The organism is Trueperella pyogenes (assembly GCF_001070855.1).
GTDB classification, from domain to species: domain Bacteria; phylum Actinomycetota; class Actinomycetes; order Actinomycetales; family Actinomycetaceae; genus Pauljensenia; species Pauljensenia pyogenes_A.
In genome coordinates this window covers 230,687-288,357 of the sequence record NZ_JVLH01000014.1, presented here as the reverse complement: position 1 = coordinate 288,357, position 57,671 = coordinate 230,687, and the positions used below count along the sequence as shown (strand labels likewise).

Below are 57,671 nucleotides of genomic sequence, written 5' to 3'. Positions count from 1 at the left end.
TTCTTCGCGCAGGAAGCCTTCTCGAGCAATTTCCTTTGTGGGATGAACCTGAAGAGAGAGCGTCTCATCGGGTGCGATGACCTTCATGAGGAAGGGAAGATTGCTTCCAAAGGCGTAGAGGATTCCCGATCCCAGGGCCTTCTTCGGATCCTGTGCGATGAGGTCGCCCAGAGTGGAACCGTCTTGGAGGAGGGTTGGACCATCTGGGTGATTACCGAACCAGAGTTCAGAAACAGGCCGAGGCCCTGGAGTTTCGCCCAAGAATTCGGCGATTGCGCTCTGCGAACCCCAATCGTCAAACTTGCGCCAGCCCTGAAGCTGCTGCATCCCGGTCTCCTCAACTTCTCTGTAACAGCGGTGTATCCGCGCGTTGTCACAGATGAACTATGGCGTTATTTCTTCACAAAACGCGTGGTATCTGTGAAAAGTTTAGCGTGCACCTTCTTCTCGGTCCGCCAAAGCGCGCAGGGCACCTCCGGATTCATAAAGTTGATCCCAAGTTCCAACTTCAACAATGCGCCCCGAATCCATAACGATGATTTGATCAGCATCGTGAATGGTATCCAAGCGGTGCGCAACAACAATCAAGGTCTTATCGCTGGTGCGACGGCGAATCCCCGCCAGAACGCGAGCTTCGGTTTCGCGGTCAACTTGGGAGGTGGCCTCGTCAAGGATCATGATGGGGGTTTCACGCAGGAGTGCGCGGGCAAGAGCGAGGCGCTGGCGTTGTCCGCCGGAGATGCGCTCGCCCATTTCGCCGACCTTGGTGTCGATTCCTTCGCTTTCGGCCGCGATCCACTGGCTGAGGTCAACTGCCTCCAATGCGTCTTTAAGTTCTGCATCGCTTGCATCGGGGCGTGCAAGCAGAAGGTTTGCGCGAATCGAATCGTTGAAGACGTGAGCACGCTGCGGGGCCAGGGTGACAACAGAACGAATGTGATCTTGAGAGTCTTGACGTAGGTCCACTCCCCCGATGCTGATCGATCCGGAGTCCGGATCCCACACGCGAGCAAGCAGAGCAGCGAGCGTCGACTTACCCGAGCCCGATGCGCCGACGATTGCGGTTGTTGAGCCGGCAGGAATAGTGACGGTCACGTCGTGGAGCACCTGGGGGCGATGGTTCTCGTATCCTTCTGAGTCATCTTGAAGGCCTGAAGCTATAGCAACCTGCGGGTAGGTAAAGTCCACGCCCGTAATCTGAATATCGCCGCTGCCGGCGATGGGGCGAGGGGCCTGCGGATCGGGAACCAGTGGTTCGCGATCGGTCACCGCGAAGATTCGCGCCGCCGAGGCGTAGGCCTGATCCAGATCCGCAGTCAGATCCTCAACTGCCAAAACCGGTGCAAAAGAGGCCAGCGCAACGCCCAAGGACATGGTGACTTGCGCGATGGTCAGTGTGCCCGAGGGGTAAGCCGAGCAGGCGACAAGGATCTGAGCGACAACAGCCAGGGGAAGCAGTGCTTGGTTAAAGCCTCGTCGAACGGCAATCCAGAAAGAGGTCTTGTACTGAGCTTGGAAAATGTATTCTTCCAGCTCGTCAGCCATTTCGTTCATGCGATGTTCCTGCGCGCCGAAAGCAATGACTTCGCGCACGCCTTGAACCGAGTCGGTGACGTGGTGCGAAAGCCTACCGCGAGTCGCGCGAAGTACTTGCGCAGCTTCGTCGGTAGCCTTGCCACCGAAGGTCGGAACACAAATCCCTGCCAGGACAAGGAAAGGCGCAAGGACAAGCGCATTGAGCGGCGAAATTGCAAATGCCATCCACACGACAGTCCCGATAGGAACGATCACCGCCGTTGCCAGGGGCACCAGGGTGTGAGCGAAGAAGACCTCGACACGATCGACGTCTTTCGTAACTCGCGAGAGGAGGTCACCGGTATCTGCCCCCTCGGTCATCGCCGGGGCTTGAGGCTCAAGCGAGTCGAAGAAGTAGTTACGCAGCAGCGCAAGAGACCGGAAAGCAACGTAGTGTCCCGCGTATTGCTCAAGGTAGCGGAACAGAGCCTTGAGCAAGGACATGATCACCAGCGCCCACACGACCCATGACAGGGTGACCGAAGCCGGATCCGAGGCATAGGAGCCCAATGCCCATGTTCCCACCGCAAAAAGCGCGATCCCCAAAACCAGCGCAACAATACGCGCAAGTAGAGAGAAAACAAGCGGGAAAAGGACGGGACGAGCGACGCGAATGAGGCGGCGCGAGAGGTCCATGCGCGTGAAGTTCTGGGGGTTCATCGAAGTTCCCCTTCCTTCAGTTCAACTTGGCGGTCTGCGTGAGCGATCGTTGCTCCTCGGTGAGAAATCGTGATGGTCGTACGCCCACGTGCAACGGTATCGATGGCGTTAAGAATCTGTCTTTCACTTTCCAAATCGACGTGTGCAGTGGGCTCATCGAGCAGAAGGATTGGGGCGTCTTTGATGAATGCCCTGGCAAGTGCAACGCGCTGTGCTTCACCGCCTGAGAGAGCCAGTCCTTTGTCGCCGACACGGGTATCCAAGCCCTCGGGAAGGCGGGCCAGAAGATCCTCGAGGCCGACGGTACGCAATGCAGTGAGGATCTCCTCATCGCTCGCTGCGGGGTTGGCGATCAGGATGTTCGCGCGCAAAGTATCAGAGAAAAGGTAGGTGGTTTGTTCGACGACGGCAATTTGCGAACGAACCCATTGCAGAGGCACCTGGGAGATATCAACGCCATTGATGAAGATGGATCCCTCGCTGGGACGGTGGTGCGCCTGGATCAAGCTTGAGAGCGTTGACTTTCCAGCGCCCGAGGTACCCGTGATCGCAATGTGCTCACCGGGGGCGACACGAAGGGAAGCTCCGCGCAGGATCGGGGTATCGGCCTCGTAAGCGAAGGAGACGCTGTCGATGCGTACTTCCCCGGGTGTGGGAAGGACTGTGGGAGCAACAGCACCGTGTTCTGCGGGGTCGACAACCTCTGGGGTTTCGCTGGTGAAGCGCTTGATTTCGCGGGTTGCAGCGATTCCACCCATGCCGATGTAGAAGAATTGGCCGATTCGATCCAGAGGGTCGAGCATGATCGAGGAGAGCAGAACAAGGGTGATGGCCTGACCGATTGTGAACCAACCGTCACTCAGACGCCAGTAAGCAAGAGCGGTCGCACCGGTAATCATTCCCAGCGAAAAGACACCGTCAACGACCAGCAGGACCATCTGGTTTCCGGCAAGGTAGCGCATGACTTTGCGGCGAACGTTTTCTGCGGCCTGTGCGAGGGTACGGCCCACGCGCTTTCCAGCGCCGATGTAGGACAGCGTTGAAAGCCCCTGGATCGCGTCTAGTTCTTGAGCAGCAAGCGCGCGAGAGGAAGCACGATAGCGGGTGGAAACCGGGCGAAATGCTCTTTGGAAAGCACCGACAGTGAGGGGAACAACGGGAATGGAGATTGCCAGGACCGCTGCCGATACCCAGTCGAAAGTAAATACGACTGCAACGACCATGATCGGCGTGATCAGCGAGGCCAGCATGGGAGCAATGAAGGTGCCTCGATAATTCGAGCTGCGCTCAACACCATCGGTTGCAGTATTGACGATGCGACCTGAGCGTTCCTTCGTGCGCTCGCTGACTCCCAAGCGGAATACCTGGGCGACCATGGCGTGACGTAGACGCGGTTCTTCTGTGCGCAGGCGTGTACCGCCCGAGAATGAGGCACTAAACGCCATCATTCCTGCTGCTAAGGCAAAGAGTAAAAGGCACCCCAGTGACAGGAGGCTGACCTTGCCGCTGATGAGAGCGTCAATGACCGAACCGAGCTCGATATAGAGGATGATCAGGAACATCGCGGGCAGCAGATTCTTGACGATCTCGATCACAGTCGCGAGCCGCTGTTTCGGGTATGGCTGCGGTAGTGCGCTAGGCGAGGCGTTGGACGCGGGTCCCATCGATTCGCTCTCCTCATTGGGCTTTATGACGTCATTTCATTATGACGCTACTTAGGACTACCTTAGCTTCTTAATGACAGAAAGTCATATAGAAGGGAAAGCTTCGTACCGAAGACGTTTGAGGGGCGTTCGGATCACTCCGAACGCCCCCACAAACTGAAGTTTTACGACGCAAAACTGCGGACACACCCACGCTTAAGCGCGCGGGAAGGCGGCCACGGCCTCGTCAATCGGGTCAGGCCAGACGGTACATCCAGCCGAAGGGATCTTCCGCGCGGCCCATCTGGATGTCCGTGATGTCCTTCCAGATCTGATGGGTGACGGGACCCGCAGGAAGCTCGACGTCGAAATCATCCGAGGCGAGGCGTGCAATCGGGGTCACGACAGCGGCGGTACCACAGGCGAAGATCTCAGCGACCGAGCCATTCTTAATGCCCTCAACCAGGTCAGCAAGGGCGATCGATTCCTCGGTTACCGGCACACCACGCGAACGCAGCAGTCGGCAGATCGCGCTGCGGGTGCCGCCCTCGAGGATCACGCCGGTGAGCTTGGGGGTACGCACGCTTCCATCGGCCATGACGACGAACATGTTCATGCCGCCGAGCTCTTCGAGGTACTTGTGCTCGTAGGTATCCAGGTAACAGACCTGCTTGAAACCGCGCTCTGCGGCCAGGTTCTGCGGGAGCAGCGAGGCCGCGTAGTTACCGCCAGCCTTTGCCGAACCGGTTCCACCGGGGCCAGCGCGGTGGTAGTGCTTCTCAACCCAGATGGACACGCCGGTCTGAGTGCCCGACTTGAAGTAGGGGCCAACCGGGGAGCCGATGACGTAGAAGTCAACCTGGTGAGCGGAGCGCACGCCAAGGAAAGGCTCGGACGCGAAAGTGAAGGGACGCAGGTAGAGAGAAGAACCTTCAGCACCCGGAACCCACTTTTCATCTGCACGCACGTAGTTCACCAGCGCGGCAACAAAGTCCTCGCGGTCCATCTGCGGCATGGCCAGACGCCAATTCGAGTGGTTCATACGCGCGGCATTGAAGCCGGGACGGAATGTCCAAATACTGCCGTCGGAGTGACGGTAGGCCTTGATACCTTCGAAGGCCGACTGGCCGTAGTGAAGGACAGCTGCTGCCGGGGAGAGGTCAAGAGGACCGAAGGGAATGACCTCACGCTGGCCCCATCCAGTTTCGGGCGTCCAGCGCATGTGTGCCATGTGATCGGTGAAAACTGTTCCGAAGTTCAGTTCCTCCATGGCCTTTTCGTAATCCGCCTGCGGGGTCGGATTCGGGTTCTGGGTCAGCGGGAAACGACCAGCCAGTTCATCTGCCGAAGGCAGAGGTTCCTCCCCCAATCGCTCCAATTCGGTGGGAGTGTGCTGCGTTTCTGTCATCGTGTCCTCCTCAAAAGCTGAAGTACGTTCAGAATATTCCCCTTGCGAGGGTCAAGCATTAGGTGGTCCGCCATCTGACCCGCGGCCTCGTCAGCGGCGAATCAGCGCGACCAGGTCGTTGCCGATCTGCTCGGTCGTGCGGACCAAGGGATCACCGGCCGCATTCGCGGCCGCACGATTGCGCATGTCTTCTTCAATCGCGTCCATGATCGCGCGCGACTGATCGGCATAGCCGAGGTGATTGAGCATGAGCGCAACAGAGGCGATAGTTGCGGTCGGATCTGCCTTGCCCTGGCCTGCGATGTCAGGAGCGGAGCCGTGGACAGGCTCGAACATTGAGGGGTGTGCACCTTCGGGGTTGATATTTCCCGAGGCCGAGAGGCCAACACCGCCGGTGACGGCTCCCGCCTCATCGGTCAGGATGTCGCCAAAGAGGTTATCGGTGACGATGACATCGAAGCGGCCCGGATCGGTCACCATGTAGATCGTTGCGGCATCAATGTGGCAGTAGTCAACGCGGACCTGCGGGTATTCGCGGCCCACTTCCTCGACGATGCGGCTCCACAGGCCACCGGCGAAGACCAAAACATTGTGCTTGTGAACCAGGGTGAGGTGGTGAGCCGGACGGGCTGCTGCCTGTTCAAATGCGTAGCGCACCAGGCGCTCAACGCCAAAGGCCGTGTTAACGGAGATCTCCTGTGCGACCTCGTGAATAGTGCCCTTGCGCAGGGTTCCACCGTTTCCGGCATAAAGGCTTTCAGTGCCCTCGCGCACGACGATGAAATCAATGTCTCCGGGGTTCGCCAGCGGGGTCGGGACACCCGGGTAGTAGTGCGAGGGACGCAGATTGACATAGTGGTCCAGTGAGAAGCGGAGCTTGAGGAGCAGGCCGCGCTCAAGAACACCTGAGGGGACCGACGGATCGCCAATCGCACCCAAGAGGATGGCATCGTGCTGGTCGATGACCTCGAGGTCCGTGTCGGTCAGGATCTCGCCGGTGCGGTGATAGCGGCGAGCACCCAAGTCGAATTCTGTGTACTGCAGCGTGACATCAGAGGGAATGACAGCTTCCAGAGCCTTGATGCCTTCGGGGACGATTTCCTGCCCGATGCCGTCACCGGGGATTACTGCGAGTTTCAGATTTGTCATGTTGCCATTGTTGCGCGGGGGCGGCGGGTCGGCAGAAGGTGTCCACATTTCGGGGTGCGCAGGGCGGGGCCTCGTTCCTGAAGTCAGCTCCCCACGCTTCCCCTATCGACACCACTCGGCGACATTGGCAGCACTTGGCGGCATCGCGTAGCCCAAAAACCGCAATGCCCGTCCTCCAAGCGGTGTCAATCGCGCCAAACAGTGTCAATCCGCCTCGAAGTCACCGAATCGCGCCTTAGACGCCACACACGAACCGCGAAACAGCGCTAAACCGCCCAAACACCACCCAAAAGATCCGCTTCGCACACAACAAACTTTTCCACAACGCTGGATTGCAACGATTCATCCACATGTTTTCGGCAGGAAAACACACATCCGCCTCCCTCGCCCCACACTGTCCACTATGAGCACGCAACTGCCGCATGTAACCCTGAGCCATCGCGGGAGCTCCTCCAAAAGTTCCCATCTCAAAGGGCAATTGCGCTTACACCGCGGCGCATACGTGCAGTTACCCTTTGACGCCACCCGCGCAAAACCGTGGGAAATCTGGGAATCAATTGCGCTGGCACGCATCATTGCGTCAGTACAGCAAGGGCAATCAAGACCGCTTATCGTTGGCACCTCAGCGCTTCTACTCCACGGGGTACAAGGCTGGATCTCAAACCCAAACGTTGAGTTGTATCAGCCGCAGCGCCGGACAAGCCAGCTCATTCCTCCGTGCAGATGCGGAACAATCTCCGTGCCCGCGGCCCTGCGAGTCTATCGGCGCACTCCCCCGATTACCTCGGAACGCACGCAGGTTTCAGGACTGCTTACCGAGCACCCCTACGATGCGCTGATCCGCTGCGCGATGCACGATGATGCGCTTCAAGCCTTCACCCTGGGATGCAGCGCCCTCCACAAGTGGTCTGGGTTTAGTAATTTTTCGCAAGATGCGTGCCGAGGCCGTGCCGAAGTCATTCGAGAGAAGCTCCTCTCGCGTTTGGAACGTGCAAAGGGACTCCGCGGCTTTGCCCGCGCGCGACGGATCCTGAGGTCGATCGATCCGGGTTGCGACAACCCTGCCGAGGCCGCACTGACTTGGGTGGTTCGCGCGCTATGCCCCTACGAAGTTTCGATGCAATATGAACTCTCAGCAGGTGGACGACGTTTCTTTGCCGACATCGCAATTCCGCATTGCAAACTCATCATCGAGTTCGATGGGATCGAGAAACTGGGTTCAACACAGGGAGAATTCGACCGCGCAAAACGCTCGTGGCTTCAACGCGAGCAAGCTCTGCAAGACCAAGGCTGGCGTTTCCTTCGAGTCAATTGGATAGATTTCAATGATTGGAATGCGCTGCGAGGTCGGATTAGCTCTACGATCGGGGTAGCCTCGCAGCCTATTCCCGCTCGTTTCGCGCTATTGTGGGAGCCTCCAAGCGAGCGTTGCGATGGTGAAGGACGGCGCTTTCGTGCCCACGAGTGGAATGGGTCAGATGTGGGCTGGACTTAAAATCTGTTTTCCGTTTGTGAGTCAAACCGGCGCGAACTGAAGGTGGGAGTCAGTAGCATAATCACATGTCGACAACCATTGATGTTTATCCGACAATAAATGCCCTTCCTCTTGTCGAGGAGATTCGTGGGCGCACACAAGAGTTATTTCAAACATTGTTGAACCGTCACGGTATCGGTTCAACAATCGAGGTTAAAGCTCGCTATCCCTCTCCAGCGGATAGGCCAATTGAGTACGTTGAAAAAGACACGGTGTGGACACCGGATTTGTATCTCACTTTCGATTACTTGATTGACGGGATCTGGGATTCGGCTTCTTGGCCTAGTTGTTCTTTCGTCGAAGATGACGATCGAATTAGCGAAGAAGACTTGGTCTACCCATTCAACTCGAAACCAGAGCACCTTGGCTTGTGGTACATCGTTGAAGAATTCGAAGATATTGTTCCTCCGACTCGACTGGCAAAAATTCTGGCACAAGACCACTACTGGTCCGACGAACGTAACTTTGCTGGCCCTCCCGTTGCTTCAACCGGTTACGGATTGGTTTGCGCAGCCCTGGCTGAAGCAACCGATGGAATCATCGCTTCATTTGACAGTGCATTCGACGGAAAGCACAACGGCGAAACTGCTGAGGAGTTCCTTTCCTGGTGGGGCGACAGACAAATCAATTTCTATGGCGAGGACGCGTTCAGAAATCCGCGAGGGAAGAGATACCAACTAGTCATTGGCTTGAAAGCTGGTGCATCTGCCACCAGATACGAGTGCTTCACAGTAAAGTGAAAGCATGCTTGACGATGCGGTTGCACAGAAATTACGCGCGTTCTGCGAGGAACGCGATTGGGACCAGTTCCACACACCCGAAAACTTGGCAAAATCAATTTCAATCGAGGCCGCTGAACTCTTGGAGTGTTTCCAGTGGACGTCTAATGGGGATCCCCAGGCAGTCAAGGAAGAGCTCGCCGACGTCCTCACCTACTGTTACTTCCTCGCGATGAAGGTCGGACTTGAACCCGATCAGATCGTGCTGGAGAAGCTCGCCGTCACCGCCCAGAAGTATCCGGTTGAAAAGTCTCGTGGGAGCAGCGTGAAGTATGACCAGCTGGATTGATCCGGCTGACAACGGCGATTGACACCTGCACAAATCCGCGCAACACCAATACAAAAACAGCGAAAAGCAACACGCAAAAATTACATCTACGTCATTCGGATGCATTAATCTGGGAATACGCAGCACGCCTTCGGGAAAATCCCCAAGAACGCAGCCAGTGATCAGCGATGTTCACTCGGCACCTATCCGCCACAGAGAAGGGTATCTCCATGCACAGTGATCCCAATGCAGACCAGCTTGCATTTGACGTTGATGGCGTTCCAACGCCCAACGAGAGCTCTATTCCTTCTGCATCTACGGTCACTGCCCCTTCCGCTCCCTCATCTTCTTCAGCCAGCGCACTGGACACGCTGCTGAACGAGTACCGTGCGCGCGCAACAAGCGAACGCGAGAAGGGCACGCTTTTCGAAGAACTCACCCGTCAGTTCCTGCTACATGACGCGCGTTTCGCTCACCAATTCAAAGAGGTCTACCTGTGGGGAGAGTGGCCGGAGCGCCGCACGGGTGACACTGGCATCGACTGGGGCAAGAACGCCCAAGACGCGATCGAAGGCCAGCCAATCCCCGTCTCGCGTATCACCTTGGCGGATCTGCACGATTCAGACATCGACTGGCGCACGTATTCACTGGGCTCGATGCAGGCACCCAAGACCCGCGAGCGCAAAGTTCCTCGAGATCACCAGGTACGCGCACGTTCCGCAGTCATGGAGGGGTTCACCAAACACAACCGTGGAACCATGGTCATGGCTTGTGGCACCGGCAAGACCTTCACGGCGCTTCCTCAACACCATGAGGCAGCCATGGTGATAATTTGAGGAGCAGTCTTTACGCACAATCGTGCGCAAAGAAGCCAGCAACACCCACTCTGTTAGCCACCCCAAGGCCTGCGGCGTGCCCAACCAGGAGCAGCACGAATGAGCGAAGACGACAACCTCGTGAAATCCAAACAACGAGTTGCCGACCACGGCGAAGTCTTCACACCCTCCTGGATGGTCAACGACATGCTTGACCTCATCAAAGACGAGTCAGAGCGCATCGACGCCAGAGTGCTCGAGCCAGCCTGCGGTGAAGGCGCATTCCTGCAAGAGGTACTGCGCCGCAAACTCACAACCTGCCAGGCACGCTACGGCAAGAACGAGTTTGAACGCCGCCACTACGGACTGCTCGGCCTGATGTGCACCTACGGTATTGAACTGCTCGAGGACAACGCCCAGATCTGCCGAGACAACCTGCACGCGATCTTCGTCGACTTCCTCGGCCCAAACGCAGAACCCGAGTGGGCACAGGCAGCCCGCGTGGTCCTCAAGACCAACATCGTCCAAGCGGACGCACTGACCATGAAACTTCCGAACGGTGAGGCAATCACCTTCGCCGAGTGGGGGTATCTCGGCAAGGGACGTTTCCAACGCCGCGACTTCCTCTACGGCGACCTAGCCAAGCGATCCGCCTTCGGTGAGGACACTCTGTTCGGGAACATGGAGATCGCCGACATCTTCACCCCCACCACGTCGTTTCCCGTGATGAGCGTGTCTGACATCGCCGCACTGGAGGCGTGAACATGGAGGGACTGCTCGGACGCGCACACAACCCTGATGTGCTCACCTGTATCGCGAACCTGTCCAACGACGAGGTCTTCACCCCGCCAGAGATGGCCAGCGCAATGCTCGACATGGTTGCCGAGGCATGGGCCGCCGACCATGGCGGTGAGAACCTGTGGGCGAACCCAGACGTGACGTTCCTGGATCCGTTTACGAAGACGGGCGTGTTCCTCCGGGAGATCACCCGCCGACTCGTCGAAGGCCTCGAGGCACAGATTCCGGACCTGCAAGAGCGGGTCAACCACGTTCTCACCAAGCAGGTGTACGGGATTGCCATCACTGAGCTCACTGCGTTGATGGCTCGGAGAAGCCTCTACTGCTCCAAACGCGCGAACAGCGAGCACTCGATCTGCACTGCCTTTGACACCCCGGACGGGAACATCTGGTTCGAACGAACCGAACACACCTGGACGGGCGGCACCCGCGAGAGCCGCATTGATCCAATCACTGGAGACAAGATCTTCGTTTACACCAACCGCAAGTGCCCCTACTGCGGGGCAGGCGAAAAAGAATATGGGCGTGGCGAGGGTCTTGAGACACACGCGTACGCGTTCATCCATACCGATGACATCAAACAACGTATCAACGAAATATTTGGAGCCGCCATGCACTTCGACATCGTGATTGGAAACCCTCCCTACCAGTTGGGATCTGACGGCGGTACGCGAGACATTCCTATCTATCAACACTTCGTCCGTCAGGCTAAAGAACTTGACCCAAGCCTTTTGATGATGATCATCCCATCTCGTTGGATGGCAACGGGTCTTGGTCTAAACGATTTCCGTCGTGAGATGCTGACAGATCGCCGCATCCGAGCTCTCGTTGACTATCAAAATGCGGCAGGCATCTTTCCCGGAGTCGGGATTAACGGTGGTGCATGCTACTTTCTATGGTCCAATCAATACAAGGGTGACTGTGAAGTCACCACAGTTCGTGCTGACAAATCGACAAGTAGCTCAACGCGCCGGTTGGACGAATTTGACATCCTCATCCGTGATGCCCACGCACTCCCCATCCTCAGAAAAGTGCAAGCTGATGACCCACCATCAATTAATACAATCCTTGCCCGCGACAAAGAGTTCGGATGGACCTCAAACTTCCGAGACTTCGGATCGCGCCCAGGTGAAGATTCGGTTCCGATCTACTACATCGAGTCCATGCAGCGAAAGATGGGTTATATCTCGAGGAATAGAGTAACCAAGAGTGCCGAGCTGATCGACACCTGGAAGCTCCTGGTGCCAGAAGTCGGCTCCGGACGGGAGCGGGAACGTACTGGCGTCGATCTAGTTCTCGGCCCGTCGCAAATCGCACCGTCACCATCGGTATGTACGCAGTCGTTCCTATTTTTCTATGCCGACACGGAAGAAGAAATCCGATCTATCCGGTCCTACTACTCCACAAAATTCTTTAGATTTCTGGTGTCACTGCGAAAGATCACCCAGCATGCGACACACGCTACCTACCGCTGGGTTCCTATCCAATCCTGGGATCGGACGTGGACAGACGAGGAACTCTACAAAAAGTATTCGCTGACCGAGACTGAGATCGCCTACATCGAATCGCTCATTCGTCCGATGGATCTGGACTGACAACCATGCGCTCTGTCGAGGATCTCCTACCTGTCCGTTCGTCTGTGCGGCTGCGGATCTACGCGTGGTCACCAAAGAACCCCGCGCCTGAGTATCAGGGACTCATCAAGGTCGGTCAGACTACGCGTGAGGACGTGCGTGAGCGAATCCGCGAGTCCCAGGGCCAGGTGCAACAAGAGTTCACGCTGTATGCCGATGAGATCGCCCAACGTGACGATGGGTCACTCTTCCGCGACAAGGACGTCATCGAGCGCCTCAAGGCCAAGGGATTCGAGAACCCTCACTTCGGGTCCGCAACTGAGTGGGTGCGATGCAAGCCGCGCGACGTCCTGTCGGCGATTGCAGAACTACGTAAGGGTGTGGTCTTCACCGGCCACCACTACCAGACTTTCGGGATGCGACCTGAGCAGGCGCGTGCGGTGGACCAGACCATCGGCTATTTCGAGTCGATCTGGGCAGAAGACCCCGACGCTGTGCCGCGCTTCTTGTGGAACGCGAAGATGCGTTTTGGCAAGACCTTCACCTCCTACCAGCTCGCCAAGCGCATGGGAGCTCAGCGCGTCCTCGTGGTGACGTTCAAGCCGGCCGTGCAGGACGCATGGCATGAGGATCTAGCCAGCCATGTTGACTTTGATGGCTGGCAGTATCGCAACACCGATCTCATGGCTGAGCAGGGCCCCGGCGACCCGGACAAGCCGCTGGTGTACTTCGGCTCCTTCCAAGACCTGCTGGGACGGGATAAGAAGACCGGGCTGATCAAGTCAAAGAACGAGTGGGTTCACACCATTAACTGGGACCTGGTGATCTTCGATGAGTACCACTTCGGTGCCTGGCGCGAATCGGCCAAGGCTCTGTTCGAGGGCGAGGATCAGAAGGTAGCCGACAAGGAGTTGGCTGCCGAGTTCGCCGATGGCGCGCTGGACACCTTCGATACCGAGCTCGATGAGTTGGGCAGTGAGGAGGCAGAGTTCTTGCCCATCACCACTCGCGCCTACCTCTACCTTTCCGGCACTCCGTTCAAGGCTCTGTCAACGGGTGAGTTCATTGAGGAGCAGATCTTCAACTGGACCTACACCGACGAGCAGGAAGCCAAGGCTCGGTGGGAGCTCGAGCGCCCTGGTGAACGAAACCCTTACGGGTCGTTGCCGGAGATGCGGCTGCTGACCTATCAGATGCCCGATGACATCCTCTCGGTGGCCGCACAGGGCGAGTTCGATGAGTTCGACCTCAACACCTTCTTTGAAGCCACTGGAGAGGGGGACGCTGCCCGTTTCGTTCACGAGTCGGATGTGCAGAAGTGGCTTGACCTGATCCGTGGTGAACACGCACCGACGCAGCTTGACTCCCTCAAAGCCGGCAGCAAGCCACCCTTCCCCTATGCGGATGCTCGCTTGCTGCCCTACATGCAGCACTCGTTCTGGTTCCTTCCCTCGGTCGCCTCGTGCTTCGCGATGGCAAACCTGCTGCGCGCCCGCCACAACACCTACTGGCACTCCTACGACGTCATCGTTGCCGCAGGAGCAAAGGCCGGCATTGGTGTGGCAGCCCTGCCACCCGTGCGCGAAGCAATCGATGACGGCTACGACACGAAGACGATCACGCTCTCGTGCGGCAAACTCACCACGGGAGTGACGGTGAAGCAGTGGTCAGCGATCCTCATGCTGCGTAACCTCACCAGCCCCGAAACCTACTTCCAAGCTGCGTTCCGGGTGCAGTCGCCATGGGCGATCACCAACCCCAACGGTGACAACCCGCACGAGGAGGAGGTCCTCAAGCCGGTCGCCTTCGTTTTCGACTTCGCCCCCACCCGGGCACTACGGCAGATGGCCGACTATGCCAGTGGCCTGAACCCCACCGCTGAGAGCCCCGAGCGAGCGGTTGCTGATCTGGTGAAGTTCCTCCCGGTGCTCGCCTACGACGGGGCGAACATGAAGGAGATCAACGCCGGAGAGATCCTCGACATTGCCATCTCCGGCACCTCAGCCACCTTGCTGGCCAAGAAGTGGGAGTCCGCGATCCTGGTGAACGTGGACAACATGACTCTGCGCAAGATCATGGACAACCCCGATGCCATGAACGCCATCATGAACATCGAGGGCTTCCGTGCGTTGGGCACGGACATCTTCGAAACGGTTGTCAACAAGAGCGAAAAGGTCTCGGCCACCAAGAAGGAAAAGGGCGGCGACCTGACCAAGAAGGAGAAGAAGGAACTCACCGAGGAAGAGAAGGAGTACAAGTCCAAGCGCAAGCAGATCCAGGAAAAGCTCATCAAGTTTGCTACCCGGATCCCCGCGTTCATGTACCTCACCGACTTCCGTGAGAACACGCTGCATGACGTGATCACCAAGATCGAGCCGGACTTGTTCAAGAAGGTCACCGGCCTATCGGTGGCTGACTTCAACCTGCTCGTGAACCTCGGAGTCTTCAACTCGATCCATATGAACCAGGCGGTCTTCGCGTTCCGCCGCTATGAGGACGCCTCGCTGCACTACACCGGCATCCGCTCCCACCCGGAGCAAAAGCGCCTGCTTGGCCTCTATGACACCGTCATCACCTTGGAGGAGCAGCGCTGAGCGACCGATAGGCGCTAACACACCGCTAACGGGCGCATCGCTGATAGCCGACTTGGGGACATTCCTGTTCCGGAGTCGGCTATCAGCGCATCTGCCCCCCTTGGTCGCGGGCTCAATTCAGCTCTGTAATTTGCCGGTTTTCCCTTGAGTTTCATCGGTTTCAACACCTGCCCAGCGCTTACCCCTTTGTATCAAAACCGAGGTGGTCACAGAGCCCTTCGCGGGGACGGGCACGTTCGTGGCGCGCCTGCTGCAGCTGGGGGTCATCCCGCCCGAGGCCCTGGAACACAAGTACAAGAACGACATCTTTGCCAACGAGTTCGTGCTGCTCTCCTACTACATCGCATCGATCAACATCGAGCAGGTGTACCACCAGGTGCGCGCCTAGCAGGGCGTGAACGAGGGCTACGTCGAATTCCCGGGCATGACCCTGACGGACACCGTCCAGCTCCACGAGGCCGACGGCACGATCACCGAGGACTTCGAGGGCCTGGCCGCCAACAACGAGCGCGCAAAGGCAGAGAAGGACTCGGCGATCACGGTCATCGTCATGAATCCACCGTACTCGTCGGGTCAGAACAGCGCGAACGACAACAACCAGAACCTGGCATATCCGCGCCTGGACGAGCACATCGCGGACAGCTACGCAGCTAAGTCAACCGGAGCAAACAAGAACAGCCTCTACAACTCCTACTTCCGCGCACTTCGCTGGGCGTCGGACCGCATCGGGCAGCGCGGCGTGGCCGGCGGCTTCGTGGGCGAGCTGGACGTCATGGACACGTGGGCAACCTCCTCGCTGTCCCCACAGCTGGCGTGCGGCTGGCTGGATGACTAGGATCTGTTCGCTCGCACGTACCCGATGGATCTGCGCCCGCAAGGCCAGGACATCATCCGTACGTGGCTGTTCTCCACCGTCGTGGGCGCGGACCTGGAGTTCGGCGCGCTGCCGTGGAAGCACGCGGGCCTGTCGGGCTGGATCCTGGATTCGGACCACAAGAAGATGTCGAAGTCCAAGGGCAACGTCATGACTCCCATGGGCATCCTGGAGAAGTACGGTTCGGATGCCGTGCGCTACTGGGCGGCGTCGGCTCGACTAGGCCTGGATGCGGCGTTCGACGAGCAGCAGATGAAGATTGGTCGCCGCCTGGCGATCAAGGTGCTGAACGCGTCGAAGTTCGCCCTCACGATGGGCAGCGAGGGCGCGGCGATCGATCTGGATCCGGCGCTGGTGACGGTGCCGCTGGATCATTCGGTGTTGGCGGCGCTCGCCTCCGTCATCGACGAGGCCTCAGCTGCCCTCGCGTCCTACGAGCACTCTCGCGCGCTTGAGGTCACGGAGTCGTTCTTCTGGACGTTCTGCGACGACTACCTGGAGCTGGTCAAGGAGCGCGCCTACAACCGTGACGGCGCATGGGACGAGGCCTCGGCCGCGTCTGCCCGTGCGGCTCTGGCGATCGTCATCGACAACGTTGTGCGCCTGCTAGCCCCCTACCTGTCGTACGTGACGGAAGAGGGGTGGAACTGGTACCGCGAGGGCAGGGTGCACACCGCCCCGTGGCCGGTCGTGGCGGACCTGGCTGGTGTCGAGGGCGATCCCTCGGTGCTCGAGGTCGCGTCCTCTGCGCTGATCGCGCTGCGTCGCGTGAAGTCCGAGGCGAAGGTATCGCCGCGTACACCGTTCCTGGCGTGACGGTGCGCGCCCCGCAGGCTCAGGTCGAGGCCCTGGAGTCCGTGAAGGGCGACCTGGAGGCCGCCTCGAAAGCTGTGGGTGCCCTGACCGTGGCTACCTCCGCCGACACTGAGACCACCGAGGCCACTATCGAGTCCTTCGAGCTGGGCGAGGCTCCTGCTAAGCGCAAGGGCTGAGCGTTAGGCTGCTGGGGGCCGCCCGTGGGAAACCACGGGCGGCCCCTTTTTCATACCTGTTTCTCAAACGGGCTTCGCAGTAAAGATGTTGAGACCCACCACACTTCTTCTTGTACTTGTCAGACAAGTGCATAACACACACCGACCGCATTGCAGGACATTAGACTACAACTGTCAAGACATAACCCAAAGGAGGGCACATGATCACCGAAGTAGACCTCAGCGGAACCCCATGCTTCGCGCCGGGCACAAAACTGACTGAACTCCGAACATTCAATTTCATATTCGGACCAAACGGATCAGGTAAAACAACGATTTCAAATCACATAGGCGCGATGAATTTTGAATCGAGCGACAGCGAAATAGAAGAGGTAGCAGTATTCAACAGAGACTACATCAGAGGAGCTTTTCGAACACGCCAGGCGCCAGGTCACATCACGCTAGGAAAAGAGAGTTCTGAAGCAGCGGACGAAATAGATAGACTAACCACCACGCTCAAAGAATTAAGAGAGAAACATGCAGTAATGCAAACACAAATTGAAACTGCAAACAAAAGCGAAGAAACCCTTAGAAACCATACCCAAAAAGGGCTAACAACGCGCAGAAAAGCGCTGGCAGAAATGCTATCAGAGTACGACGGACTACTACCTAGCAGAAGAAGCTTTATACCGGGAACAAATGCCACACTGCTCAACAAGATGCTTTCACACGAATCACAGACGATTCAAGATAGAACCACGACTCAAAACAACATTGACAGCATCATTGAAAAAATAAAACTGATTCCCAAAGCTGGCGCTTCAGAAGTTCCGGAGCCTCAGATTCCACAATCAGAATATTCACTTGAGACAATCGAGGAACTCTTGAGTAAAGTACCTCCATTAAACAACGATTCAGAAATGGCAGCGTTCGCAAGCGCACACGATCTTTCCGACTGGATCAGTAAAGGACTCGACCTACTAGCCGAAGAAGAAATATCGGCATGCCCATTCTGCCAACGCGAGCTTACACAATCGATCATTACAGGACTGAACAACTTATTCAACACAGAACGTGAAACACAACTACAAAGCATCAAACAAGCAAAGCAATCAATAGGACAATACATTGAACAAGTCTCAAGTCTTATCGAATTACTCAGGAGCGATCCGACATACAAATCCATTGAGTTCAATGGCGAAATTCAAGCAATGTCTGATGCACTCACAAATATAAAGCTAATCAAAGACCACATTCAACTGAAGGAGCTCAAACCCAGCACCCCACTATCAACAGGGCTCACCAAAGATCCTATGCGAGAAACAGATAGATACCTAAATCAAGTTTCAAACATAGTTAAAAGTTACAATCAGACAATTCAAGCTGGCCGCCACACAAGAAGCCAGATGCTCACCGAAGTTGAGAACAGTCTTTATGACTATCTAACTTTTGTAGAGTTTAAGACAAACCTAACACAGTACAAAGAACAGCTTGACGAAATTATCAAAACCAAACCCTCTAACACCGACATGTATAACATAGAGAGAGAAATCGCAGGAACACAAAATAGGATTAAAACAGAGGAAACAAAGCTAACTAGCGTTGGCATAAAAATGGAGTTCATCAACGACTTACTTAAATATATCGGATTTACTTCATTCAGCCTAATTATTCCACCAACAACACACACGGACAACAATACCGCAACAGTTGGCCAATATGTCTTAATCAGACACACTGCAGATGGCACGAACGTCCCCATTGACACATCAACCTTATCAGAAGGCGAGCGAACGTTACTTACATTTCTCTACTTCATTACAAAGTACTATGACGATAGCGGAAGTCCACAAAACAACACTCATCTACCGCACACTCTGCTCGTAATCGATGACCCTATCGCCTCCACAGATGCTGAGACATTCTTTCTCATTACCAACATTATTCGCCAACTGTTGAAACAGATTTCCGACTTCCGCAAGACACATCCAGTTAAACAGGTTGTCATAACCTCACACAATACCCGCTTTCTTAAGGAAGTTGCCTACAGCTATCTCAGTGACAACAATAATGACGATAACGTTGCCGGCTTCTATCTAATTTCCAAAGATGAGGGAGGATCGGTTATTTCCGGCCCAGAAGCCACATCACGTATCACTAACGAATACAACGACCTTTGGGCAGAAATTAGACGTTGTCGCAATCTCATCAAGAGCACAAAAGGCCGGCCTATTCCGTCGCCAAAGTTTCCTCTGCTTGGCAACGTGATGCGTCGCATTATCGAGTCATATTTCCTCGACATTGGCGAAAAGGGGTCAATCACATCGCTGGGCCTATCAACCAATAAAAAGGTGGCAATTTTGCTCGCATTCTGTAATTCAACTTCTCACTCCGCGATCGGTTCAGAGATTTACGAAATTTCTTCTTGGAAACCAATGCAGCTGCTTAACGCTTTTGAAGAGGTATTTTCAACTATTGACGATGGAGCACATAGAGGGCATTACGAAATGATGATGCGAGCACGACCAGGCGATCCAACATTCAACTAGCGACAGGCACTAGTCAATGTTGTACATCCCCCGCAATGCCAGAAGGACATTACTTGCGTTTCCTCTATTGAACGCAAGGGCTGAGCGTTAGGCTGCTGGGGGCCGCCCGCGGAACACCACGGACGGCCCCTTTCGCACATCAGTGACGCAGGCCCCAATGCAAGGCTTCCATCACCACGCGTGCCGCAGATGTACATGGGCCTTGTTAGGGTGACGGTATGGCGGCTCTTCGCATTTGAGGGTGTAGGTGTTGTGGGCGGGGTTGGGGGTGTCGCGGCCGGGCAGGGGGCGAGGTCTTCCGATGACGGAGATTCCTACACCGTCCATCCGAAAGACCTCGACATGCCCAATACTATCTTTGATCGCCCTGATCTGAGCGCGTTCACGCGCCTGGATGACCTGGGGTTGGAGGTGACGGGTCAGCGCATTGAGGCAGACCATGCAGTGTTGGCGTGCCGTATTACTGGTGAGGACCGGTGGTGTCGACGCTGCGGGTGCCAGGGAATTTCTCGTGGCACGGTGGTCAGGCGCTTAGCGTACGAGCCCTGCGGGTGGCGCCCCACGATTTTGCATGTGAGCGTGCGCCGCTACCGGCGCCCAGAGTGTGCCCACGTGTGGCGCCAAGACGTGAGTCAAGCGGCCGACCCGCGTGCCAAGGTCTCGCGCGCAGCGGTGCGCTGGGCGCTGACGGCGTGTGTGTCATGGGGTTACTTCCGGTGGAATGCGGGGCTGGTACCCAGATGCGGTGTCTGGGGCAGGAATTACGCGTGGATGTAGATGTCGTCCGTTCCTCGACACACGTACGTATCGTCAAACCTGCCCAGCGGCGCCTCAGCGCGCCCGTCCCCGTAGTCGCGGACCATCTCAGTGGTGGGGTACGCGTCGTCAGCCTTTTGGCTCACGGGATTCTCATCAGAATACTGAGAGGGATTCGTATTGATGAGCGCAACGGGGTTGGCGGCTCCATAGCCCGTGCGGTTGTTCCACGCATTCTGGGCGTTTGAACCGGTGTGTATAAGCAGCTGCAGGAGCTGATTCGACGTTGCGTCAGGCCACTTTTGACGTGCCAACGCAAGAGACGCGGCAACGATGGGGGTTGCAATAGAGGTGCCGCTTGTATGGCTGATCTGTCCCTTATCATAGTCACGGACTTTAATAGGAACTCCGAACGCCGCAGTGGTGACGCTGTAGCCGTAGGAAGAATAGTCTGATGCGAATGACCCATCCAGATTAATGGCGGAGACACCGGGCTAAGCCCAAATTTAGAAGAGAGCGCCGATACAGTTCCGTGCGTCTACATTCCAGCTTCCGAATGAGTAGTTTAGAGCTACTGCCGCGTACCCCTCACGAATTCGGGTCGGCGTCGATCGCTCCTTGAACGTCGTTGAACAGCAGGTTCGAGATCTCCACCTGCACGATCTCCACATTCGGCACATCGTGCAACAGCAGCGGGTCGTCAGCCGAGGTCTGTAAGGCCAGAGTTCCACATCCGAACAGGCGATCGTTCAGATCCTTGACCATCTGAATGTCCGAGATACGACTGAGCGGCAGGTCGTGCCCCGTGCGCTGGAAAATACCCGAGCGCGTAATGATCCGCTTCGTCGTCACCGTGTAGGTCGCCGACAACCACTTCAGCCAAGGAATGACGAACAGCGGAATCGCCACGATCACAAAGACGATCCAAATCGCGGGCAGCGCCCACTTTCGCGAGTCCACAGGCACAAACACCGATCCAACAATCGCGGCAGCAAGCAGCAGCACAACCGCCACGATCCTCCACAGCAGCACCTTGATGTGCGTGTGCATGTGGCGAACAACGACTTCATCTTTGCTCAAGAGCTTCTTCGACAAACCCATGGCCTCATTCTGCCAGACCGCGAAGAAACCTTCTGGAAATTTCCTCTCCCCACGATCCTGCTAGTCTGGAACAGTCGAGAGGAAACACATGAACACCCTGGTCACTATCCTTCTGGTTTGCGCCGCACTCATCGTTGTCATTGCCGGCCTCCACCTCTTCGTGACCGGGCTTCTGGTCCGCAACCAAGCCGTTCGCCCTCCCCTCGGCCTCTATCTGCGCGATATCCCGGTCGGCTCGCACGCCTGGAATGCAGGCCATCAAGCCGTGTGGGTCCTCCTCTTCATGGGCGGAGTCTTGGGAACCGCGCAAGGAATCGCCGTCATTGCAATGGCCTTCATGCACTCAGCTGGCTCAACCTCGACCAGCCTCATTTTTCTTGTGATGGGCGCTCTCACCGTCGGAGTCCTCGGCTGGAACGCGCGAGCAGGTGCAACCCAGGTTGCGCTGGCGACGATCGAAGAAGACCAGTCCTCCGCCGACGAGGCCTAGCCCTCTCCTTCCCCTCGCTTCCCTGTCCCGATAGCAATCCCTCGACCGGGGAACCGTGGGCACGGAACGTGGACTTGCTTACCTACCCCGATAGCAATCCCAAAGAAAACCGGGGCCGGGGAGCATAATCGCACTCCCCGGCCCCGGCCTCGTTAATCAACGACACATCAGAGGATCAGCTCAGATCCACGCTCCCGAACGAGCGAAGTAGTACCAGCGACCATCGATCATCTGCCAGCCGGTACGCATCTGACCATCGTTCCCGAAGTAGTACCAGGACAGGCCAATTCGCTGCCATCCGGTCGCCATATGACCGTCAGTTCCAAAGCGGTACCAGTGCCCGTCGAGGTTCCTCCAGCCGGTCACCATGCGGCCATCAAGTCCGAAGTTGTACCAGTGGCCGTCAATCTGCGCCCACCAGATCTTCATGACACCCGTGCTCGAATCGAAGTAGTACCAGTGACCGGCCTCCTCGAACCAGCCATTCGTGCGCGCACCATAGGAGGTGTAGTGGCTCCACTTTCCGTCCTGCTGGTCCCAACCGGTGACCATGATTCCATCGGCATTGAAACGGTAGGTCGCATCGCCAATGACGACGCTTTGCGAGGCCGCGAAGCTGCCGTCCTCGAGCTGCCACTTCCAGCCAGCGCCGGTGTTCACCCAGTGCGCGGGTGTTGCGGAAGGCGTGGGATCGGGGGCCGGAGTCGGCTCAGGATCAGGGGCGGGCTGCGGAGCAGGCGTGGGATCGACTGACGGGGCCGGAGTCGGGTCCACCGAGGGAGTAGGTGCCGCCGTGGGAGCCGGAGTCGGCTCTACCGTCGGAGCCGGCGTGGGCGCGGGCTGCGGATCGACCGAAGGGGTCGGCTGCGGAGTAGTTGCAATGTCCTCGCCCGGGTCGCTCAAGCCCAGGTACGCAGCGTCAACGCGCATGAAATCAATGTTCTTGTACCCACCGGTCTCATACAGCAGGCCCCAGGTTCCATCATTCAGCGCGTGCAGGGTCGAGTAGGCCATGTCTCCGCTTTCGAAGACCTTGCCCTCATTCCAGGTAAAGCCATCGTCGTAGGACACGCGAATCGTTCCATTCGCGCGGGCACTGGAGGAATCCGCGTTCGAGAAGAGCAGCACGCGAGCACGCGCCGAGCCCTGAGGCGCATTCGGGTATGCGCGAATGATCGAGGCATTGTTGCGAGGATCCGTCAGGTCCCAGTTGTGGCGGAAAGGTCCCCAGGTCTGGCCACCATCGTAAGAAATCGCCTCGAGGCGCTGGCCCGCGGTTCCCTGAGTACGAGAGTTGAGCAGCAGGCGACCGTCGGAGAGCTCGACAACCTTATTCTCATCAGCGCTGCCCTCGCTAGGTGCCCCCGGCTTCCAGCTTGCGCCGTGGTCATCCGAGTAGACCGAAACGGCCATGAGCGAGGTGCTACCAGCATTTGCGACCGCGTACTGCTGAATCAAGCGACCGGCATGCGCGCCGTAGCGCAGCTGGATGCCTTCACCAGAAGATGCGAAACGCGTGAACCACTGGTCGTCATGCCCCTGCGTCACCTGATCGGTAATCGTGCGGGGATTCACCCACGTCTGACCGTTGTCGTGCGACTCGACAACGTGTGCGTGAAGGATGTTGCGAGCGTTGGGATCGGTTCCCAGCTGCGACTGGAAAAGTCCCGCATCAAAGGACTTCACCGAGAAGAGGAAGATCGTCCCGGTGGTGCGATCGACGACAAAAGAAGGATCAGAGAAACCGACCTTAGTCGCGCCGGGCGTCCCAGCTAGAGCAGTTTGGATCGGCGTCCACGACTTACCGCCATCCTTCGAAATGCGGTAGACGATCGAGTTTGCTTGGGGTGCGTCCTGGCAGGTTTCGGGGCGTCCATCCCACGCAGCGATGATCCAGCCGTTGGTGGCAGTGGTCAGCGCGGGGATGCGATGGCATTTAAAGCCCGCCACCCCGGGCGAGGCCAGGCGTGCGACCTCGCCGATCGCGTAGTCCTTAGGGGTTTCCACCGGGTCGGGTTCAGGTGCGCGAGAGCCGGGAAGAACGGTGACGGCCTCGGCATTGGCGGAAATTCCACCGGCGATCACGTCGTTGCCATTGCGGTCACGGGTCGCCGCCCAGGCCGAGGTCGGGGTGAAGGAACCGGCTGCTAGGTCGGCCTCGGTCACTGTATACGTCGCGCTGGTGCACTGCTTAGTGGTGTGTGCAGAAAGATTGTGCCAGCGACAGTTCGGTGCACCGGTCGTCAGGACGCCAGAAAGGTTTGATTCCTTCGGGAATACGGTCAGAGCACTGTCAGTCTGGTTCGTGTAGGTGAAGGTATACGTGAGGGTATCCCCGACGTAGACTTTGTCCCCCAGTTTGTCGCTTCGCGTTGCAGTAACGGTGATGGGAGCCGGCGTTGTTTCACTTGCCGAGGCCGTGGCTGCGTTGCCGGGTTGCGTGTCACTTTCGGGGGTTGCCAGTGCCGGCACGGAGAGCGAAGCACACATGAGTGCCGCACCTGAGACGGCTGCCAGGGCCCGCCCATATCGACGGAGGGTCATCTTTGGTCCTTCTGGATGAATGATATGGATGCGCGACTGAAAAGTGACACGTGAGTCAGGTCTCAGTCACCACATAAGTCATCTTACAAATTCACGGGACATTCAGACAGTTTCACCAGGATACTATTCGCCAACTTTCAGCATATTTGCACCAATTTTGTTGATGTGCGTGCGAATACGGGTGGCGCTGTGCGTGTGTAGCTGGCTTTGACACAGGAAAGCTTCAATAGGCACACGTTGTTCTTAACTAGACCGAAGTTTCCTTCGTTTCCTCAGCCAAACAGGGAGCGTTTGTCACATGAAGTCGAGAAAATGCGCAGGTTATCCAGGGGCTGTCCTCGCCCCTCCACACGAAGTCACCAAAAGACACAGGCTATGAGGCATGACATTTACCAACTTCGTGTGTCTTTTGCTGGCACAAAAAGCTGTGGGCCGGTGCGTACGCACCGGCCCACAGCCGTTTGATTAAAACCTCTGTCTTAATCAGTAGTCAGGTCAGCTTAGGAAGCCAGCCGAACCTTAGATCGCATCAGCTCAGCGAGCAGCGCTACCTTCGGTGTAGTCCTCATCGGCCTGGGTCCAACCGAAAGCCTTACGCAGCTTCTGGCCGGTGGCCTCGATCGGGTGAGACTCTTCCTCGGCGCGCAGAGCCTTGAACTCAAGAGCACCATTGTCCTGGTCCTCAATGAAGCGGCGCGCGAAGGTACCGTCCTGAATATCAGTCAGGATGTCGCGCATAGCCTGCTTGGAAGATTCGTCGATCACGCGCGGACCAGAGATGTAGTCGCCGTACTCAGCGGTGTCAGAGCAGGACCAACGCTGCTTGGTGATGCCACCTTCGTTGATCAGGTCGACGATCAGCTTCATCTCGTGGCAGACCTCGAAGTAGGCGATCTCGGGCTGGTAGCCAGCCTCAACCAGGGTCTCAAAGCCAGCCTGGATCAGGTGGGAGACACCGCCACACAGAACTGCCTGCTCGCCGAAGAGATCAGTTTCGGTCTCTTCGGTGAAGGTGGTCTTGATGACGCCTGCGCGGGTACCGCCAATAGCCTTGGCGTAGGACAGAACGAGGTCCCAAGCCTGACCGGAAGCGTCAACCTCAACGGCGACGACATCCGGGGTGCCCTTGCCCTGGGTGTAGGTCTCGCGGACCTTGTGGCCGGGGCCCTTGGGGGCAACCATGATGACATCGTGGCCGGTGGGGACCTCGATGTAGCCGTAACGGATGTTGAAGCCGTGTGCGAAGAGCAGGGCTGCGCCTTCCTTCAGGTTGGGGGCAACCTGCTCGGCGTACACGTAGCGCTGGACCTGGTCGGGCAGGAGGATGGAGACGACGTCACCCTCGGCGACGGCCTCGGGAACATCCTTCACCTCGAGGCCAGCGGCCTCGGCCTTGGCCCACGAAGAGGAACCGGGACGCAGACCAACGACCACGTCAACGCCGGAATCCTTCAGGTTAAGCGCGTGTGCATGTCCCTGGGAACCGTAACCAATGATGGCTACCTTCTTGGACTGGATCAGCGACAGGTCTGCGCCGTCATCGTAGATGATCTCTGCCATTGTTAATTCTCCTTTAGTTGATCCGTAATCGAGTGGTCACCGCGGCCGATCGCCACGGCGCCCGATTGAACGAGTTCGGTGACGCCGTAGGGCTCAAGTGCCCGCAGCAGCGCCTCCAGCTTGGGTAGTGAACCGATCGATTCAATAACGACCGCTTCGGGATGGACATCAACGACGTGTGCGCGGAACAAATCCACGATCTGCAGCACCGAGGTCCGGCACGTGTCATCAGCACGGACCTTCATGAGCAGCATGCGACGCTCGACGGCCTCGTCAGGGTTAAGCTCAACGATTTTCAGGACATTAATCAGCTTGCCCAGTTGACGCTTGACCTGCTCAATGGGGGCAGTATCCGCATCAACAATGATGGTCATGCGGGAAATATCGGGATGCTCGGTCTCCCCCACCGTCAATGACTTGATGTTGAAGGCTCGGCGAGCAAACAAACCGGAGACGCGGGTCAGCACGCCGGGCTTGTTTTCCACCAGAACAGAAAGCGTATGCCTCATCAGTCTTCCACCTCCCAGTCAGGGGCGATATCTCGCGCATAGCGGATATCGTCATTGGGGACGCCGGCTGCAACCATCGGCCACACCATAGCATCTTTAGAAACCCTAAAGTCCAACAAAACTGGACGATCGTTAATTGACATGGCCCATTCAATGGCCTCTTCAATATCCTCAGCATTGCGCACGGTCCGCGCGGCCATTCCATAGGCCTGAGCAAGCATCTCGAAGTTCGGAATCTGCTCGCCGTCTTGCGGGTTCAGGGTCGTGTTCGAGTAGCGCTCACCGTAGAACAGCGTCTGCCACTGGCGCACCATTCCCAACACGGAGTTGTTGATCAAGGCGACCTTCACAGGAATTCCATTCACGGTGCACGTTGCCAATTCCTGGTTGGTCATCTGGAAGGAACCGTCACCGTCAATCGCCCAGACGACCGATTCGGGGACGCCAACCTGTGCGCCCATCGCTGCGGGAATGCAGTATCCCATGGTTCCCAAACCACATGAAGAAATGAAGTGGGATGGCTTTTCCAGCTGGAGGAACTGAGCAGCCCACATCTGGTGCTGGCCCACACCGGTCACGTAAATCGCATCGGGACCGGCAATCTCAGAAAGCTTTGAGATCACCTCTTGGGGAGCCATGAAACCGTCGCTTGGCTCGCTCCAGCCCAGCGGATACTTCTCACGCAGGCGGTTAAGGTAACGCCACCATCCCGAAAGATCGGGGCGCCCCAAGCGCTCATAGGCCTCGGGAAGGGCAGCATTCAGGGCAGCCAAGGCAGGCTTCAAATCCGCAACCACGGCCACGTCTGCATAGCGATTCTTCGACATCTCGGCCAGATCAATATCGACGTGCACGATGCGTGCGCGAGGTGCGAAGGAGTCCAGCTGGCCGGTCACGCGGTCATCGAAGCGCGCACCCAGAGCCACAATCAAGTCCGCGCGCTGCAATGCGCCAACCGCTGGAACCGTACCGTGCATTCCCGGCATCTTGAGGTTGTGCGGGTCAGAATCGGGGAAAGCTCCACGTGCGGGAAGCGTTGTCACGACGGGCGCGTCGGACAGTTCCACCAGCGTGCGTAGTTCCTCTTCCGCACGGGCGCGGACGAGGCCACCACCGACGTAGAGCACGGGAGCCTGCGCTCGCGCAATTTCCTCAGCAGCGCGAGCAATTTGGCGCGGAACGGGCTCAAATGCGGGCTCATAGCCGGGAAGCTGCAGCTCAACCGGCCAATGGTATTCAAATTCTTCGACCTGAGCCGAACGGGTGATGTCCACGAGGACCGGACCGGGGCGACCGGTCGAGGCGATGTGGAAGGCTTCAGCAAGGCGCTGGGGGATCTCAGCCGCGCGAGTGACCAGGAAAGAATGCTTTGCCAAGGGCATTGATGCCCCAACGATGTCAGCTTCCTGGAATGCATCAGTTCCGATCAGCGAGGCGCCGACCTGGCCGGAAATCACAACGATCGGGACCGAATCAATATTTGCGTCTGCGATTGCGGTCAAGGTATTCGTTGCACCCGGACCCGAGGTCACGATCGCAACACCGACCTTCCCGCTTGCCAGTGCATAGCCTTGAGCGGCATGTCCTGCGCCCTGTTCATGGCGAACCAAGATGTGGTGCAGTGACGAGCTCATCAAGGGGTCATAGGTGGGAAGAATTGCTCCACCGGGCATACCGAAGACGTCGGTGACCCCCAGGGCTTCAAGGGTATTCACAATGGCCTGTGCGCCGGTCATGACCTGGCGTTTTTCTTCAGTCATCATCAGCCTTCCAGTCGGTTCTACGCTTCCGCTTCAAGGAGCACGGTTTGCGCCGCAATTCCTTGCGCGAATCATGGGGTGTTGGCATGAAAAAATCCCCTTCACAGGTGCGGGCGCGTTCTTCTCTGTTCCCGAGGCCGAAAACGCGTAGCGCAAGTGCGCGGGGATTGTGGCGTGCGTTCCATCCGACAATTCACACGGCAGGAATCGCACGCCTGGGTACGATGACCGAGACGAGAATTCCTGAAATGCGAAGCTTCATCACGTCTCTAACCGTACGGGCTTGCGTCACCATCGGCCTTTTGATCTCACAGTGCAAGATAACTGGGACCTTGGCCTCAAAATCGAAAATTTGTCAGACGTGAGCTAAGAGCAATTAGCACCATTTCCGCAGAATCTTGCGAATCGCCCATTTTGTCCTTTTCCAGAAGAGTCAGATACTGAAAACGGATAGAAAAAATCCTGATCACCAGACAATGGAGCCCTCACAGTGGAGATCTTATTTACCAAGCTTGCTGATCAGCCCGTCCTATTCTTGTTCCTCCTCATTGGCGTGGGAATGGCTTTTGGCCACATCAAGATCAAGGGCATCGGACTGGGCGCAGCAGCTGTCCTTTTCCTTGCAATCATCCTGTCCGCATGGGCTGAAACCTACGGAATTCACCTACGCGTCACCCGAGAGCTGGGCACACTTGGCCTTGCGCTCTTCGCCTTCGCTATCGGTATGAACTCCGGCGCTTCCTTCTTCCACAACATCAAGAGCGCGGTGGGACCAATTTTGGCCATGGTTGCCCTTTACGGCGTATCCGCAGCCGCCGGTGAGGTCATCGGCCGCATGTGGGGAATGGACCCCGCACTCATCGCGGGCACCTTCGCCGGGTCGGTAACCAACACTCCCGCCTTGGCCGCTGCTGGCGAGGCCTCAGGAAAGCTGGACCTTGCGACGGTCGGTTATTCGATTGCTTACCTCTTCGGCGTCGTCGGAATGCTTATCGCTTCCGCAGCAGCTCTCTCTTACGGCAAGCGCGATAAAGATGCTCCCTCTCCCCTAGCAAACCGTACAATTCGCGTCGAGCGTGGCGACCATCCCTGCATCGGCGATATCCACACAATGATGGGTTCAAAGGTGACCTTCTCACGTCTGCGCCGAGGTGAAACCGGCCCCATCATGCGTCCTTCACTGAACGACACCCTTGACCAGGGTGACTTGGTGACCGTCGTTGGCCCGCGTGAGTTGGTTGCCCGAGTTGCAACTGAACTCGGTCACCCCTCTTCGCACTCCTTGATCGAAGACCGCGCCTACTTGGACTTCCGTCGCGTGACGATTTCTAACCCGAAGCTCGCCGGTCATACCGTTGAAGAACTGGGCCTGGCGGATAAATACTCCGCAACAATTTCCCGTGTGCGCCGAGGCGACGTCGATATGATCGCCGAACCCGGACTGATCCTTCAGCAGGGCGACCGCGTTCGTGTCGTGGCCCCGACCTCAAAGATGCGCGAGATTACGAAGTTCTTTGGTGACTCTGCACGAGGCCTCTCCGACCTGAACCCAATCGCCTTGGGCGTCGGCATGGCACTGGGCATTCTGATTGGCGAAATCCCGATCTTTACCCCAACCGGTGCTTACTTCTCGATTGGTTCGGCTGCTGGAACATTGATCGTCGGCCTGATCTTCGGACGCCTGGGACGCATTGGTCCCTTCGTGACCGCGATGCCTTTCACGGCCGGTCAGGTCTTGGCAGAGTTCGGCCTTCTGGTCTTCCTCGCACAAGCGGGTGCTAACGCAGGTGGACAGATCGAAAAGGCCTTCACCTCTGGAACCTGGCTGCAGATCCTCTTGCTGGGCATCATCATGACCTCGATCATGGCCGTTGGCCTGTACGTTGTCATGCGCTGGTTGTTCAAGATGGGGGGAACGAAGCTCTCCGGTCTGCTCGCTGGTGCTCAAACACAGCCTGCAGTCCTTGCCTTCGCAAACTCTCGCACAAATATGGATCCGCGTGTCTCCTTGGGCTATGCGCTGGTCTACCCCGTTGCCATGATCGGCAAAATCCTCGTCGCACAGATCATGGGCGGCATGTAATCGCTCCCTCGCTGTTTTGAGTGCAGTCAATCACGCCGTGCTCGAAACAGCGGCTCAGAGAACTAAAGTTTGGGCCCCGCACCACCAGGTGCGGGGCCCAAACCCTTGTCTCAGCGAAGACCTCAGTCACGCGGCTTTTCGCGCATTTCCCAGGTCTCGATGATGTCGCCTTCTTGAATGTCCTTGTAACCCAAGGTGATACCACATTCGTAGCCCTCGCGGACCTCGGTGACATCGTCCTTCTCGCGGCGAAGCGATGCGATCTCCAGGTTGTCTGCAACAACCACACCATCGCGGACCAAGCGAGCCTTGGTTCCACGCTTGATGGTGCCATTGCGGACAATCGAACCTGCGATGTTGCCGAACTTGCCGGAACGGAAGACCTGACGGATCTCCGCGCTGCCCAGTGCGACCTCTTCGTAGATCGGCTTGAGCATGCCCTTCATCGCGGCCTCGACATCGTCGATCGCCGAGTAGATGACGTTGTAGTACTTGATCTCGACGCCCTCGGCGTCGGCCAGTTCCTGAACGCGTTCAGCCGGGCGGACATTGAAGCCAATGATGACCGCGTTGTCCACGGTTGCCAGGTTGACATCGTTCTGGGTGATTGCACCAACACCGCGGTGGATGATGCGAAGAGCAACTTCTTCGCCGACATCGATGCGCAGCAGCGAGTCTTCCAGGGCTTCAACAGCACCGGAGACGTCACCCTTAATGACCAGGTTGAGGGTATCAACCTCGCCTTCCTTAAGGACCTTATCGAAGTCCTCAAGGGAGACGCGCTTACGGCGCTTGGCCAACATGGCCTGACGCTCTGCGGCCTCGCGCTTATCAGCGATCTGGCGGGCAGTACGGTCATCGGTGGCAACCAAGAAGGAGTCACCAGCGCGAGGAACCGAAGTCAAGCCCAGCACTGCAACGGGGGTCGAGGGACCGGCCTCGGCAACATCGTTACCGCTGTCGTCGAACATTGCACGAACACGGCCGTGCGAAGAACCGACAACCAGGGAATCGCCGACGCGCAGGGTACCGCGCTGAACCAGCATGGTCGCCACTGCACCGCGTCCCTTATCCAGATTCGCTTCGATAGCAACACCGCGGGCATCGGTATCGGGGTTCGCTTCAAGGGTCAGAGCTGCATCAGCGGTCAGCAGCACGGCCTCGAGAAGCTCACGGATACCCTTGCGCTGCTTGGCTGAGATATCGGCGAACATGACGTCGCCGCCGTACTCTTCGGCAACCAGGCCGTACTCGGTGAGCTGGGCGCGAATCTTATCGGGGTTCGCGCCTTCCTTATCGATCTTGTTGACGGCAACAACGATCGGCACGCCGGCGGCCTGCGCGTGGTTGATTGCTTCAACGGTCTGAGGCATGACACCGTCATCCGCTGCAACCACAAGGATCGCAATATCGGTGACCTGCGCACCACGGGCACGCATAGCGGTGAAGGCCTCGTGACCGGGGGTATCGATGAAGGTGATACGGCGAGGAGTTCCATCCTCGGACTTCACCTGCACCTGGTAGGCACCAATGTGCTGGGTAATACCACCGTGCTCAGAGTCGACAACGTCGGTGTGACGGATCGCGTCGAGCAGCTTGGTCTTACCGTGGTCGACGTGGCCCATGACCGTGACGACCGGGGGACGCGGCTGCATGTTCTCTGCGTCGTCCAGTTCTTCGGCTTCGAGGTCGATGTCGAAGGACTCGAGCAGTTCACGATCCTCATCTTCAGGCGAAACAACCTTGACGTCGTAGCCGAGCTCTGCGCCCAGTGCTTCGAAGGTGTCCTGATCCAGCGACTGCGTGGCAGTTGCCATCTCTCCCAGGTGGAAGAGGACGGTCACCAGCGCTGCGGGATTGACGTTGATCTTCTCAGCGAAGTCAGCAAGAGAAGCACCCTGACGGATGCGGATCTGCTGTCCATCGCCACGAGGAATCGAAACGCCGCCAATGACGGGTGCGTTCTGCTGTTCAAACTCTTGACGCTTTGCGCGCTTCGACTTACGTCCGCGCGAGCTCTTGCCGCCACCGCGACCGAACGCGCCCGGCGTTGCGCCGCGGCCGCCACCGCGACCACCGCGAGGCGGAGCGAAACCGCCACCGGCATTTGCTCCGGGAGCGCCCTGACCGCCGCCGTTACCGCCACCGGGACGGGTACCGCGGCCTCGGCCACCACGAGGACGATCAGAAGAAGGTGCAGGACCCTCCGAGCGAGCGAAATTCGCCTGTCCGGGCATCATTCCCGGGTTTGGACGCGGGCCGCCGCCGGTAGGTGCGCCACTGCGCTGCGGACGAGGCCCACCCTGACGTGCTCCCTGAGGACCACCGGGACGTGCGGGACGTTCACCCTGTGCGCCACGTGCGGGACGGTTTCCACCGCGACCACCCTGGCTACCACCGGGACGGGGCATACCCTGGCTGGATGCGTAGGGGTTGTTTCCGGGGCGAGGACCACCGGGACGGGGCGCTCCGGGACGAGGCGCACCCGGCTTGGCTGCAGAGCCACCGGGACGCGGGGCGCGAGGAGCTCCGGGCTTCGGAGCGCCAGCTGCAGGCTTGGGGGCTTCCTCGCTGCTTCCACGAGCCTGGCGCGGTGCCGGCTTGGGAGCGCGGGGGGCAGCTTCAGCCTTTTCGGAAGCTGTGGCCTTTGGTGCTGCTGCCTTGGGCGCACGAGGCCCAGGCTTATGAGCAGAAGGCTTGGGAGCTTCGGCAGATGCAGGAGCGTCGTCCTGTGCGGGTGCTGCCGAGGCGGTCTCAGCGGTCTTGGCGGAAGCCTTTGCCTTGGGCTTGGGGGCCGCCTTCTTCGGGGTGCTCTTAGCGTCACCCGATGCTGAACCGGAAAGCTTTTCAAAGTGCTCGCGCGCTTCACGCGCTACGGGCGGTTCAAGTGCGGACGAAGAAGCTTTAACGTATTCGCCCTTGTCTCGCAGGTAGGCCAGCAATTCCTTGCTGGGGATTCCGAGCTCTTTGGCGAGCTCGTGGACACGCAGTTTTGCCACTTTTCTCCTTGTTCGGGAACGTCCCCGAACGGAGACGTATCACTGATAATGCAGGCAGCTCATCGCTGGGTACTCATCGGGTGCCCATGGGCTTTCAACCCGCTTTCGCTACTCGTTGTCCGGCGCCCTGTGCGCCGCAGACAGAATTTCCTTCCCCAGTTCAGCCCACTGTTCATCAGTCATTTCTACTGATCGACGCAGTGAACGCCCGAGCGCCCGCTTGCGGCGGGCGAGGTCTAGGCAGCGGGCCTCGGGATGAAACCACGCTCCCCGACCGGGAAGGTTGCGACGGTGATCAACATGAAGATCCCCGTCAGAGGTCGCAACAACACGGATAAGTTCCGCACGTTGCGCGCGTAATCCACACCCCACACAGGTGCGAAGCATCAGAGTGGAGTCAGACACGCCTTTAAGCTTAGCCGAGTCAGTCCTCTTCCAAGCCATCGGATTGTGAGCGACTGATCACGTCATCTGGTGTAGACGAACGCGATGCCAGTCCTTCTTCGCCATTCTCAGTGTCGGAATGGATGTCGATGTGGTAGTCGGTCAGGCGCGCCGCAAGTCGAGCGTTCTGCCCTTCCTTACCGATTGCCAGCGAAAGCTGGAAGTCGGGAACGATAGCTGTTGCAGTGCGTTGCTCCACAGAGTGAACGACAACGCGAGCCACGCGCGCCGGGGACAGCGAATTCGCAACGAAACGTGCCGGATCTTCAGACCAGTCCACAATGTCGATCTTCTCGCCACCGAGCTCTGTCATGACCGCACGAACACGCGAGCCCATCGGGCCAATGCACGCGCCCTTGGCATTCACGCCTTCGCGAGTAGCAACCACGGCAATCTTGGAGCGGTGACCAGCTTCGCGGGCAATGGCCTTGATTCGGACCAAGCCCTCTTGAATCTCAGGAACTTCACGCTCGAATAGGCCTTTGACCAATCCGGGGTGGGTGCGCGAAAGGGTGATGCGAGCACCGCGTTCGGTACGCTCGACGGAAACGATCAGTGCGCGCAGGCGGGTTCCGTGCGAGTAGTCCTCTCCGGGGACCTTCTCAGAATCGGGAAGAATGGCCTCGAAATCGTCAGCCAGCCTTACGGTGGTCAGGCGGGAGTCACGCGACTGCTGCACAACGCCGGTCACAATCTGACCGGTCTTGCCGGCAAAGTCACCCAAAACGCGCTGATCATCAGCATCGCGCAGGCGCTGCATGATGACGGAACGCGCGGTGGATTGTGCAATACGGCCGAAGTTCTTGGGGGTGTCATCGAATTCGCCGATGGGGTTACCCTCTTCGTCTTCTTCGGTGGCCATAACGGTTACGCGACCCGTACGCTTATCGATCTCAATTCGAGCCTTTGCAATTGCGCCAGGGATGTTGTGGTACGCCTTCAGCAATGCCTCTTCAATGGCATCAACAAGGGTATTGAGCGATACCCCTTTCTCATGTTCGACCATTCGCAGGGCGGTCATATCGATTTCCATAGCGTCCCTCATTCCCACGAGCCGAAGTCGACGCGCGAACGCGCCTTCTTGATCTCGTCATATGCAATTGTGTGGCTTTCAGCGCCAGTATCTACAGTAGCGCCTTTATCGTCGGCATTGCTGACCCGTCCCACAAATTTGTCACCATTTCGCATCTTGACGCTGACCAATCCGCCAATTTGGCGCTTCCAATGGTCAGGTTTCTTCAATTCGCGTTCCAGACCGGGGGTGGAGACTTCCAGCATGTATGCGTCAGAAATCGGGTCAGCGGCATCCATGGTTTTGGAGATTGCGCGTGAGATATCCGCGAGCGCATCCGAGGATAGCTTTTCGCTTCCCAGGGGCTCTTCAACGGTGATTCGGCAGACCAGGGCGCCATTCTGCTTGAGAATAGTCACCGCATCAAGTTCGGCTCCGGCCCCGGTGACAATACCTTCAACCAGTGCACGGACTTGTTCTTCAATCTGTGTGGGTGCCACCTTCACTCCTTCACGCGACACGGTATTCTAGGCAATCGTACTCGTCTTTTGACCATGGGATGATGTTGTTGTGAAACACCCGAAACTCTTCACTGCGTTCGTTGCTGCCTGCGCTCTTTCTCTTGGAGCGTGTGGAATCCACGTGGAATCCACCAGCAGCCTGCCCGCTTTGACCGGTTTCGCGCTCTCTCGTGATACCTCTGCGCGCACCGAGGCCGCGGCCGCCGAACGCGCACATTCCCTTGCTTCCCTTGCCACCCAGTGCGCCTCGTGTTCTTCCGCTCTCGAGGCCGTAGCAACGAGTTCCCGGGAACGCTTGGAATTCCTCGGAGGAGTATGGGAGCCCTGGAAAGGCCGCGAGGATGCCGCTTCACTCCCCCAGCCCGACACGATTGCAGAAGCTCCCTACACGGTGAAGGATTTCGTCTCGTGGCTGGTGATCTCAGCTCGTCGAGATCTTCAGACCGCGGCAAACCCGACCATCACCTCGAGTGAAGAAGCACGCCAACTCAGCGCAGTCGCACTGGGGCGCTACGCCTCGGCAGTGCAATTGGCGAATGCCTACGCGCTTGACGTGGATGAGGGCGAGCATGATGTTGATGCGCTTGCACAGCGACTGATTGGCCAGAGCGGAAAGACACCTTCTTGGATTGTTCGTACCGGCTCCTCTTCAGATTTAGCCCTCCCCCAGCCTTCACAAACGACTTCTGCTTTTGCGAACTCAGAACAGGCCGCTCAGACAACGGCCAATTGGGATTGCATCGCTCAGACACTGCCGAAGTCTGCGGCAACAAGCGAGGACTTCGCATCTGCAGAAACCATTGAAAACGCACTTCTTGATCGGGCCTCACGCTCTTTGGAACGCGGGAGCAAAGACACACGCCAGCTGCGTTGTTCGATGCCTGATCACTCCCCTTCTTCTCTTGCTCAAGCATCGATGCGTGCGGATATGAATCTCTTCGCTTCAGATTCCCAAGATGTACGACTTTTCGGTGCTCGCGCCGCACTGGATGATGTTCGCCTGTGGACGCATGCTCCCGGTATCTCGATTCCAGCGGTGGTGACACTGCAATGAGCACGGAAACTGAAAATACAAAACCGGCCTGGCAAGACATTGTTCCCACAGGGGACGTCAATTCGCCTCATATTGAGCTTTCCGATTCGCGGATTCTGGTTTCGGGGCGTTTTGCTTTGATCCTGATCGAAGAGGATCACGTTGTTGATTCGGGAATGTGGTACGAAATCCAAAACGCGCGATGGAACGGCGAAAAGCAGGAACTTCGCGTGACCTGGGTTGATCCTTCCCGCGCTCCTTTGACTCTGAAATCCAGTGACTCATCAATGCGTCCTTTTATGGAAGACCTCTCCGAGAAGGTGAACCGCACCCAGGTCGTTGTCCGAAATGTCACGGCTCCTTCCGGAACGGTGATCACCGGCCAGATTCGCAGACGCGAAGACGGTGAGTTGTTTTCCGTCCTTTCGGCCAACGGCCCACTGGATGATGAAGGAATCGCAGTGGCTCAAACATTTGAACGCCAACTGCGAGAAAGCGTTGGACTGGAGTAGTACCTGCCGCAGGACTATTGTGCGCGTTCGGTAAAGCGGCGACGCACTTCTTCCAGACGCATCAGCTCTCGGAATGCTTGAGTGTACTGCGGGTCATCTTCACTCAAACGCTGAAGGTTCGCATTCGCATCGGCCAGCCTGCGCGTCACGTCCAAACGCACCATTGCCCCCATCGCTCCACGACAGTATGCGCGAAGTTGATCTTCGCGATCTTGCGGTAGCGGGGCAACCGCAAGTTCCATCAAAACCGCTGCAACTTCGGGAATCATCAGCTCGCGCACGTCATCAACGAAGGCACGAGTCGCGGCTTGCGTGGCTTTCTCCCCTTTACCGAAATGTTCTTCGGCCTGACGAAGAAGTTTGACGAAGGAATCAAGCCCACCTGCGGCTCGAATCGCGTCGTGAACTGCGCGGTAGGAAGGCACCGAGAATGCCTCCCCTCCAAGTTCTTCAAATCCCGAACCCACCACGTACATGGGGTATTGAACCAGCGCTTCCAAGGCCTGGCGTTCGATCTTTGACACGGGGTCTTCCGGACCGCGCCTAGCGGGCATAGGGGCCGAGGCCTCGGGAGTCGCTCCCCCGCGCCCGTTCGAGGCCGGGCGCGAGTTCCCAGAGGAGCGCACGGCGCGTGCGACCTCGGTGATATCCATGCCAATCCACCCGGCAAGCGACCTGGTGTATTCACGTTGAAGAGCGCGGTCACGAATGCGGGCAACCACGGGAGCCGCGGCACGAAGGGCTTTAACGCGCCCCTCTGCAGTCCTAAGGTCCAATTGGCGCAGGACGGAGCGAATGACGAACTCGAAAAGCGGGGTCCGAGAGTTCACCAGCTCCATAACCGCACGCTCGCCTTGAGCCATCCGCAATTCGCAGGGGTCCATACCATGGGGCTCGACGGCAACAAAGGTCTGCGCCGCAAAGTTTTGATCCATATCAAAAGCACGAAGCGCAGCTTTTTGACCAGCCGCATCACCATCGAAGGTGAAGATCACTTCACCGCCATGGGTCTTCCCATTACTTAAAACGACTCCCGCCGCACTATCGGCGGTATCTCCCAGCAGTCGGCGAACAATCTTGACGTGTTCTTCCCCAAAAGCGGTGCCACAGGTTGCAACCGCACACCCAACTCCCGCAGCATGGGCAGCCATGACATCGGTGTAGCCCTCAACAATGACAACCCTGCGTCCCTGAGTGATTTCTTTCTTCGCAAGATCCAAACCGTACAGGACTTGGGACTTGTGATAAATCGGCGTTTCAGGGGTGTTGAGGTACTTCGGGGATTCCTTGTCCTCATCGTTCAAACGCCGGGCACCAAAACCAACAGTCGCGCCCGTAATATCGCGGATTGGCCACATCAGCCTTCCACGGAACCGGTCATAAAGTCCGCGGTTACCCCGAGTCGCCAGGCCGGCAGTTTCAATCTCTTGATCGGTGAATCCCTTCGAACGAAGGTGACGCGTCAGCGCATCCCACGAGGCCGGAGAGTAGCCAATTCCGAAGTGACGGCACATCGCTTCATCAAAGCCCCTACGTCCTAAAAATTGACGCCCAAGATGCGCTTCGGGGGAAGTGAGCTGTGCCTGATAAAACTCCTCAGCCACGCGGTGCGCATCAAGAAGGCGCTGGCGCCGCCCCGGCTCCTCGCGGCGAAGAGTCCCACTTCCCGCGGCCTCGTAACGCAAAGTAATCCCAGCTTTGAGGGCCAAGGCTTCCACGGCCTCGGTAAAGGAAAGAGAATCAACTTTCTGAACAAAGCTGATGACGTCCCCGCCTTCTCCACAGCCAAAACAGTGCCAAAACCCTTGGGAGGGACGAACGTGGAACGAGGGCGTGCGTTCATCATGAAATGGGCACAATCCCTTCAAAGAATCAACACCCGCAGGGCGCAGTGCGACGCGCTCGCCGACGATTTCTTCAATGCGCGAGGCATCACGTACGGCGGCGATGTCTTCTTTGAGGATCAGGCCGGCCATGAGTTCAGTTTAGCGAGTGGACACTTCCTTAGCAGGGGCATGTGTATCGGTACTGTTCCTCTGATTAAAGCTGGGAGGACAGCATCCCACACAGCTTCGCGTGCCAGCGCGAGGCGGAAATATCTGTCAACGAGGCGACTTGGTCGATAACGACCCGCAAACGCTTCCCCTCATCCGTGGTTGCGCGCCATTGAGCGGCAAAGGGAGGTTCAAGATATTCGGGGCCTGCGTTGATAAGAGCATCAACCAAGTCATTGAGCAGCGTGCGCTGCTGATAGTAAACAGGTTCGCTTTCGCGCGGGCTCATGACATAGTGGACAGCCATGCCCTTAAGAACCTGAATTTCTGCCCGGGTTTGCGCCGGAACAACGAGCTCCGCGCGATAGCGGCCCAGGGGTTCGTCTCCTGCAATTTCACGGGTGGCCGCGACTGTCGCGTTACAAAATCGGCCGATCAGTTCGCTGGTGAGGTCCTTTAAGGCAGCCAAATCCGCATATGAGCCACTGAAGGTACTGAGCCATTCGGGCATGCTCACCAGGCGCTCAAACGCCTGAACCAGATCGTCTTCAGAAACCGAAGTCCCGTACCACTTCATGGTCGAGTCGATGACACCCTGGGTGTGCGCATCGCTGCGCAAGTTCTCAAGATCCATCTTTCCGGTTGCGACCGCATCTTCAACGTCGTGCACCGAGTACGCGATGTCATCGGAAAGATCCATGATTTGAGCTTCCAAGCAACGTGCACCGGGAGTTACGCCTTCACGCATCCATTCAAAAGTTGGGCGATCATCGTCATAGACAGAATACTTTCGCAGGGATTTTTCCCGGTTCGGACCTTCGCCCTTCGCCCAGGGGTATTTGCAAATCGCATCAAGGGTTGCGCGCGTGAGATTCAGCCCTGCGGGGCCTTCCTCAGCGATGACCTTTGGTTCAAGGCGTGCAACGATTCGCAGTGTCTGCGCATTCCCTTCAAAGCCGCCGATTTCAGCCGCCAGTTCATTGAGTGCACGTTCGCCATTGTGTCCAAATGGCGGATGACCGAGGTCGTGGGATAAACATGCAGCATCAACAACATCGGGGTTGGCCCCCAGTTCCTTCCCCAGCTCGCGTCCCACCTGTGCAACTTCAAGGGAGTGGGTCAGGCGCGTGCGCACGAAATCGTCCGAGGTTGGCCCCAGCACCTGTGTTTTTTCGCCCAAACGGCGAAGTGCTGAGGAATGCAGCACTCTGGCTCGATCGCGTTCAAAATCTGTACGAACAGAGGACTTTTGAGCCTCTGAAACGTAACGGTCACGGTCTGCGGAGCTATACGGATACTGAGTGTGCACGTGATAAGCCTAACTGCTTCAACTACCCTTTCGATGCCTAAAACTGCAAGAATAGTGCTGTGAGTGCAACAAAGGGGACCCAGGTAGTAACGACGTTGGTTCATGCTGCCCGGAAAGGCACACACCCTTGGTGGTATTCACCTGCAATTTGCCGTATCCCCCAGCGCGTTGATCATGAGCTTGCTCAGCTGCTGAGCAAGGAAGCGATTCAGTTCGCTCGAGTAGGCGTAGATGCTCTGCTCATTTCCCCGATTCCGCAAATGATCTGGGGCGTCAATCCGGAACTCGCTGCTCTTGTCAGGCATTTCCATAGGGTCGGAGTCAAGATCATCGTCCATCTTCCCGCCTCTACTGAATGGAATACGCACGATTTCAACGGGCCTTATTCCAGCGATGAAACGGTAACAACGCTGCTTGGCCGCGTACGGGCATGCGTTGATGCAGAAGCCGACGGTATCGATCTTGGGACTTTGCCGTTCACACACTACGGACCGAATTCATCTGAGCGCCAAGAGTTCATGCATCTACTTCGCCTGGTGATGGCGGAGGTTGCTAATACTGATACTCTGCCTATTCTCACCTCCAGCCTGCCGCATATGGATGATGCAGATCTGAAGGAAATTCTTCAAGAGTCCTGGTTCCACCACCTGCGCAATGACACTTTTCTCGACATCGAGTGGAAGAACCCGCAGCTGTGCGATGCCATCGCCAATACTTTTATGAACCGTGATCCTTTGGGACACGTGGCTGCATGGCCGGCACTTCCTTACGAGGATAGCGAGCTCCATCGTGCGCGAACTCTGTTTGCGCTCGCCCTTCCTGGAGCCATTTACTTTGATTCGCCACCAAGAGACGCCATTTCTCATTCCTTTGTCTTGTTGATCCAGCAGGCGCTGCGTACCCGAGCTGAGCACGGAATGGGAACTGGATCCCTTGCTCATGTACGAGGCCTCTCTTGGGCTGGACCTGATTGCCTGGTCCATATGAGCGCTCAAGTTTTGGTTGTTTTCAACGCCTCGGACTCCACTGTCGTTGTGCCTTCAGAGCACCGACCGCTTGTCTCGACGGGGGTTTTACCCACTCAGCTCAACAGCGATACCCCTCTTGCGCCCGGGCAATGCGCATGGTTTGAAACCGCACGCGTTCGACCTCGCGTTTTTGCCACGGAATAAGCGCCTCCGTCCCTTTACACTTAGGGTATTGTTCCATCAAACCTGGAGACCACGTGGACTTCATTAAGCGACTTCTCGCGATCTTTATCCAGGCCGCAGGCCAAAGTATGAAAGAGGAAATGGGTTCCTCGAAGGGACGCAAACGTTCCTCGTCACGCTCCTCCTCCAGTTCTTCCTCTTCTTCACGCAGTTCACACACCGCACGTACTTCTTCCTCCGCCGCCCAGGCCTCGGGGAAGGGAAACAATGTGTGGGACGTTCGCGAACACGGACTCCCTCCATTCCAATACGAACCAAATCCCGATGGGGATGCCGATCCCGGCGAGGTCGTGTGGACGTGGGTGTCCTATGAAGAGGACCCAACCCAGGGCAAGGATCGTCCCGTTGTCGTGCTTTCGCGAGTGCAGCAGGGGCTTGTTGTTGCCCAGTTGACGTCCAAGGACCACCGCAAAGATGCCGAGCAAGAGGCACATTGGGGGCGCTACTGGTTCCCGATCGGAACCGGCGCATGGGATCCGCAGGGCCGCCCCAGTCAGGTGCGCCTGGACCGCCTACTCATTGTTGCCCCCGGCGATGTTCGCCGCGAAGGAGCGACCGTAGACCACTCAACCTACAATGCCGTGTGCGACGCGCTGCGTCAGCACTGGAATGCCTAACGACCACTTCCACCACAACACTGCGAGGACCCACAATGACCGATTCCGCTGAAATTGCACGCCTGAAGGCCGAGGCCGCGCAGGCAGCCGCCGAAGCAGCTGCCGCAAAGGCTCAGGCTGCACAAGCTGCTCTCGATGCTGCTCTTGCCGCTCAAGGTGGCCAGGGCGACCAGAACGAGGCCGCGTCCCAGGCCGCCGCTGCCGACGCAGCGACCGAAAAGGCCGAGGCCGCGCAGGCAGCCCTCGATACCGCTTTGGCTGAGCAGGCAGCTCCTTCCGGAGCCGCTCCCACCCAAACCCCGGAGCCTGCGGAAAGTGCGCCGGCTGCCCCCGCTGCACCTGCGCAAGCCGCTCCCGCCGAGCCGGCCCAGGCCTCGGCAAGCGAAGGCGAACTGCAGGGCTACGCGGAGCAGGTCCGCGCGGGCTACTCCTTTACCTCGCCTTCAATGCGACTGGGTGCTTTCTTGGATGGCGATACTCCGGTTCCCGGTGCACCTGTCGGAATTCCGCTGGGGCTCATGAACCGTCACTGCTTGGTTGCCGGCGCAACCGGTACCGGTAAGACGCGAACCCTCCAGCTGATGGCCGAGCGTCTCTCAGAAGCGGGAGTCCCCGTTTTTGTCACCGATATCAAGGGTGACCTCACTGGCTTGGCTCAGGCGGGTACCTCTTCTGAAAAGCTCCTTGCACGCTGCGCAAGCATTGGCCAGAACTGGGAAGGCAAAGCATTCCCCACGGAACTGCTCACTCTGGGTGGCCGCGGCGAAGGCGTGCCGATCCGCACAACCATCACCGAATTTGGCCCTCTTCTGCTTTCGCGCGTGCTGGGCTTGAACGACACTCAGGCCTCAGCCCTTCAGTTGATCTTCCACTGGGCCGATGGTCAGCAGCTCGCGCTGATTGACCTCAAGGACCTGCGCTCGGTCATTGACTACCTGACAAACCATGATGAAGGCAAGGAAGAACTCAAGGGAATCGGCGGTGTTTCACCAGCGACCGCAGGAGTCATCTTGCGCGAGCTTGCTGCTCTGGAGGCATCGGGCGGCGATGTATTCTTCGGTGAGCCGGCCTTCAATATCGCTGACCTTATGCGCGTGTCAATGGACGGTCGTGGCGTCATTTCGTCGCTGGAACTACCCGACTTGGGCAGCCAGGGCGCTTTGTTCTCGACATTCCTCATGTGGCTCTTGGCTGAGCTCTTCGAAACTTTGCCGGAAGTGGGCAACCCCGATAAGCCGAAGTTGGTCTTCTTCTTTGACGAGGCTCACCTGCTCTTCACCGATGCCTCGAAGCAGTTCCTCCAGGCAGTCGTGCAGACAGTGCGTCTGATTCGTTCCAAGGGCGTGGGAATTGTCTTTGTTACACAGTCCCCCACCGATGTTCCCGACGAGGTTCTGGCTCAGCTTGGTTCACGCGTTCAGCACGCACTGCGCGCGCATACTCCAAACGATGCAGCAAACCTCAAGAAGGCAGTTTCGACCTTCCCGACTTCTCCCCTGGATCTGACTGAGGTGTTGACTTCGCTGGGTACCGGTCAGGCTGTCGTGACGGTTCTGGATGAGAAGGGACGCCCGACCCCAGTTGCTCCGACCATGCTGGACGCACCTGCCGCTGTCATGGGCCCGGCTGATCCCGGTGTTGTCTCTTCAATCATCAATTCCTCGCCGCTCCTGTCGCGTTACCGTGACGCGGTCGATAACGAATCAGCATTCGAATTGATGCAAGCCCGCCTTGCAGATGCCGCTAAGGCCGCAGAGGAAAGGGCCGCCGAGGCCCAACGCCAGCTTGAAGAAGCGAAGGCACAGAAGGAAGCCGAGAAGCTGGCAGCGAAGGAAGAGGCAGCACGCCAGAAGGAACTTGAGCGCTTGCAGCGCGAGGTCGAGAAGGCCGAAGAGCGTAAGCGTCGCGAGGCCGAAAAGGCTGAGGAGCGTCGTGCACGCGCTACACAGCGCGTGATTGAGTCGACGGTCAAGTCCGTTGGAACGACTGCAGCACGCTCGCTGACACGTTCGATTTTGGGAACACTGTTTAAGTAAATTCCACGATTTTTCAGTACTTCTGAACACTTTATCAACGTCGTGTCACAACCCTTGTCGGATATTTCACCTTATGGTGCAAAAGGGAATGTGATCGCCAAAAATGGAGTTGTTAGAAGTGATAGCAATGGTGCGTCCTATTACGGGGCGCACGTTTAGATAGGTTTTAGGAGAACAATATGACTCAAGCACACCCCGTTGTTGCAGCAGCTTTGCAGCAGGCTCTTGTTGATCTGACCGCTCTGTCGCTTCAGGGCAAGCAGGCGCACTGGAACATCGAAGGCCCCGGCTTCCGTTCGCTCCACCTGCACCTGGATGAAATCATCGACCAGGTTCGCCTTGCCGCTGATGATGTTGCTGAGCGTATGGCCGCCATTGAGGTTTCACCCGATGCGCGCGCAGCGACCGTTGCAGCGACCTCGCTGGTTGACCCGCTGGATCCCGGCTTCCTGCCCACCGATAAGACTGCTCGCCAGTACGAAGAGCACCTTCTGGCGACCTCCGAGCGCATCAAGGCAACCCTTGATCCCGTTGACGAGCACGATCACCTGTCCAACGATCTGCTGATCGGCATTGCAACCGGCCTGGAGAAGCAGGCCTGGATGCTGCGCGCAGCAACCAAGGATCTCAACTGATTAGTTGAATCTGACTTCAACTGGGGCGTCTCTTCGGAGGCGCCCCAGTTTCCTCTCTGTAAACCTCCCTAGGCTGCCGAGAGGAAATACTTTATAACCCAGCTAGTCACCTGTGTGATTGAGAAAGAGATTCGAGTTCTATAAGCAGGATCTGCCCAGGGTTCAGGTATGGGAGTGGGAGTCCTTCAGAGACCAGTAGCTCACCGTCGAAGACAAGAGGGTCTCGACTATCCTCGTCCAACCATCTCGGCCCACTGATTTGGTGCAGAGAGGGAGTAAAACTGCCGCCGAGCGCACGAATGCTATAACAACGGTCTGGAGCTAACCCCGGAAAAATAACTCTTGGCGTGTATCCTTCGCTACTTGTCTGGAGACGAGCAAAAGCAAACAGACTCCATCCAGAGTCCTCTGCAACTATTCCTCGTAAGATGCATCCCTCTGGGACGAAATCAGCATTAATCGTAATTCCCGAATGTAAGCGATGACGATATGCCTTGTAGATTTCAACCCATTTACGGAGTTCGTCTAGTTCTTCGGACGAGCAGGATAACAAATCCCATTCAATCCCTGCATGGCCGAAAAGCGCAGCGGCCATTCTGGTTGCCAGATCGGTCGTTCGATGGGTCGTATGGGCAATTCGATCGCCAACATGCATCCCAATGAATTCCGGGGGGACTAGTAACTCAGTGCTTTGCTGAATCCGCACTCGCTCAAGAGGATCGATACAGTCTGATGCCCAGACTCTATCTGCATAGCGCAGAATTCCAAGATCAATACGTCCACCTCCGCTCGCACAACTCTCGATTTCAAGGGCAGGGAAGCGCGAACGTATGCGCTGGAGGAGCTCATAAAGCGCAATGGTCTGTTGGTGAACACTCACACGGCCTGAGGAGGGCGAGATTGCAGCAAATAAATCACGATTGTGATCCCATTTGATGTAGTCGACTCTATACTCCTCGACGAGCGCGCAAATGCGTTCTTCTAGATATGAGCTCACTTCTTCACGCGATAAATCAACAACAAATTGGTGTCTCCAACTTAAATTGCTCAACTCGCCAAGAATCCAATCTGGATGCTGCCGGGCGAAATCAGAATTTAAATTGACCATTTCAGGCTCGAACCAAAGCCCAAATTCCATCCCCAGTTCGTGCACGCAATTTGATAACTTAGTAAGCCCGTTCGGCCACACTTCAGGATCAACAAACCAATCGCCTAGTCCTGCTTGATCATCACGTCTCCCTAGAAACCAGCCATCATCAAGCACAAACCGCTCAAGGCCGATGGAAGCAGCGGAACGTGCAAGGTTAATTAGCCGTTCCTCGTCATGCTGAAAGTAGACAGCCTCCCAGGTATTTAGAGAAACGGGACGCGGTTTCTTCCCAAGTGAATTCCAGCTCCGAACGTAAGTGTGGACGCACTTCGAAAGCCCATCAAGTCCGTGATCGCTCCACATGAAGAGAGCCATCGGAGATTCGTATTCCTCACCGGAAGAGAGAATAACTTCTCCATCTTGTAGAAGCTCTCCTCCACCCAAGACACCCGAATGCACACCGCACCCTTCAGGGAGCCGTTCGGCCACAACCTCACAATTCCCACTCCAAGCAATGTGACATCCCCATACTTCACCACTCCTAAATGAGAATCCCCGTGTTCCAAGTACCGTCAAGTAAGGGGAATCATGGCCTGGCTTTCCTCGAAAGGCGCCCCTTCTCCAGGCTCCATTCCGAAGCTGCTGACGCTGAAGTTCGCGTTCGTTCGCCCATTTTCCACTGCAATCAACCAACTCTTGCGCCCGGTGAGGTACTGGAAGCAAACAACTGAGAGCGGAGACAAAAAGCTTATGCCCACCCCTGCTTGTGTTTCGAACACTGGATTTTACGGAAAGAACCCCGGAATCATGTAGCTCGAAATTCTGGGTAACCTCCGCAACTACTTCACTCGCATCATCGCGTTTGCTGACAGATTGACGCGCACGGTAGACAATCGTGATCGTTCTGGAATCCGTTGCTATCTGTTCCATGAAGAAAGGAAAAACCTTCCCTTCTTCAGTACACCATTGAATTGCTGGAGTTCCAGAGTTTCCCTGAAAGACGGTGTCCAGCAGTCCCCTCGTACGCGGACTATCGAACGAACTATTCATTACCGAAGCAATACTGGTATCAGCGATCTGCTGAACCTGGGCGTCACTGACGCGTCTTCCCCAGTGGACAACGTACGGGGCAACATCCTTCGCAAAAGCGATGGCAAAACTGACATGATCAGAATGAATGCAATGTACCTGGTATCCGACTGATTGAGCTTTCATAGCGCATCTCCAAAACCATTCTTGACACCGTAAATTAATACCGTTACTCTTTCGTGTCAACACAGCAAAGATGCTTCAACGTTAATTTCGAGGTCACCATGGGCAGCAGCTCCCTCACACAATCCCAACGGTTAATTCAGACCGATCGTTGGGAACTCTCATGCGATACTCGGCTACGCCTACGATTGTTCCCGGATTCTGCACGCACACAGACCGAGATCACTTTCGGACTGACGACAAACACAGGGACGATCGGCCTCGCCCCTTCTTTGATTAAAACTACGTCGCGAGAAGTTGATGAGCAGTACACGGCTCTATTCGGCAAGAAAACAGGCACTCGTTATGTTCGGCATCTGGAACACTGCTTATTCTTCGAAGAGAACGGAATCGAATGGAATCTCTATCTCCGAGAATGCACCGATGGACTAGCCTTTCGCTACGACCTGCCCTCATCAACCCCATTCAAAATTCTGAAAGAAAATACGCAGATTCACTGCCCAACAGCCGCTAAGGTCTGTACGCTCCCCTACACCACCTGGTATGAGGAAGCACGAATAGTCCATACGGCTGCAGACTTACCGCGCGGAGCCTACGGCTTACCGACACTGATCTACTCCGATGCAGAAGAAAACTACCTCATCAGCGAGTCCGATATCGATGGCAGCAATTGCGGGGCACACCTTGTGTGGACAGACGGCTACTTCACTTTCACCCTCGCCGATGAACAGATTTCAGCCGACAGCCACTTCACATCACCTTGGCGAGTACTTATCGTTGGTTCACTCACTTCAATCGTTGAATCCACTCTTGTTGACGATTTAGCTCGCGCGCACATTGCAAAGGACACAGAACCAGACCCAATCTCATACGTTTTACCCGGCCACGCGGCATGGTCTTGGTGGTCAAGCCAATACTCCGGGGCATACCTTGAAACCCAGAAAAGCTTCGTCGACTTTGCTTACGAGCAAGGGTGGCATCATGTTCTTGTCGATTGTGGCTGGGATGCGGCCTGGGTTCCGGAGCTCGTCGCATACGCTTCTCAACGAAATGTATGCGTTCACTTATGGAGTGCATGGAATGACCTTGACGGCCCCGAGAATATAAAGAAGCTTGCCCTCTGGCATTCGTGGGGAGTCTGCGGAGTAAAAATCGATTTCATGGAGTCCGAGAGCCGCGAGCGCTATCAATGGTATGAGTCAATTTTGTCTGAAACCGCTCGTTTAGGACTGATGGTCAACTTTCACGGGAGTGTAATTCCGCGAGGATGGGCACGCACTTATCCTCAGGTGATCGGATACGAGGCAATTCGCGGGGCAGAATACTACGTTTTTTATAAGGAGCCGCTCAGTTCACTCCACAACGTTTGCCAGGTTTTCACTCGCAACGTCATAGGATCAATGGACTACACGCCAGTGACTTTCAGTGCCCCTAAGCGCACAACCAGCAATGCACATGAACTTGCACTCTCGATCGCTTTTGAATGCGGTATCACGCACTTCGCCGATTCCCCAGATTCTTACCGCTCCCACCCAGTTGCACAGGAATTACTGAAGAGTCTTCCAGACACTTGGGATGAGACCAAGCTTTTGGGTGGGACGCCTGACTCATACGCTCTCATCGCACGTCGTACTGGCTCTAAGTGGTTTGTCGCTTGCATCAACGGTCAAAATGATTCACGCGTCCCCCTAAATCTGTCGAAAATCATCCAAACAGATCACGACTTTCGAAGTGCAGAGCTAACGTTAGTGCGCGATTCTGGCTCCTCAAAAGATCAGGGGAAGTCATCGCTAGTTGTCAAGTCCCTCTCTCAAATCCGAGAAGACACCTTTATTAATGTTCCCAGAGACGGCGGTTTCATCATCGTTGTAGACCTTGAAAAGAATAGTTTGCATGGCATTCCACCAGAGGTATCTCATCCTTTAAGCCCCACTTCAGTGCATCCCGGCCTAGCACAAGCAGATTACAGCGGTAAAGTTACGCTTCCCTGCGAATCCGAAGAAATCTGCCGTCCCGCTCCCGGCTGGGAGATCACTGCACGGTCAGAAACAGAAGTGACCCTCCAAGCACCTGAAAACGGTATTCCAGGTGATTTATACACCATGACTTTTATTCAAGGAAACCACTTAACAGATAGAAGAATTCGACATATCAAGGTCCTTCTCCCACACGGCAGCCTCACAAATCTTCACAAGACGACATTCTTTGGATGCGCCAACGCAAATGGACCTGTTGAAAGGGATCAGTCCAATGGCGGAGGCGATCCAAATGATGGATCACCACTAACGATCAACAATGTTGGATACTCTTGCGGTTTAGGCGTTAGCGATCGCGCGTTCGTTGAAATCGCACTAAGCCAGGACGAATTCACATTCACCTGCCTGGTTGGCATCGATGACGAAACACCAAATACATCGGCACAAATCCACATCAGTGTGGATGGCAAGCCGCTCCTCCAAAAAGATATCGAGTCGAAAGAACCACTCGATATTTCTCTTCCGAATCTGTGCGGGGAAATTCTCCGCCTCGAAACACGACAGAATTCTGATCGAGAAGCACACATTGATTGGGTTAACCCGCAATTGATTAGGTCAGCCCATACTCACCACACAACACCTCAAGAAAGGAATTGAGCGATGAAACACCCTGCATCCGCGCTCGCTCTCACCCTTACCGCAGTACTCACTCTGGGAGCCTGCTCCCAGAGTGGAGGATCTCAATCAACCGAAAGCAAAGATGCGACGGTTACTTTGACATACGGTGTCTGGTCACAACAAGACACCATGCAGAAACTCGTTGATGAGTTCGAAAAAGAGAATCCCAATATCAAGGTCCAACTCCAGGTTGATCCCTGGACAGACTACTGGACTAAGCTCCAGGTCGGCGCACAGGGAGGAACCGCGCCCGATGCATTCTGGATGCTTGGAGATCGTTTCCAGGTCTACGCTGCAAACGATCAGCTTTTAGAGCTCGACGATGCAATCCAAAAGGCTGGCGTCGACTACAAAGCCTACCCACAGCCACTTGTCGATCTGTTCACATACAACGGGAAGCATTACGGACTCCCGAAAGATTTTGACACGATCGGGCTTTGGTATAACAAAGAAATTTTCGACAATGCAGGCGTTGCATACCCAACAGCTGATTGGACTTGGCAGGACGTAAAGGCTGCAGCTGAAAAACTGACGGATTCCAGCAAGGGAATTTACGGTATTGCAGCTCCTCTCAATCGACAAGAAGGCTTCTACAACACCATTGCGCAGGCAGGCGGTTCCGTCATCAGCGCAGATGGAAAGAAGTCGGGCTACTCCGATCCTAAAACTCAGGCAGGACTCCAGTATTGGGTGGACTTCATCCAGAAGGGACAATCGCCAACCCTAGAGCAATTTGCCGACACGGAAGCTGTTGCCCAGTTTGAAAATGGAAAAGTAGCCATGTACTACGGCGGATCGTTCTACGCCCAACGTTTCTACGAAAACTCAGCACTGCGTTCCAAGGTGAATGTGACGATTTTGCCAAAGGGAGAGAAACGAGCAACTGTCATCAACGGCATTCAGAATGTTGGCTATTCCAAGTCAAAGCACCCCGAAGAGTTGAAGAAGTTCCTCGTGTTCCTTGGAGGGAAAAAAGCTGCTGAGATTCAAGCAAGTACCGGAGCTGTGATCCCCGCATACGAAAACACTCAGCAGGCCTGGGTATCTTCAATGCCTGAGTTCAACCTCCAAGCATTCCTTGATCAGATCCCTGATTCAGTGGTCTACCCAGTCTCTGCAAATACCGCAGTCTGGAACAAGTTTGAAGAAACAGATCTTGCTCCCGCATGGGAGGGCAAGGAAAGCGTTAAAGATGCTTCCAATAAACTTGCCGATCAAATGAACGACGCATTGGCGAAAGAATGAACCAGCGTTCAGTAAGGTCCCTGGCGCAGCACTCCCCTGCTGCGCCAGGGCACCGGCCCCTAACACAGAAAAGGAAGCGCAGCCTTAGGGAAGCCGGGACCGGATTAGCCTTCATCTTCCCTGCGCTCCTTGGCCTGCTAGCTCTCTATATCTGGCCGTTGCTAACAACAGTCGTCGTTAGCCTTTCGATAACTGGGCCATTCGGGAATCGAAAACCCGCAGGACTCTCACAGTACGCGAAACTATCCAAAGATCCTGAGTTCTGGGGCGCGCTTCAAAACTCAGTCATTTATTCTGCAATCGTTCTAATCGGGATCCCGATCGCTGTACTGATAGCAGTGATGATTCATAATGTTCGTCGCGGGGCATCTATTTACCGCGTTTTATTCTTTCTCCCAGTTGTTACACTTCCTGTCGCAATTGGGATGGTCTGGAGATACCTCTATAACGGCGAATTCGGGCTAATTAACCAGTTCCTCCAGATTTTCGGGATTAAGGGAGCAAACTGGGTTGCAAATCCTCACACGGCAATCTATGCGCTCTCAATCGTCGGAATTTGGATGAGCCTTGGTGTCAACATCATTATCTTGGGAGCGGGACTAAAAACCATTCCGACCGAGCTTTATGAAGCCGCATCAATTGACGGCGCCGGATCTAAACGCCAGTTTTTCTCGGTTACGCTTCCTCTTCTCAGCCCTTCGATTTTTCTCGTCTCAGTACTCTCAGTTATTTCTTCTCTCCAGATGTTCGATCTGATCTACGTGATGATCGGAAAAGGATCTCCAGCAGAGTCCTCATCTCAAACCGTTGTCTATCTCTTTTTCCGCAAAGCGTTTATCGAAGGAGATCAAGGCTACGGCGCTGCAATTGCGATCACTCTTCTTCTGCTCATCATGACAATTACTGCGATCCAATTCCGTGTACAAAGGAAATGGGTGTTCTATGGGTAAAACTTCTTCCACCGGAATCAGGCAGCTCGGGCTCCACATTGCGCTTGCTACGTGTTCTTTGTTTATGATCATGCCGTTCATTTGGCAAATTTTGACGGCGTTTAAGAGTGTTCCTGAATCTCGTGCAGTTCCACCGGTTATTTTTCCAGGTGAGCTACATCTTGAGGGGTTCGAACATTTCTTCAGCGCTTTACCGTTAGGGCGTCTCCTGACGGTCTCTTCTCTCGCTTTAGTATTTCGCGTCCTTGGTCAGGTGACGGTCTGTTCACTGGCCGCGTATGGATTCGCACGATTCCGTTTTCCTGGAAGAGGCCTGCTTTTCGGGTTATTCCTTGTCATGCTCATGGCGCCGAGCCAGCTATTCCTGATCGCGCAATTTACCCTAGTCAGAGATCTCCATCTGTTGGATTCTATTCCTGCGATCTCACTCCCAGGAATTTTCTCAGCGTTCGGCACCTTTTTACTCAGGCAAGCTTTCATCTCCGTTCCCAGAGAGTTTGAAGAAGCTGCGCGACTCGACGGTGCGGGCGCGCTGAGAATTTTCTTCACGATCATGCTTCCACTTACTGCACCCTCATTGGCTGCATTAACTGTGCTAACCGCGTTATATTCATGGAATGATCTACTCTGGCCACTAGTTATTACGTCTTCACCCGAAAACATGACGTTGCCAGTTGGCTTAGCGACTTTGCAAGGACAACACGGAACGGACTATCCAACGCTTATGGCGGGTTCGCTTCTTGCTTCACTGCCGTTAATCGTTATCTTTGTCCTCCTACAGAAACAGTTCTTTGAAGGAATCGCCAGCTCTGGGCTGAAGGGATGAATATGCCATGCCTGATATTCCGCTAATTCCAGTAACTTCGCCGGCGTCAATATCAATCTTCCATGCTCTACTAACCCGAGGACCGATGGCTCGTGTCGAAATTGCACAGACACTCGGACTCTCCCAAGCAGCGGTCACAAAAGCCATCCGCCCGTTATTGAGCGAGGGCTTCGTAGAACTTACCAACGATATAGAGCCTGATCCTACGCGCAAGGGACGTCCCCTAGAGCCTATCCATCTAGTTGCAGATCGCGTTTTTACTTTGGGGATAAAAGTTACTCAAGATACGCTCTATTCAATTGGCATGAATTTCGACGGAAGCATCCAGTTTTCGCATATAACAGAAAGATCCGGCGAGAAGTCTCAACAGCTCATCGATGATCTTGTCAAATGTTGCCGATTTCTCTCACACGAGTGCTCGACTAGGGGAATTAATCCAGATGGCATTGGGATTTCAATATCCGGCGATGTTGATAACGAACAGGGAATTGTTCGAGACTCGCATCTACTAGGAATTCACGACTTCGCGCTTGCAGACAAGCTAGCAGAACAGTTGGAGGTTCCGATCTTTATCGACAATGACGTAAGGGCATTAACGAACGCCGAAAGCCTATACGGCTCTGGACGCAACGTCAGTTCATGGGCAGTCGTAACAATTGGCGAAGGAATTGGCTGCGGAATATATGTAAACGGAAAGATCCTAACTGGAGCCTTCGGGGTAGCCGGCGAACTCGGGCATCTACCCCTTGGCCCCGTCTCACACCGTTGTTCGTGTGGGAAAAACGGATGCGTCGAAGCTGTTGCCTCCACTCCAGCAATTCGCGCAGCAATCAAGGAGACGCTCAACGAGGAGTTAACTCTCGATCAAGCATTGTCACGTTACACGCATGATGAGCAGATTCGCGGAATTATTGATCAAGCAGACATGGTATTGGCTGATGCATTGGGAACTCTGGCTTGCCTGATCGGACCGAGAAAGATAATGCTGTCAGGTGAGAGCATTGGTGCACTCGCAGCTGAGCCGAAACGGCTTGAGAACATCAGATCTCATTTCACCAAACGTGCGTTTGGCAATTCTGCTCGTTGTGAGCTCATCCTGACACAACAAACATTTCTCGACTGGGCACGTGGGGCCGCTTCAATCGTCATCAGCCGAATCGCACGATTGTCATAATCTAAGCCCCTGAGGTCCTCTCAATATCCATATTTTCTTGCTCTGTAGAAGCCTATTTCGCGCTAAACCAAATCCCTTAGACTTTCAAAACCCCACATAGATTGTCGAGGAATGTGACTACTCTGGGCTCAGTGGAGGCTCGTCATAATCGCAATTCCCACCATGAAACCAAAGACAACAAGCCACATCGGAAGTGCAATCTACTTGCAAGCAGCCTCAGCTACGTCCGAACCTCTCCGCCAATTCCTGTGCACCCCACTGACCGGGCGCACTCTCACGTCCGCTCACGGCAACGAAAGAGGCAACTCCCCCATCTTCAGGCTGAGTCGCACGCGTCTGACGGCCGAACTCACCCATCGCCAAAACGATTGAGGGAACCGACACGTACTCAGCTGCCCACCTTTGCACCAATTCAACATTGAGTGCATCTCTCTCCGAATTGGCCAAAACCGCAAGCTTTGCGACGTCCGCGCCCAAAACTGCCATGGTTTCCAAAAGCTCCCGCATGATCTCCGATTCGGGAGTCACCTCAAAGTCATGGAAGGACATGACGACCTTCGCGCCAGCGACGTGGGCCTTCTCGGTCAATGCTGGCGCAGCCGGAGCCATTTCCACATCTACCGCATCCATTCCACACTCGGCCAGTAGCTCAACAATCTGGCCATAAACCGGCGTTGAAACTTCAGCCTTTCCACCCTGAGCAACTGTGCGAACAGTAGCCAAAACAGGCACATCCGAAGCACCCAAGATCTCTGCAGCAAAGTTCGAAATTTCTTCTCGAGCCTGGTCACTCAGTTCTTCACTTGAAAGCCCCGTTAGAACGTCTAAGTAGTCCACGCGCCACTCGAACATATCGTGCGGCTCAGATGCGGCGGCCTCGATCTGTTCAAGGGCTCCACGCGCATCCCCCGCCATCAGAGGAACAATGAAAACTACCGGCTGCCCACCGCCCAGAAGCACTCGGCCTCGTGGAGGAATAGCACCCGCGGGGTCAAGCAATCCCGCGCCCACACCCGAAGGTGCTGCGCCGTAGGCCTCGCCCAAATCACTGCGTCCAATAACAACAGGCTCCATGACGTCCCCTCTACTCAGCAGCCCTTTAGTAGCCAACTTCTGCATGATGAATCGACGCCCGCTCGGCGTCGGTCAAGTATCGGTGTTCCAACCACCCATCGGGCAGGTGCGGGGTCTTCTCTCCCCCGGCGCGCCCACGAGGCCCACGCGCGGCCTCGGGAAAATCTTGATCAAGATCCAAATCAGCCAGGCGATCGCTCAGTTCATCAAGCGTAGAGACCATCCCGAGCGCGTGGCGCTGCGGCCCACCCACCTTGAAACCACGCAGGTACCAGCCGATGTGCTTACGCATTTCGCGCATCGCGCGGTCTTCATCGCCTTCTTCTTCCACGCACCAACGAGCATGGGTTTCGATGATAGCGGCAACCTCGCGAAGTGAAGGCGCAGGGAAAGCCGACCGCCCATGGTAGGCGGCAACGATATCGCGGAAAATCCACGGCCGCCCCTGCGCGCCTCGGCCGACGGAAATGCCATCGCACCCGGTCTGACGCATCATCGCGATCGCATCAGCGGCCTCGAAAACGTCACCATTACCGAAGACCGGAATATCCAGGGCTTCCTTGACGCGCGCAATGTAGTCCCAATGCGCTTGGCCCGCGTAGTGCTGAGTTTGGGTGCGAGCGTGTACGGTTACGGCTGCAGCACCAAGTTCCTGGGCGATCTGCGCGGCCTCGAGGCCGGTTTCGTGCTCGCTATCAATTCCCATGCGGATCTTTACCGTCACCGGGATCTCACGGCCACGCGCATCCCCGCTCACGCGCGCTTGCGTGACAACGGCTCGCAGCAAGTCGGTGTACAGATCACGTTTCCACGGAAGCGCCGCTCCCCCGCCCTTGCGCGTCACTTTGGGGACGGGACAGCCGAAGTTGAGGTCGATATGATCGGCGTACTCGCCTTCGATCATGATCTGAGTTGCACGTGCCATGACCTGCGGGTTCACACCGTAGAGCTGTACGGAGTGCACACGTTCGGCAGGGTCTGGGCGAATCATCGCCATCGTGCGCGCGCTTCCCTCAACGAGCGCCCGCGAAGTCACCATCTCCATGACATACAGGCCCGCTGGCGCATCGACGTGGGGCGTCAGTTCCGCGCCCGCACCGCTTTCATTCCCAATTTCCGAGGCCGCGGCCGGGCGAGCGCTTTCAGCAACGCCGGGGAAAGAAACCGGGCTGGGCGTGCCAGTCAGGGGCGACGGCCCACCCAAGGCCTCTTCACCAAACATGCGGCACAGGCGGCGGAAGGGCGCATCCGTCACTCCGGCCATCGGGGCCAGAACAACGGGAGTAAACAGCCGCAGTGGCCCAACCTGCAAGCAGGCTGGGCCACTAGCGTCAGACTGCGAGGTCACTCAGCAAACTCCCAAGCGCTCAATCAGGTAGGACTTGACCTGGTCGAGCGGGATACGGACCTGCTCCATCGAGTCACGCTCACGAATGGTGACGGCGTGATCCTCAACGGAATCGAAGTCGTAGGTGATGCAGAAGGGCGTACCAATTTCATCTTGGCGACGGTAGCGACGGCCAACAGCTCCGGCATCGTCGTACTCGATGTTCCACAGATCGCGCAGCTCCTGAGCCAGTTCCTGTGCCGGGCCGGTCAGTTCGTCCTTGCGCGACAGAGGCAGGACAGCAACCTTGACGGGGGCCAGACGCGGGTCGAGCTTGAGGACGACGCGCTTATCGACACCACCCTTTGCGTTGGGGGCTTCGTCCTCGTGGTAGGCCTCGATGAGGAAGGCCATGAGGGAACGGGTCAGGCCAGCGGAAGGCTCGATGACGTAGGGGGTCCAGCGTTCGCCGGTCGCCTGGTCGAAGTAGTCGAGCTTGGCGCCACTGGCCTCAGCGTGAACACCGAGGTCGTAGTCGGTGCGGTTGGCAATACCCTCAAGTTCGCCCCATTCAGAGTTCTGGAAACCAAAGCGGTATTCCAGGTCAACAGTGCGCTTAGAGTAATGCGAAAGCTTTTCCTTCGGGTGCTCGTACTCGCGCAGGTTTTCCTCGGCGATACCCAGGCCGACGTACCACGCCTTGCGGTAGTCGATCCAGTACTGGTGCCACTCTTCATCAGTTCCGGGCTCACAGAAGAACTCAAGTTCCATCTGCTCAAATTCGCGGGTACGGAAGATGAAGTTACCGGGGGTAATTTCGTTGCGGAAAGACTTGCCGATCTGGCCGATGCCGAAGGGCGGCTTCTTACGTGCCGCCGTCATCACATTGGCGAAGTTGACGAAGATTCCCTGTGCGGTTTCGGGGCGCAGGTAGTGCAGGCCGGCCTCGTCATCAACGGGACCAAGGAAGGTCTTGAGCAAGCCCGAGAATGCCTTGGGTTCGGTCCACTGACCACGAACACCACAGTTGGGGCAGGCAATGTCTTCCAGCGACAAGGAAGATTCGTCAACACCCTTCTTATCAGCCAGTTCTTCAATGAGCTGATCTTCGCGTTGACGCTTGTGGCAGTTCTGGCACTCGATGAGCGGGTCGGTGAAGGCCTTGACGTGTCCGGATGCAACCCACACCTCGCGGGGCAGGATTACCGAGGAGTCCAGCCCGACGACGTCTGCGCGGCGGCGAACCATGTAGTTCCACCACTGACGTTTGATGTTCTCTTTGAGTTCTACACCCAGCGGGCCGTAGTCCCAGGCGGAGCGAGTACCGCCATAAATCTCACCGCAGGGGAAAACAAAGCCGCGACGCTTGGCAAGAGAAATAACTGAATCAAGACGAGAGGTGGATGGCTGTGCCACGAAAACTCCTTTATTAGGGCTCACCGCACCTGGCTGGCGCAGTGGTCTGTGCATATTTTAGCCGCTGTATGCATAGGGAGCTTGGGGACTGCCAGGCGCGCCAACGATTGGTGACATTTCAGTGAATTGATTTGCTCTTGTTCCCTGTCATAGCATCGATGCGTGCGCACGGTGATCACGACCTTGGCCTACGCCTTCCCACGCGAGATAGTGATCGTGTGGGTCCTTGCTTTTGCTCTGCGTCTTCTTTTCATACTTTTTGTCGCATTCAGTAAGTCGCGTTTAGCGCAGCGAGCCTGGCCCTTCACGAACGTCCACACATTAGATCCGGCAAATTTCCTGCGATTATGTGCATGGACATTAACTGCGTTACTTGGCGGAATGGC

44 protein-coding genes and 2 pseudogenes (2 of these 46 running past the window's edge) are annotated in these 57,671 nt (G+C 56.5%); 25 read left to right on the top strand and 21 right to left on the bottom strand.

What is annotated here, in order from left to right:
• From manA to ADG72_RS08285, 5 genes are all read right to left on the bottom strand, one after another.
• A protein-coding gene (gene manA, locus ADG72_RS08305; RefSeq protein ID WP_048714295.1) for a mannose-6-phosphate isomerase, class I crosses the window boundary here: on the bottom strand, positions 1-327 show its start. Its footprint begins 864 nt before the window's first position; 327 of the gene's 1,191 nt are visible here — the first part of the coding sequence; it begins with the start codon at positions 325-327; its stop codon lies off the left edge, out of view.
• A gap of 102 nt (positions 328-429) precedes the next feature.
• Entirely contained in the window at positions 430-2,235 is a 1,806-nt protein-coding gene (gene cydC / locus ADG72_RS08300) for a thiol reductant ABC exporter subunit CydC (RefSeq protein WP_048714294.1), read from the bottom strand.
• The gene (locus tag ADG72_RS08295) at positions 2,232-3,899 is read right to left on the bottom strand and encodes an ABC transporter ATP-binding protein/permease (protein WP_048714292.1); all 1,668 of its coding nucleotides are present in this window, start codon (positions 3,897-3,899) and stop codon (positions 2,232-2,234) included. The genes cydC and ADG72_RS08295 overlap by 4 nt, the downstream gene beginning before the upstream one ends.
• Before the next feature lie 235 nt (positions 3,900-4,134).
• The gene (locus ADG72_RS08290; protein ID WP_048714290.1) at positions 4,135-5,286 is read right to left on the bottom strand and encodes a branched-chain amino acid aminotransferase; all 1,152 of its coding nucleotides are present in this window, start codon (positions 5,284-5,286) and stop codon (positions 4,135-4,137) included.
• Positions 5,287-5,376: 90 nt separating this feature from the next.
• On the bottom strand, positions 5,377-6,435 hold the full coding sequence (locus tag ADG72_RS08285) for a 3-isopropylmalate dehydrogenase (RefSeq protein WP_048714375.1): 1,059 nt from the start codon (positions 6,433-6,435) through the stop codon (positions 5,377-5,379).
• A gap of 739 nt (positions 6,436-7,174) precedes the next feature.
• Here ADG72_RS08285 and ADG72_RS08280 point away from each other — a divergent pair.
• The 11 genes and pseudogenes from ADG72_RS08280 to ADG72_RS08855 form a co-directional block, all read left to right on the top strand.
• Positions 7,175-7,930 (top strand): hypothetical protein, encoded by a 756-nt coding sequence (locus tag ADG72_RS08280; protein WP_048714288.1) that lies wholly within the window; start codon positions 7,175-7,177, stop codon positions 7,928-7,930.
• A 65-nt stretch (positions 7,931-7,995) separates the two neighbouring features.
• A complete protein-coding gene (locus ADG72_RS08275; RefSeq protein WP_048714286.1) occupies positions 7,996-8,709 on the top strand; it encodes a hypothetical protein in 714 nt (237 codons plus the stop codon).
• A gap of 4 nt (positions 8,710-8,713) precedes the next feature.
• Complete coding sequence (locus ADG72_RS08270) at positions 8,714-9,037, top strand: nucleotide pyrophosphohydrolase (protein WP_048714284.1); 324 nt, start codon at positions 8,714-8,716, stop codon at positions 9,035-9,037.
• 209 nt (positions 9,038-9,246) lie between these two features.
• Entirely contained in the window at positions 9,247-9,852 is a 606-nt protein-coding gene (locus tag ADG72_RS08265) for a DEAD/DEAH box helicase family protein (RefSeq protein WP_048714282.1), read from the top strand.
• Between the two features lie 99 nt (positions 9,853-9,951).
• Entirely contained in the window at positions 9,952-10,593 is a 642-nt protein-coding gene (locus tag ADG72_RS08260; protein WP_048714281.1) for a restriction endonuclease subunit M, read from the top strand.
• Between the two features lie 2 nt (positions 10,594-10,595).
• The gene (locus ADG72_RS08255; RefSeq protein ID WP_048714279.1) at positions 10,596-12,224 is read left to right on the top strand and encodes an Eco57I restriction-modification methylase domain-containing protein; all 1,629 of its coding nucleotides are present in this window, start codon (positions 10,596-10,598) and stop codon (positions 12,222-12,224) included.
• A gap of 5 nt (positions 12,225-12,229) precedes the next feature.
• Positions 12,230-14,797 carry a DEAD/DEAH box helicase family protein gene (locus ADG72_RS08250; RefSeq protein WP_048714277.1) on the top strand — a complete coding sequence of 856 codons (2,568 nt, stop codon included), beginning with the start codon at positions 12,230-12,232 and terminating at the stop codon, positions 14,795-14,797.
• Between the two features lie 202 nt (positions 14,798-14,999).
• Positions 15,000-15,185, top strand: coding sequence for a hypothetical protein (locus tag ADG72_RS08860; protein ID WP_239667710.1), 186 nt, complete (start codon positions 15,000-15,002; stop codon positions 15,183-15,185).
• A 342-nt stretch (positions 15,186-15,527) separates the two neighbouring features.
• Positions 15,528-16,663 (top strand): annotated as a pseudogene (locus ADG72_RS08245) (class I tRNA ligase family protein); the annotation flags it as partial.
• Positions 16,664-16,863: 200 nt separating this feature from the next.
• Positions 16,864-19,191, top strand: coding sequence for an AAA family ATPase (locus tag ADG72_RS08240; RefSeq protein WP_048714275.1), 2,328 nt, complete (start codon positions 16,864-16,866; stop codon positions 19,189-19,191).
• A gap of 342 nt (positions 19,192-19,533) precedes the next feature.
• A pseudogene (locus tag ADG72_RS08855) lies at positions 19,534-19,890 on the top strand (ISL3 family transposase); the annotation flags it as partial.
• Between the two features lie 62 nt (positions 19,891-19,952).
• Here the strand turns inward: ADG72_RS08855 and ADG72_RS08230 are convergent.
• A complete protein-coding gene (locus ADG72_RS08230) occupies positions 19,953-20,426 on the bottom strand; it encodes a S8/S53 family peptidase (protein WP_342612700.1) in 474 nt (157 codons plus the stop codon).
• 109 nt (positions 20,427-20,535) lie between these two features.
• Positions 20,536-21,048: a PH domain-containing protein gene (locus ADG72_RS08225; RefSeq protein WP_048714273.1), complete on the bottom strand. Its 513-nt coding sequence runs from the start codon at positions 21,046-21,048 to the stop codon at positions 20,536-20,538.
• A gap of 88 nt (positions 21,049-21,136) precedes the next feature.
• Here ADG72_RS08225 and ADG72_RS08220 point away from each other — a divergent pair, with 88 nt between their 5' ends.
• Positions 21,137-21,538, top strand: a complete 402-nt coding sequence (locus tag ADG72_RS08220; protein ID WP_048714271.1) for a hypothetical protein — start codon at positions 21,137-21,139, stop codon at positions 21,536-21,538.
• A gap of 180 nt (positions 21,539-21,718) precedes the next feature.
• On the opposite strand, the gene ADG72_RS08215 is transcribed toward ADG72_RS08220, so the two are convergent.
• From ADG72_RS08215 to ADG72_RS08200, 4 genes are all read right to left on the bottom strand, one after another.
• The gene (locus tag ADG72_RS08215; protein WP_048714269.1) at positions 21,719-24,082 is read right to left on the bottom strand and encodes an exo-alpha-sialidase; all 2,364 of its coding nucleotides are present in this window, start codon (positions 24,080-24,082) and stop codon (positions 21,719-21,721) included.
• 534 nt (positions 24,083-24,616) lie between these two features.
• A complete protein-coding gene (gene ilvC / locus ADG72_RS08210) occupies positions 24,617-25,642 on the bottom strand; it encodes a ketol-acid reductoisomerase (protein WP_048714267.1) in 1,026 nt (341 codons plus the stop codon).
• Positions 25,643-25,644: 2 nt separating this feature from the next.
• On the bottom strand, positions 25,645-26,151 hold the full coding sequence (ilvN, locus tag ADG72_RS08205; protein WP_048714264.1) for an acetolactate synthase small subunit: 507 nt from the start codon (positions 26,149-26,151) through the stop codon (positions 25,645-25,647).
• Complete coding sequence (locus tag ADG72_RS08200; protein WP_048714262.1) at positions 26,151-27,914, bottom strand: acetolactate synthase large subunit; 1,764 nt, start codon at positions 27,912-27,914, stop codon at positions 26,151-26,153. The genes ilvN and ADG72_RS08200 overlap by 1 nt, the downstream gene beginning before the upstream one ends.
• Positions 27,915-28,401: 487 nt before the next feature.
• Between ADG72_RS08200 and ADG72_RS08195 the strand changes: the two genes are divergently transcribed.
• Positions 28,402-29,994 (top strand): aspartate:alanine exchanger family transporter, encoded by a 1,593-nt coding sequence (locus ADG72_RS08195; RefSeq protein WP_048714260.1) that lies wholly within the window; start codon positions 28,402-28,404, stop codon positions 29,992-29,994.
• A gap of 122 nt (positions 29,995-30,116) precedes the next feature.
• On the opposite strand, the gene infB is transcribed toward ADG72_RS08195, so the two are convergent.
• The 4 genes from infB to rimP all read right to left on the bottom strand — a co-directional run bounded on the left by infB (position 30,117) and on the right by rimP (position 34,949).
• Positions 30,117-32,993 (bottom strand): translation initiation factor IF-2, encoded by a 2,877-nt coding sequence (gene infB / locus ADG72_RS08190; protein ID WP_048714258.1) that lies wholly within the window; start codon positions 32,991-32,993, stop codon positions 30,117-30,119.
• A gap of 108 nt (positions 32,994-33,101) precedes the next feature.
• Positions 33,102-33,398, bottom strand: coding sequence for a YlxR family protein (locus ADG72_RS08185; protein ID WP_239667709.1), 297 nt, complete (start codon positions 33,396-33,398; stop codon positions 33,102-33,104).
• 19 nt (positions 33,399-33,417) lie between these two features.
• Entirely contained in the window at positions 33,418-34,470 is a 1,053-nt protein-coding gene (gene nusA, locus ADG72_RS08180) for a transcription termination factor NusA (RefSeq protein WP_048714256.1), read from the bottom strand.
• Positions 34,471-34,478: 8 nt separating this feature from the next.
• On the bottom strand, positions 34,479-34,949 hold the full coding sequence (rimP, locus tag ADG72_RS08175) for a ribosome maturation factor RimP (RefSeq protein ID WP_034251706.1): 471 nt from the start codon (positions 34,947-34,949) through the stop codon (positions 34,479-34,481).
• 142 nt (positions 34,950-35,091) lie between these two features.
• Between rimP and ADG72_RS08170 the strand changes: the two genes are divergently transcribed.
• Together ADG72_RS08170 and ADG72_RS08165 are read left to right on the top strand one after the other, a co-directional pair.
• Entirely contained in the window at positions 35,092-36,024 is a 933-nt protein-coding gene (locus tag ADG72_RS08170) for a hypothetical protein (RefSeq protein ID WP_239667708.1), read from the top strand.
• Positions 36,021-36,515: a hypothetical protein gene (locus ADG72_RS08165; RefSeq protein ID WP_048714252.1), complete on the top strand. Its 495-nt coding sequence runs from the start codon at positions 36,021-36,023 to the stop codon at positions 36,513-36,515. The genes ADG72_RS08170 and ADG72_RS08165 overlap by 4 nt, the downstream gene beginning before the upstream one ends.
• Positions 36,516-36,529: 14 nt before the next feature.
• Here the strand turns inward: ADG72_RS08165 and dnaG are convergent, their stop codons facing one another.
• Both dnaG and ADG72_RS08155 read right to left on the bottom strand, forming a co-directional pair.
• Entirely contained in the window at positions 36,530-38,491 is a 1,962-nt protein-coding gene (gene dnaG, locus ADG72_RS08160) for a DNA primase (protein ID WP_048714251.1), read from the bottom strand.
• A 64-nt stretch (positions 38,492-38,555) separates the two neighbouring features.
• Entirely contained in the window at positions 38,556-39,818 is a 1,263-nt protein-coding gene (locus ADG72_RS08155; RefSeq protein ID WP_048714249.1) for a deoxyguanosinetriphosphate triphosphohydrolase, read from the bottom strand.
• A gap of 59 nt (positions 39,819-39,877) precedes the next feature.
• Between ADG72_RS08155 and ADG72_RS08150 the strand changes: the two genes are divergently transcribed.
• From ADG72_RS08150 to ADG72_RS08135, 4 genes are all read left to right on the top strand, one after another.
• Entirely contained in the window at positions 39,878-40,990 is a 1,113-nt protein-coding gene (locus ADG72_RS08150; protein WP_048714248.1) for a hypothetical protein, read from the top strand.
• 53 nt (positions 40,991-41,043) lie between these two features.
• The gene (locus ADG72_RS08145; protein WP_048714247.1) at positions 41,044-41,646 is read left to right on the top strand and encodes a type II toxin-antitoxin system PemK/MazF family toxin; all 603 of its coding nucleotides are present in this window, start codon (positions 41,044-41,046) and stop codon (positions 41,644-41,646) included.
• Between the two features lie 35 nt (positions 41,647-41,681).
• Complete coding sequence (locus ADG72_RS08140; RefSeq protein ID WP_048714245.1) at positions 41,682-43,682, top strand: helicase HerA-like domain-containing protein; 2,001 nt, start codon at positions 41,682-41,684, stop codon at positions 43,680-43,682.
• A 179-nt stretch (positions 43,683-43,861) separates the two neighbouring features.
• Positions 43,862-44,317 carry a Dps family protein gene (locus tag ADG72_RS08135; RefSeq protein WP_048714243.1) on the top strand — a complete coding sequence of 152 codons (456 nt, stop codon included), beginning with the start codon at positions 43,862-43,864 and terminating at the stop codon, positions 44,315-44,317.
• 106 nt (positions 44,318-44,423) lie between these two features.
• Here the strand turns inward: ADG72_RS08135 and ADG72_RS08595 are convergent, their stop codons facing one another.
• On the bottom strand, positions 44,424-46,622 hold the full coding sequence (locus tag ADG72_RS08595; protein WP_080978680.1) for an alpha-galactosidase: 2,199 nt from the start codon (positions 46,620-46,622) through the stop codon (positions 44,424-44,426).
• Positions 46,623-46,720: 98 nt separating this feature from the next.
• Between ADG72_RS08595 and ADG72_RS08125 the strand changes: the two genes are divergently transcribed.
• The 5 genes from ADG72_RS08125 to ADG72_RS08105 all read left to right on the top strand — a co-directional run bounded on the left by ADG72_RS08125 (position 46,721) and on the right by ADG72_RS08105 (position 53,468).
• Complete coding sequence (locus tag ADG72_RS08125) at positions 46,721-49,252, top strand: glycoside hydrolase family 97 catalytic domain-containing protein (protein ID WP_080978679.1); 2,532 nt, start codon at positions 46,721-46,723, stop codon at positions 49,250-49,252.
• Positions 49,253-49,255: 3 nt separating this feature from the next.
• Entirely contained in the window at positions 49,256-50,518 is a 1,263-nt protein-coding gene (locus tag ADG72_RS08120; protein ID WP_009409004.1) for an ABC transporter substrate-binding protein, read from the top strand.
• Entirely contained in the window at positions 50,515-51,468 is a 954-nt protein-coding gene (locus tag ADG72_RS08880; protein ID WP_048714240.1) for a carbohydrate ABC transporter permease, read from the top strand. Before ADG72_RS08120 ends, ADG72_RS08880 begins: the two co-directional genes overlap by 4 nt.
• Positions 51,461-52,294 (top strand): carbohydrate ABC transporter permease, encoded by an 834-nt coding sequence (locus tag ADG72_RS08110; RefSeq protein WP_048714239.1) that lies wholly within the window; start codon positions 51,461-51,463, stop codon positions 52,292-52,294. Before ADG72_RS08880 ends, ADG72_RS08110 begins: the two co-directional genes overlap by 8 nt.
• Before the next feature lie 85 nt (positions 52,295-52,379).
• Positions 52,380-53,468 carry an ROK family protein gene (locus ADG72_RS08105; RefSeq protein ID WP_048714237.1) on the top strand — a complete coding sequence of 363 codons (1,089 nt, stop codon included), beginning with the start codon at positions 52,380-52,382 and terminating at the stop codon, positions 53,466-53,468.
• 216 nt (positions 53,469-53,684) lie between these two features.
• Here the strand turns inward: ADG72_RS08105 and aroD are convergent, their stop codons facing one another.
• The 3 genes from aroD to ADG72_RS08090 all read right to left on the bottom strand — a co-directional run bounded on the left by aroD (position 53,685) and on the right by ADG72_RS08090 (position 57,285).
• The gene (gene aroD, locus ADG72_RS08100; RefSeq protein ID WP_048714234.1) at positions 53,685-54,542 is read right to left on the bottom strand and encodes a type I 3-dehydroquinate dehydratase; all 858 of its coding nucleotides are present in this window, start codon (positions 54,540-54,542) and stop codon (positions 53,685-53,687) included.
• 25 nt (positions 54,543-54,567) lie between these two features.
• Positions 54,568-55,806, bottom strand: a complete 1,239-nt coding sequence (dusB, locus tag ADG72_RS08095; protein WP_048714364.1) for a tRNA dihydrouridine synthase DusB — start codon at positions 55,804-55,806, stop codon at positions 54,568-54,570.
• An 84-nt stretch (positions 55,807-55,890) separates the two neighbouring features.
• Positions 55,891-57,285 (bottom strand): glycine--tRNA ligase, encoded by a 1,395-nt coding sequence (locus ADG72_RS08090; protein ID WP_048714232.1) that lies wholly within the window; start codon positions 57,283-57,285, stop codon positions 55,891-55,893.
• Positions 57,286-57,447: 162 nt separating this feature from the next.
• Here ADG72_RS08090 and ADG72_RS08085 point away from each other — a divergent pair, with 162 nt between their 5' ends.
• Positions 57,448-57,671, top strand: partial view of a hypothetical protein gene (locus ADG72_RS08085; protein ID WP_048714230.1) — the 5' portion only. Its footprint extends 703 nt past the window's final position; only the first 224 of its 927 coding nucleotides appear in the window; it begins with the start codon at positions 57,448-57,450; its stop codon lies off the right edge, out of view.

Excerpts from the sequence above, each read along its gene's own strand:
- cydC (WP_048714294.1), bottom strand. The coding sequence starts at position 2,235 with ATGAACCCCCAGAACTTCACGCGCATGGACCTCTCGCGCCGCCTCATT.
- ADG72_RS08295 (WP_048714292.1), bottom strand. The coding sequence starts at position 3,899 with ATGGGACCCGCGTCCAACGCCTCGCCTAGCGCACTACCGCAGCCATAC.
- ADG72_RS08290 (WP_048714290.1), bottom strand. The coding sequence starts at position 5,286 with ATGACAGAAACGCAGCACACTCCCACCGAATTGGAGCGATTGGGGGAG.
- ADG72_RS08285 (WP_048714375.1), bottom strand. The coding sequence starts at position 6,435 with ATGACAAATCTGAAACTCGCAGTAATCCCCGGTGACGGCATCGGGCAG.
- ADG72_RS08275 (WP_048714286.1), top strand. The coding sequence starts at position 7,996 with ATGTCGACAACCATTGATGTTTATCCGACAATAAATGCCCTTCCTCTT.
- ADG72_RS08270 (WP_048714284.1), top strand. The coding sequence starts at position 8,714 with ATGCTTGACGATGCGGTTGCACAGAAATTACGCGCGTTCTGCGAGGAA.
- ADG72_RS08265 (WP_048714282.1), top strand. The coding sequence starts at position 9,247 with ATGCACAGTGATCCCAATGCAGACCAGCTTGCATTTGACGTTGATGGC.
- ADG72_RS08260 (WP_048714281.1), top strand. The coding sequence starts at position 9,952 with ATGAGCGAAGACGACAACCTCGTGAAATCCAAACAACGAGTTGCCGAC.
- ADG72_RS08255 (WP_048714279.1), top strand. The coding sequence starts at position 10,596 with ATGGAGGGACTGCTCGGACGCGCACACAACCCTGATGTGCTCACCTGT.
- ADG72_RS08250 (WP_048714277.1), top strand. The coding sequence starts at position 12,230 with ATGCGCTCTGTCGAGGATCTCCTACCTGTCCGTTCGTCTGTGCGGCTG.
- ADG72_RS08240 (WP_048714275.1), top strand. The coding sequence starts at position 16,864 with ATGATCACCGAAGTAGACCTCAGCGGAACCCCATGCTTCGCGCCGGGC.
- ADG72_RS08225 (WP_048714273.1), bottom strand. The coding sequence starts at position 21,048 with ATGGGTTTGTCGAAGAAGCTCTTGAGCAAAGATGAAGTCGTTGTTCGC.
- ADG72_RS08220 (WP_048714271.1), top strand. The coding sequence starts at position 21,137 with ATGAACACCCTGGTCACTATCCTTCTGGTTTGCGCCGCACTCATCGTT.
- ADG72_RS08215 (WP_048714269.1), bottom strand. The coding sequence starts at position 24,082 with ATGACCCTCCGTCGATATGGGCGGGCCCTGGCAGCCGTCTCAGGTGCG.
- ilvC (WP_048714267.1), bottom strand. The coding sequence starts at position 25,642 with ATGGCAGAGATCATCTACGATGACGGCGCAGACCTGTCGCTGATCCAG.
- ilvN (WP_048714264.1), bottom strand. The coding sequence starts at position 26,151 with ATGAGGCATACGCTTTCTGTTCTGGTGGAAAACAAGCCCGGCGTGCTG.
- ADG72_RS08200 (WP_048714262.1), bottom strand. The coding sequence starts at position 27,914 with ATGATGACTGAAGAAAAACGCCAGGTCATGACCGGCGCACAGGCCATT.
- nusA (WP_048714256.1), bottom strand. The coding sequence starts at position 34,470 with ATGGAAATCGATATGACCGCCCTGCGAATGGTCGAACATGAGAAAGGG.
- ADG72_RS08165 (WP_048714252.1), top strand. The coding sequence starts at position 36,021 with ATGAGCACGGAAACTGAAAATACAAAACCGGCCTGGCAAGACATTGTT.
- dnaG (WP_048714251.1), bottom strand. The coding sequence starts at position 38,491 with ATGGCCGGCCTGATCCTCAAAGAAGACATCGCCGCCGTACGTGATGCC.
- ADG72_RS08140 (WP_048714245.1), top strand. The coding sequence starts at position 41,682 with ATGACCGATTCCGCTGAAATTGCACGCCTGAAGGCCGAGGCCGCGCAG.
- ADG72_RS08135 (WP_048714243.1), top strand. The coding sequence starts at position 43,862 with ATGACTCAAGCACACCCCGTTGTTGCAGCAGCTTTGCAGCAGGCTCTT.
- ADG72_RS08595 (WP_080978680.1), bottom strand. The coding sequence starts at position 46,622 with ATGAAAGCTCAATCAGTCGGATACCAGGTACATTGCATTCATTCTGAT.
- ADG72_RS08125 (WP_080978679.1), top strand. The coding sequence starts at position 46,721 with ATGGGCAGCAGCTCCCTCACACAATCCCAACGGTTAATTCAGACCGAT.
- ADG72_RS08120 (WP_009409004.1), top strand. The coding sequence starts at position 49,256 with ATGAAACACCCTGCATCCGCGCTCGCTCTCACCCTTACCGCAGTACTC.
- ADG72_RS08880 (WP_048714240.1), top strand. The coding sequence starts at position 50,515 with ATGAACCAGCGTTCAGTAAGGTCCCTGGCGCAGCACTCCCCTGCTGCG.
- ADG72_RS08110 (WP_048714239.1), top strand. The coding sequence starts at position 51,461 with ATGGGTAAAACTTCTTCCACCGGAATCAGGCAGCTCGGGCTCCACATT.
- ADG72_RS08105 (WP_048714237.1), top strand. The coding sequence starts at position 52,380 with ATGGCTCGTGTCGAAATTGCACAGACACTCGGACTCTCCCAAGCAGCG.
- aroD (WP_048714234.1), bottom strand. The coding sequence starts at position 54,542 with ATGGAGCCTGTTGTTATTGGACGCAGTGATTTGGGCGAGGCCTACGGC.
- dusB (WP_048714364.1), bottom strand. The coding sequence starts at position 55,806 with ATGGCCGGAGTGACGGATGCGCCCTTCCGCCGCCTGTGCCGCATGTTT.